The sequence below is a fragment of the Burkholderia sp. Bp9099 genome (genome assembly GCF_003857805.1).
Lineage (GTDB): Bacteria > Pseudomonadota > Gammaproteobacteria > Burkholderiales > Burkholderiaceae > Burkholderia.
In genome coordinates, this window is the sequence record NZ_QTPU01000048.1 from 1 (window position 1) to 43225 (window position 43225).

The 43225-nt window shown below is 61.7% G+C and carries 49 protein-coding genes, 1 tRNA gene and 1 pseudogene; 2 read left to right on the forward strand and 49 right to left on the reverse strand.

Annotated features, from left to right (window positions below; all coding sequences use genetic code 11):
• The 3 genes and pseudogenes from DIE17_RS34590 to DIE17_RS34600 form a co-directional block, all read right to left on the reverse strand.
• Positions 1–255 (reverse strand): annotated as a pseudogene (locus DIE17_RS34590) (c-type cytochrome biogenesis protein CcsB); the annotation flags it as partial.
• Between the two features lie 4 nt (positions 256–259).
• The gene (locus DIE17_RS34595) at positions 260–2470 is read right to left on the reverse strand and encodes a cytochrome c biogenesis protein ResB (RefSeq protein WP_044848921.1); all 2211 of its coding nucleotides are present in this window, start codon (positions 2468–2470) and stop codon (positions 260–262) included.
• Positions 2471–2671: 201 nt separating this feature from the next.
• A complete protein-coding gene (locus DIE17_RS34600) occupies positions 2672–3325 on the reverse strand; it encodes a cytochrome c (protein ID WP_044848922.1) in 654 nt (217 codons plus the stop codon).
• A gap of 218 nt (positions 3326–3543) precedes the next feature.
• On the opposite strand from DIE17_RS34600, the gene yihA reads away from it, so the two are divergent.
• Together yihA and hemB are read left to right on the forward strand one after the other, a co-directional pair.
• The gene (gene yihA, locus DIE17_RS34605; protein ID WP_044848923.1) at positions 3544–4203 is read left to right on the forward strand and encodes a ribosome biogenesis GTP-binding protein YihA/YsxC; all 660 of its coding nucleotides are present in this window, start codon (positions 3544–3546) and stop codon (positions 4201–4203) included.
• Positions 4204–4456: 253 nt separating this feature from the next.
• Positions 4457–5455 (forward strand): porphobilinogen synthase, encoded by a 999-nt coding sequence (gene hemB / locus DIE17_RS34610; protein ID WP_121860787.1) that lies wholly within the window; start codon positions 4457–4459, stop codon positions 5453–5455.
• A gap of 111 nt (positions 5456–5566) precedes the next feature.
• Here hemB and dsbD read toward each other — a convergent pair whose 3' ends face one another.
• The 46 genes from dsbD to tuf (DIE17_RS34845) all read right to left on the reverse strand — a co-directional run.
• The gene (gene dsbD, locus DIE17_RS34615) at positions 5567–7414 is read right to left on the reverse strand and encodes a protein-disulfide reductase DsbD (protein WP_124523861.1); all 1848 of its coding nucleotides are present in this window, start codon (positions 7412–7414) and stop codon (positions 5567–5569) included.
• On the reverse strand, positions 7407–7733 hold the full coding sequence (gene cutA / locus DIE17_RS34620; RefSeq protein ID WP_124489450.1) for a divalent-cation tolerance protein CutA: 327 nt from the start codon (positions 7731–7733) through the stop codon (positions 7407–7409). The genes dsbD and cutA overlap by 8 nt, the downstream gene beginning before the upstream one ends.
• 208 nt (positions 7734–7941) lie before the next feature.
• Positions 7942–8337 carry a 50S ribosomal protein L17 gene (gene rplQ / locus DIE17_RS34625; RefSeq protein ID WP_006477175.1) on the reverse strand — a complete coding sequence of 132 codons (396 nt, stop codon included), beginning with the start codon at positions 8335–8337 and terminating at the stop codon, positions 7942–7944.
• A 147-nt stretch (positions 8338–8484) separates the two neighbouring features.
• Positions 8485–9462 (reverse strand): DNA-directed RNA polymerase subunit alpha, encoded by a 978-nt coding sequence (locus tag DIE17_RS34630; RefSeq protein ID WP_006477176.1) that lies wholly within the window; start codon positions 9460–9462, stop codon positions 8485–8487.
• 124 nt (positions 9463–9586) lie between these two features.
• Positions 9587–10210 carry a 30S ribosomal protein S4 gene (gene rpsD, locus DIE17_RS34635; RefSeq protein ID WP_006477177.1) on the reverse strand — a complete coding sequence of 208 codons (624 nt, stop codon included), beginning with the start codon at positions 10208–10210 and terminating at the stop codon, positions 9587–9589.
• Positions 10211–10366: 156 nt separating this feature from the next.
• Positions 10367–10768: a 30S ribosomal protein S11 gene (rpsK, locus tag DIE17_RS34640; RefSeq protein ID WP_004197937.1), complete on the reverse strand. Its 402-nt coding sequence runs from the start codon at positions 10766–10768 to the stop codon at positions 10367–10369.
• A gap of 28 nt (positions 10769–10796) precedes the next feature.
• Entirely contained in the window at positions 10797–11162 is a 366-nt protein-coding gene (rpsM, locus tag DIE17_RS34645; RefSeq protein ID WP_039323572.1) for a 30S ribosomal protein S13, read from the reverse strand.
• A gap of 38 nt (positions 11163–11200) precedes the next feature.
• Positions 11201–11317 (reverse strand): 50S ribosomal protein L36, encoded by a 117-nt coding sequence (gene rpmJ, locus DIE17_RS34650; protein WP_004199844.1) that lies wholly within the window; start codon positions 11315–11317, stop codon positions 11201–11203.
• 20 nt (positions 11318–11337) lie between these two features.
• On the reverse strand, positions 11338–11556 hold the full coding sequence (gene infA / locus DIE17_RS34655; protein WP_004521905.1) for a translation initiation factor IF-1: 219 nt from the start codon (positions 11554–11556) through the stop codon (positions 11338–11340).
• A 9-nt stretch (positions 11557–11565) separates the two neighbouring features.
• Positions 11566–12915 carry a preprotein translocase subunit SecY gene (gene secY, locus DIE17_RS34660; RefSeq protein ID WP_006400642.1) on the reverse strand — a complete coding sequence of 450 codons (1350 nt, stop codon included), beginning with the start codon at positions 12913–12915 and terminating at the stop codon, positions 11566–11568.
• 42 nt (positions 12916–12957) lie between these two features.
• The gene (gene rplO, locus DIE17_RS34665) at positions 12958–13392 is read right to left on the reverse strand and encodes a 50S ribosomal protein L15 (RefSeq protein WP_006482880.1); all 435 of its coding nucleotides are present in this window, start codon (positions 13390–13392) and stop codon (positions 12958–12960) included.
• A gap of 26 nt (positions 13393–13418) precedes the next feature.
• On the reverse strand, positions 13419–13601 hold the full coding sequence (gene rpmD / locus DIE17_RS34670; protein WP_006400644.1) for a 50S ribosomal protein L30: 183 nt from the start codon (positions 13599–13601) through the stop codon (positions 13419–13421).
• A gap of 15 nt (positions 13602–13616) precedes the next feature.
• Entirely contained in the window at positions 13617–14135 is a 519-nt protein-coding gene (gene rpsE / locus DIE17_RS34675; RefSeq protein ID WP_006752931.1) for a 30S ribosomal protein S5, read from the reverse strand.
• Positions 14136–14149: 14 nt separating this feature from the next.
• Positions 14150–14515 carry a 50S ribosomal protein L18 gene (gene rplR, locus DIE17_RS34680; RefSeq protein ID WP_006477183.1) on the reverse strand — a complete coding sequence of 122 codons (366 nt, stop codon included), beginning with the start codon at positions 14513–14515 and terminating at the stop codon, positions 14150–14152.
• 12 nt (positions 14516–14527) lie between these two features.
• Positions 14528–15058 carry a 50S ribosomal protein L6 gene (rplF, locus tag DIE17_RS34685; RefSeq protein WP_124921761.1) on the reverse strand — a complete coding sequence of 177 codons (531 nt, stop codon included), beginning with the start codon at positions 15056–15058 and terminating at the stop codon, positions 14528–14530.
• Positions 15059–15076: 18 nt separating this feature from the next.
• Positions 15077–15472 (reverse strand): 30S ribosomal protein S8, encoded by a 396-nt coding sequence (gene rpsH, locus DIE17_RS34690; RefSeq protein ID WP_006477185.1) that lies wholly within the window; start codon positions 15470–15472, stop codon positions 15077–15079.
• A 14-nt stretch (positions 15473–15486) separates the two neighbouring features.
• The gene (rpsN, locus tag DIE17_RS34695) at positions 15487–15792 is read right to left on the reverse strand and encodes a 30S ribosomal protein S14 (protein WP_006482884.1); all 306 of its coding nucleotides are present in this window, start codon (positions 15790–15792) and stop codon (positions 15487–15489) included.
• Between the two features lie 7 nt (positions 15793–15799).
• The gene (gene rplE / locus DIE17_RS34700; RefSeq protein ID WP_006477186.1) at positions 15800–16339 is read right to left on the reverse strand and encodes a 50S ribosomal protein L5; all 540 of its coding nucleotides are present in this window, start codon (positions 16337–16339) and stop codon (positions 15800–15802) included.
• Positions 16340–16355: 16 nt separating this feature from the next.
• Positions 16356–16664 carry a 50S ribosomal protein L24 gene (gene rplX, locus DIE17_RS34705; protein ID WP_006477187.1) on the reverse strand — a complete coding sequence of 103 codons (309 nt, stop codon included), beginning with the start codon at positions 16662–16664 and terminating at the stop codon, positions 16356–16358.
• Positions 16665–16673: 9 nt separating this feature from the next.
• Entirely contained in the window at positions 16674–17042 is a 369-nt protein-coding gene (rplN, locus tag DIE17_RS34710; RefSeq protein WP_006752929.1) for a 50S ribosomal protein L14, read from the reverse strand.
• 309 nt (positions 17043–17351) lie between these two features.
• On the reverse strand, positions 17352–17624 hold the full coding sequence (gene rpsQ, locus DIE17_RS34715; protein WP_006752928.1) for a 30S ribosomal protein S17: 273 nt from the start codon (positions 17622–17624) through the stop codon (positions 17352–17354).
• Entirely contained in the window at positions 17621–17815 is a 195-nt protein-coding gene (gene rpmC, locus DIE17_RS34720; protein WP_006400652.1) for a 50S ribosomal protein L29, read from the reverse strand. Before rpmC ends, rpsQ begins: the two co-directional genes overlap by 4 nt.
• Before the next feature lie 9 nt (positions 17816–17824).
• Complete coding sequence (rplP, locus tag DIE17_RS34725; RefSeq protein WP_006482873.1) at positions 17825–18241, reverse strand: 50S ribosomal protein L16; 417 nt, start codon at positions 18239–18241, stop codon at positions 17825–17827.
• A gap of 2 nt (positions 18242–18243) precedes the next feature.
• Entirely contained in the window at positions 18244–19044 is an 801-nt protein-coding gene (gene rpsC / locus DIE17_RS34730) for a 30S ribosomal protein S3 (RefSeq protein WP_006482899.1), read from the reverse strand.
• A gap of 11 nt (positions 19045–19055) precedes the next feature.
• Complete coding sequence (gene rplV / locus DIE17_RS34735) at positions 19056–19385, reverse strand: 50S ribosomal protein L22 (protein ID WP_004199272.1); 330 nt, start codon at positions 19383–19385, stop codon at positions 19056–19058.
• A 12-nt stretch (positions 19386–19397) separates the two neighbouring features.
• Positions 19398–19673, reverse strand: a complete 276-nt coding sequence (gene rpsS / locus DIE17_RS34740) for a 30S ribosomal protein S19 (protein ID WP_004199273.1) — start codon at positions 19671–19673, stop codon at positions 19398–19400.
• Between the two features lie 10 nt (positions 19674–19683).
• Positions 19684–20511, reverse strand: coding sequence for a 50S ribosomal protein L2 (rplB, locus tag DIE17_RS34745; RefSeq protein WP_006482900.1), 828 nt, complete (start codon positions 20509–20511; stop codon positions 19684–19686).
• 2 nt (positions 20512–20513) lie between these two features.
• Positions 20514–20828 (reverse strand): 50S ribosomal protein L23, encoded by a 315-nt coding sequence (gene rplW, locus DIE17_RS34750; protein ID WP_004199275.1) that lies wholly within the window; start codon positions 20826–20828, stop codon positions 20514–20516.
• Complete coding sequence (rplD, locus tag DIE17_RS34755) at positions 20825–21445, reverse strand: 50S ribosomal protein L4 (RefSeq protein WP_006477192.1); 621 nt, start codon at positions 21443–21445, stop codon at positions 20825–20827. Before rplD ends, rplW begins: the two co-directional genes overlap by 4 nt.
• A complete protein-coding gene (gene rplC / locus DIE17_RS34760; protein ID WP_006752926.1) occupies positions 21445–22095 on the reverse strand; it encodes a 50S ribosomal protein L3 in 651 nt (216 codons plus the stop codon). The genes rplD and rplC overlap by 1 nt, the downstream gene beginning before the upstream one ends.
• Before the next feature lie 178 nt (positions 22096–22273).
• On the reverse strand, positions 22274–22585 hold the full coding sequence (rpsJ, locus tag DIE17_RS34765; RefSeq protein WP_004199280.1) for a 30S ribosomal protein S10: 312 nt from the start codon (positions 22583–22585) through the stop codon (positions 22274–22276).
• Between the two features lie 285 nt (positions 22586–22870).
• The gene (gene tuf / locus DIE17_RS34770; protein ID WP_006482910.1) at positions 22871–24061 is read right to left on the reverse strand and encodes an elongation factor Tu; all 1191 of its coding nucleotides are present in this window, start codon (positions 24059–24061) and stop codon (positions 22871–22873) included.
• A 41-nt stretch (positions 24062–24102) separates the two neighbouring features.
• Positions 24103–26205 carry an elongation factor G gene (gene fusA / locus DIE17_RS34775; RefSeq protein ID WP_044849034.1) on the reverse strand — a complete coding sequence of 701 codons (2103 nt, stop codon included), beginning with the start codon at positions 26203–26205 and terminating at the stop codon, positions 24103–24105.
• A gap of 123 nt (positions 26206–26328) precedes the next feature.
• A complete protein-coding gene (rpsG, locus tag DIE17_RS34780) occupies positions 26329–26799 on the reverse strand; it encodes a 30S ribosomal protein S7 (protein ID WP_006477195.1) in 471 nt (156 codons plus the stop codon).
• Positions 26800–26971: 172 nt separating this feature from the next.
• Positions 26972–27352, reverse strand: a complete 381-nt coding sequence (gene rpsL / locus DIE17_RS34785) for a 30S ribosomal protein S12 (protein ID WP_006400662.1) — start codon at positions 27350–27352, stop codon at positions 26972–26974.
• Between the two features lie 227 nt (positions 27353–27579).
• Entirely contained in the window at positions 27580–29427 is a 1848-nt protein-coding gene (recQ, locus tag DIE17_RS34795) for a DNA helicase RecQ (protein WP_044849035.1), read from the reverse strand.
• Positions 29428–29668: 241 nt separating this feature from the next.
• Complete coding sequence (rpoC, locus tag DIE17_RS34800) at positions 29669–33910, reverse strand: DNA-directed RNA polymerase subunit beta' (RefSeq protein WP_044849036.1); 4242 nt, start codon at positions 33908–33910, stop codon at positions 29669–29671.
• Positions 33911–33931: 21 nt separating this feature from the next.
• A complete protein-coding gene (rpoB, locus tag DIE17_RS34805) occupies positions 33932–38038 on the reverse strand; it encodes a DNA-directed RNA polymerase subunit beta (protein ID WP_044849037.1) in 4107 nt (1368 codons plus the stop codon).
• Between the two features lie 376 nt (positions 38039–38414).
• On the reverse strand, positions 38415–38789 hold the full coding sequence (gene rplL, locus DIE17_RS34810; RefSeq protein WP_021161757.1) for a 50S ribosomal protein L7/L12: 375 nt from the start codon (positions 38787–38789) through the stop codon (positions 38415–38417).
• A 63-nt stretch (positions 38790–38852) separates the two neighbouring features.
• Entirely contained in the window at positions 38853–39350 is a 498-nt protein-coding gene (gene rplJ / locus DIE17_RS34815) for a 50S ribosomal protein L10 (protein WP_021161756.1), read from the reverse strand.
• 308 nt (positions 39351–39658) lie between these two features.
• Complete coding sequence (gene rplA, locus DIE17_RS34820) at positions 39659–40354, reverse strand: 50S ribosomal protein L1 (RefSeq protein ID WP_044849038.1); 696 nt, start codon at positions 40352–40354, stop codon at positions 39659–39661.
• Positions 40355–40786 (reverse strand): 50S ribosomal protein L11, encoded by a 432-nt coding sequence (gene rplK / locus DIE17_RS34825; protein WP_006400671.1) that lies wholly within the window; start codon positions 40784–40786, stop codon positions 40355–40357.
• 140 nt (positions 40787–40926) lie between these two features.
• The gene (nusG, locus tag DIE17_RS34830) at positions 40927–41484 is read right to left on the reverse strand and encodes a transcription termination/antitermination protein NusG (protein ID WP_006400672.1); all 558 of its coding nucleotides are present in this window, start codon (positions 41482–41484) and stop codon (positions 40927–40929) included.
• Position 41485: 1 nt separating this feature from the next.
• Positions 41486–41866, reverse strand: coding sequence for a preprotein translocase subunit SecE (gene secE, locus DIE17_RS34835; RefSeq protein ID WP_006482892.1), 381 nt, complete (start codon positions 41864–41866; stop codon positions 41486–41488).
• 42 nt (positions 41867–41908) lie between these two features.
• A tRNA-Trp gene (locus tag DIE17_RS34840) sits at positions 41909–41984 on the reverse strand.
• A gap of 59 nt (positions 41985–42043) precedes the next feature.
• On the reverse strand, positions 42044–43225 hold a 1182-nt coding region (gene tuf / locus DIE17_RS34845; protein WP_034191706.1), incomplete at its 5' end, for an elongation factor Tu.

A 43225-nucleotide genomic window follows, 5' to 3' on the forward strand; every position in this document is an offset into this window, starting at 1 on the left:
CAGCCGCGCGGGCTTCCAGCGCCAGCCGAGCACGACGAGCGCCGGCACGGTGCCGATCATCACCGCCTTGTCGTAGTAATTCATGTGTTCGTTGTAATGCACGAACGCATAGCCCGCGCCGACCACGAGTGCCAGTGCGAACAGCCAGTCGATGACCGACAGGCGCGCGAGGAACGGACGGTCGTCGAACAACGGCGCCGGATTCGGGGCCTGAACCGGCCCCGAACGGGAAGAGGAAACTTGCGTGAGATCCATGATGTTACCGGGTGGAATTCTCGGAATCGCCGCCGGCAGGCGGACGGGCAGTCGCTGCCGCACCGGCGGGCGCGGCGTCGCGCGGTGCGGCGCGCAAGGCGGCGCCGGCCGCGTCGCGCGTCTGCACGAATTCTTTTTCGAAATCGAAGGTCTTGCGGGCCGTGGACATCGCCATCACCACATCGACGCCCGAACCGGCATCCTTGAGCCAGAACCAGAGGCGCCGCTCGCGCACGTAGAACATCGAGAAGATGCCGGCGACCAGCAGCAGGCTGCCAAGATACACCAGATTCTTGCCGGGTGCGCGCGTCAACTGAAATACCGAAGCTTGCACCTGCTTGAAGGAGTCAAGCTGCAAATAGACCGGCGATCCATACAAGAAGCTGTCCGATAGCGCATTGATCGCGTTCTGCACGAAGCGGATCGTGTCGGCGCCCTGTTGGGCAGCCGGCTCGCCGGCGCGCTCGCGCGCGATCTGCCAGACCTCCCACATCGAACCCTCGAGCATGCGCAGCAGCAGGCTCGCCGCCTTCTCCTGCTCGGCCTTCGGCACCGAACGATCGATGAAGGTCGCCACCGCCTGGAAGCCGCCGACCGGCTGGCCGTCGGCGCCGCGGCCGATGCTGTCGTCGCTCGCCGCAAAAAGGGTCAGCACTTTGAACGCGCTGTCCTGCAGGCGGCCACGCAGCGACGCTTCGGTCGTCGGCAGCGAACGCTGCGCGAAGCGCGCGGCGGCGTCGGCACGCACGGCTGGATCCTCGAGCGCGGCGCGCAGGCGCATCCATTCGCCGATCGAATCCTGGCTGTCGGCCGGAATCCGCATGTAGCGGAACGGATCGTTCGGGCTCGCGCGCACGCCGGCGAGGAACACGCGCGTGCCGCCCATGTCGACGGGCAGCATGTAGTTATTGAATTCGCGCGCCTGGCCGTCCTTGCCGCGAATCTTGTATTGCACCGACGGGCCGATGTTGTGGAGCTGCACCGGCTTCGACGTCTTCGCGCCCGAACCGAGCCGCTCGTCGAACGCTTCCTTCAGCGACGCCGTCTTCGCGACGCCGCGCACGTCCGGCTTGCCGTTCGCGTCGGCCATGTTCTCGACGTTGATCGCGCGGAAGTCGGAGAACTCGATCGTGTCGCCGTCGCTGCCCGGCATCTGCAGCGGCGCCGTGCTGCCGATCGTGCCCTTCACCGCGAAGGTCTTCGCGTTGCCGCCCGTCATCGGGTAGGCCGTCATCTCCATCTGCGAGCCGCCGTCCTGGAAGCTCGACTGGTAGATCGACACGCCCTTGTACGTGAACGGCTTGTTGACCTCGACGCGCGCCGGGATCTTCTGGCCCGTCTCGCGATCGATCACGACGATGTCGCTCGCGAACAGCTTCGGCATCCCGGTCGTGTAGTAGTCGACGATGAACTTGTTGAGCTGGATCGAGAACGGCAGGTCCTGGATCAGCGAGCCGCTCGGCTGGTTCAGGATCGCGGTCGACACGAACTGGCCTTCCGGCACCCACGCGTAGCCGCGGAACGTCGGGTTCGACACGGACAGCCGGTGGTCGGGCGAGATTTCGCTGATCGTCGCGCTCGTGTTGACCGGGCTCTTGCCGAACATCCACATCTGGAATTTGATCGGCAGGTTGCTGTCCAGCAGGCCGCCGATACAGATCACGACGATCGCAAGGTGCGCGGAGATGTAGCCCCACTTCGTCAGCGCGCCGCGCTTCGCGGAAATCAGCGTCGCGCCGTCGGTTTCACGCACGACGTGCTTGTAGCCGGCCTTGGTGACGAACGTGGCGAGCGTGGCCGCGACGGTCGCGCGCGTGCCGGACGCCGAGTATTCGGCCTTGTGGTGGAACGCGCGCAGGCTGCCTTCGCGGACCTTGTCCTTCCAGCTCTTCGCATCGGCAAGCATCTTCGGCGCATTGCGGATCACGCACAGCGAGATCGACACGACGAGGAAGATCAGGATCAGCATGAACCACCAGGCGCTGTACACGTTGTACAGGCCCAGCGAGCGGAAGATGTCCGCCCAGAACGGCCCGAACTGGTTCACGTAGTTCGGATACGGATCGTCCTGCGTCAGGACCGTGCCGACGATGCTCGCGATCGACAGCACTACCAGCAGCGCGATCGCGAAGCGCATCGAGCTCAGCAGCTCGATCGCGCGCCTGGACGCACTTTGACCCGACTTCGACTGCAACCCCGACGTGGTAACGCTCATTCAAACTCCGACTAAGGGGAAACAGCCCCTACGCTCACTATGTTCGCTGCCCCAAGGGGGCGGTCAGCACGCTGGGGACGACCCGGCGAGTGCCGACAAAAAAGGGCGAGGCAACCGCAATCACGCGGCGCCCCACCCTTTTTCTTGTTCTGACGCCGGCCGCCCTTCGGGCGCCCGGTCATTCCATTCGCGACCGTCCGGTCAACGCAGGCCCGCGATGTAATCCGCGACGGCCTTGATCTCGTTGTCCGACAGACGCGCTGCGATCTGATGCATCGCCTCGTTGTTGTTGCGCGCGCCGACACCCTGCTGGAACGCGGTCAACTGGGCAACCGTGTAATCGGCCCATTGCCCCGACAGACGCGGGTACTGGACCGGAATGCCCTGCCCCGTCGGCCCGTGGCAGCTCGCGCAGGCGGGTACACCCTTTTCCGCGATGCCGCCGCGATAGATCTTCTGGCCGATCGGCACGGTCGCCGCGTCGCGTGCGGTGCCGAGCTTCGTCGTCTGCGATCCGTAATACGCAGCGACGTTGCGCATGTCGTCCGCGCTCAACGCGCTCGCGAACCCGACCATCACCGGATTGGTCCGCGCCGGCCCCTTCGCGCCCGGCTGGGCCTTGAAGTCGTTCAACTGCTTGACCAGATAGTCGGGATGCTGGCCGGCCAGCTTCGGGAAACTGCCCGACGCGCTGTTGCCGTCCGCGCCGTGACACGACGCGCAAACTTGCCCGGCAATCGCCTTGCCGCGGTCCAGATCCGGCTTTGCCGCATCCGCCGCATTTGCCTCCGCTACGAAACCTACGAACCCTGCTGCAACCTGAAGCACCATCAGAGACTTGCACAGTCGATTCATTCGCACACCCTGTTTCGTCTTGTGGGAATTTGAGGTTCTGCAAAAAACGACGTCGACCAGTCTACCGCAGAAGCTGCATAAAAGCGCGAGGCAGGCGCCCGCAGCCCTTCGGCAAAACCGCCGTATTGTACAATATCGCGCTGAAAGCTCCCGCGCCTATCGGGGCTACCCCGCCTCCACCAAGCGGCTCGCGCCGCCCCGTCCCACCGGTTTCCCCCATGGCCTTTTTGCTCCACCAAGCCCGCTTCTACACGACCGTCAACCATCTGCGCGACCTGCCGCCGACGGTACAACCGGAAATCGCGTTCGCGGGCCGCTCGAATGCCGGCAAATCGACGGCGATCAACGTGCTGTGCAACCAGAAGCGGCTTGCCTTCGCGTCGAAGACGCCCGGCCGCACCCAGCACATCAACTACTTCTCCGTCGGCCCGGCCGCCGAGCCCGTCGCGAACCTCGTCGACCTGCCCGGCTACGGCTACGCGGAAGTGCCGGGGGCCGCGAAGGCCCACTGGGAAATGCTGCTGTCGTCCTACCTCGCGACGCGTTCGCAGCTGTGCGGCCTGATCCTGATGATGGATTCGCGCCGCCCGTTGACCGACCTCGATCGCCGGATGATCGAGTGGTTCGCGCCGACCGGCAAGCCGATCCACACGCTGCTGACGAAGTGCGACAAATTGACGCGGCAAGAAAGCATCAACGCGCTGCGCAACACGCAGAAGGGACTCGACGCGTACCGTGACCAGGGCGTGAAGGGCAAGCTGACGGTCCAGCTGTTCTCGGCGCTGAAGCGCACGGGGCTCGACGAGGCCCATGAACTGATCGAGAGCTGGGTGCGGCCGTCCGTCGCCGACGAAAAAAGCGAGCCTGTAGCACAATGAGCGGGCAACGCGCGGCCGGGACCGGCCGTGCGCACCTGACGGCACCTGCGGATTCGGCCGGCTCATAAAAAAACCCGCCGTTGAACGGCGGGTCAAACAGCCTAATCGAATAACGACAGGCACCCGCTCAGGGAGGAGAAGCGGGGAGCGGCACGCGACGCGTGCCGCTCGATCGCTATCATATACCAACGCTCTCGAAAATGACCTAAGGGTTCCGTAAGGTTCTTACTACCCTGATTTCTGCCCAATCGCCATGAGCTTCCATCCGCTTCACCGTCCGCGCCGGATGCGCCGCGACGACTTCTCCCGGCGCCTGATGCGCGAAAACCGCCTGACCACCGACGACCTGATCTATCCGGTGTTCGTCGTGGACGGCACCAACGAACGCCAGAGCGTCCCGTCGATGCCCGGCGTCGAGCGCGTGTCGGTCGATCTGCTGATGCATGTCGCCGAGCAGTGCGTCGAACTCGGCGTGCCCGTGCTGTCGCTGTTCCCGGCCATCGAGCCGTCGCTGAAGACGCCTGACGGCCGCGAAGCGGCAAATCCGGAAGGCCTGATCCCGCGCGCGGTGCGCGAACTGAAGAAGCGCTTCCCCGAACTCGGCGTGCTGACCGACGTCGCGCTCGACCCGTACACGAGCCACGGCCAGGACGGCGTGCTCGACGAGAACGGCTACGTGATCAACGACGACACGATCGAGATCCTGGTCGACCAGGCGCGTGCGCAGGCCGAAGCCGGCGTCGACATCGTCGCGCCGTCGGACATGATGGACGGCCGCATCGGCGCGGTCCGTGAAATGCTGGAAAGCGACGGTCACATCCATACGCGCATCATGGCCTATTCGGCCAAGTTCGCGTCGGCGTTCTACGGCCCGTTCCGCGATGCGGTCGGCTCGGCGTCCAATCTGGGCAAGGGCAACAAGATGACCTACCAGATGGATCCGGCGAACAGCGACGAAGCGCTGCGCGAAGTGCGCCTCGACATCGACGAAGGCGCCGACATGGTGATGGTCAAGCCCGGCATGCCGTATCTCGACATCGTGCGCCGCGTGAAGGACGAGTTCCGCTTCCCGACCTACGTGTACCAGGTGAGCGGCGAATACGCGATGCTGAAGGCCGCCGCGATGAACGGCTGGCTCGATCACGACAAGGTAGTGCTCGAATCGCTGCTCGCGTTCAAGCGCGCAGGCGCCGACGGCGTGCTCACGTACTTCGCGCTCGATGCCGCGCGTCTGCTGAAAGCGCAGCGCTGAGCCGCGCGCCGGCCGGCACAAGGAAAAACGGCGGGACACTTCGGTGTCCCGCCGTTTTTTTTGCACCGTCCGGTCGGCGCAGCGGGCCGCCCGTGCGCCGACGAGCGCGCGTCACACCGTCGGTACCGCCGCGCGATCGAGGCTGCGCAGGAACGTCTCGGCCGCCTGATAACCAACCACACGGCCGATTTCGTTGCCGTTGCGATCGAAGAAGATGATGCCCGGCGGCCCGAACAGGTTGAAGCGCTTGAGCAGCGCCTGGTCGTCCGGATTGTTCGCGGTGACGTCGGCACGCACCAGGTGAAGCTGCGCGAGCCGCGCCTGCACGCGCGAATCGGTGAACGTCAGATGCTCCATCTCCTTGCAGCTCACGCACCAGTCGGCGTAGAAGTCGAGCATCACGGGCTGACCCGACGTCTTCAGCAGCGCATCGAGCTCGCGACTGGAGCGCACCGACGCGAACGCGGGCCCCTGCCCTCCGGTCGCCGCACCGGCTGCCGACGCATCGCCCGACGCAACCGTGCGCGCCGCGAGCACGGCCAGCGGCTTCACGGGGTCGTTGGAGCCCGCCGCAAGACCGACGAGCAGCGTTGCAGCCCAGATCGCAAGCGCAGCACCGAGGCCGCGACCGAGACGGCGCCAGATCGATGCGGCGCCGGCATGCGGCGTAAACAGGCCAAGCGCCGCAGCCGCGACGAGCAGCCACAATGCGGCGAGCACCATCTTCAGAGCACCCGCGAGCACCGGCCACACGATCCACAGCGCGGCGGCAAGCAGCACGATGCCGAAGAACACCTTCACGCCGTCCATCCATGCGCCCGCGCGCGGCAGCACCGTACCTGCACCGATGCCGACGACGAGCAGCGGCACGCCGAGCCCCAACCCCATAGCGAACAGCGCAGCGCCGCCGAGCAGCGCATTGCCGGTGTGCGCGATGAACGCGAGCACCGCAAACAGCGGCGCCGTCATGCATGCGCCGACGACCAGCGCCGACAACGCCCCCATCGCGGCGACCGCGACGAAGTGGCCGCCCCGGCGCGCGCTCGAGGCTTCCGCCGCGCCGTTCTGCCAGCGCTCGGGCAGCGCGATGTCCTTGCCGGAAATCAGCGATACGGCGAATGCGGTGAGCAGCACGCCGAATGCACCGAGCACCCACGGGTTCTGCAGCCATGCGCCCAGGCTCTGGCCGACCAGCGCCGCCGCGATGCCCAGCACCGTATAGACGAGCGCCATGCCGACCACGTACGTCAGCGACAGCGCGAAACCGCGTGCGTGCGTCGCGCGCGTGCCCTGGCCGATGATGATCGCGGACACGATCGGAATCATCGGATACGAGCAGGGCAGGAGACTCAGCACGACGCCGGCGACGAAATACAGTGCGACGATGGTGAAGAAACCGTGCCCCTCGAGCAGCGACTGCGCGAAATCCGCGCTCGTGACCTTGTCGAACCAGCTGCCCGAAGCCGCCGTGCGATCGACCGGCGCGGCCGCGCCCAGCGCAGCGCCGTCGACCTTCACGACGTGCTCCGCAGGCGGATAGCAGATTCCTTCGTCGGCGCATCCTTGCGACGTCACAGCGAGCTCGAACGGCCCCGCCGCCTGCTTGACCGGAACATGAATCACGACCTCGTCGCGATAGGTCTCGACTTCCTTCTGGAACGTCTGGTCGAACTTCACATGGCCGGCCGGGAATTGCGGATCGCCGAGCGTCGCCTGCCCGCCCTTCACCGCGAACGCGAACCGCTCGCGGTACAGGTAATAGCCGCTGGCAACCTTGAAACGGACGTCCACCTGCCCCGGCGATTCGCTCGCGCTGAACTTGAATGCGACCGACGGATCGAGAAAATCGTCGGCCGCGCGCGCGACCGACAGGCCGCCCAGCACGAACATGAACGACATCAGGACTGCGAGGAACCGCAGCGCGCGCACGCGCACGGAAAGCGCCATACCGTTAAACATGAAATAGACGTTGAGTTTCGCTGGTCACCCACTGGCCGTACGCGGCCGTGGCCGTCCCCTGCCACGAGACGATTTCCGGCGTCTCGTACGGATGATGCGCGAGAATAAATCGCTCCAGTTCGAGCGAGCGGACGGGGCTCGTCTTGAACAGCAACTGGATCTCGTCGGCCGTCTCGACCTTGCCCTGCCAGTGATAGCGCGACTTGATCGCACCGAGCTCCGACACGCACGCGGCAAGCCGCGCGTCGAGCGCGCCGTCAGCGAGCGCCGCGGCCGTCACCGCATCCGGCACCGTCGTCAGCATCAATACCACCACCATACGCGCCCTCCTGACTGGCCTTTACCGGCTTCCGCCGCCACGAATCGCCCCATCGAGGGGCCCGCGCCAATAACTGCATATCGTAGCGCAGCCCGCGCGGCACTGCCGGCACCGGCCTGCGACAATCGATCGCAGCCGAGGCGCCGCCAAAAACAAAAAGGGCCAAGCAATTGCTCGGCCCTTTCGGATCCTGCTGCGTACCGGAAGCTTACTCGGCTTCTTGCACGTTTTCCGTTTCGTCGACTTCCGGACGATCGAGCAGCTCGACCAGTGCCATCGGTGCGTTGTCGCCGACGCGGAAGCCGAACTTCAGCACGCGCAGGTAGCCGCCCGGACGGTTCGCGAAACGCGGACCGAGCACGTCGAACAGCTTCGCCACCGAGTCACGATCGCGCAGGCGGTTGAACGCCAGGCGACGGTTTGCCAGCGACGGCTTCTTGCCGAGCGTGATCAGCGGCTCGACGACTTTACGGAGTTCCTTCGCCTTCGGCAGCGTCGTCTTGATGACTTCGTGCTCGATCAGCGAGTTGGACATGTTACGGAGCATAGCCAGACGGTGGCTGCTCGTGCGGTTCAGTTTCCGCAGACCATGACGATGGCGCATTTCAGTTTCCTTGATTCAAAGTTTTGATCCAGCTCTTCTATCGCACCTCTGGGGTGCACGGGCCGGTAGAGAAAAAAGCAAGATGCGGATTTTAAAGGAAAATCCGCATCTTTGCCAACTACTGCTACAGCCGGGCTACAACCGGGCTTACTTGTCGAGACCAGCCGGCGGCCAGTTTTCGAGCTTCATGCCCAGCGTGAGACCGCGCGAAGCGAGCACTTCCTTGATCTCGTTGAGCGACTTGCGACCGAGGTTCGGCGTCTTCAGCAGCTCGTTTTCCGTGCGCTGGATCAGGTCGCCGATGTAGTAGATGTTCTCGGCCTTCAGGCAGTTCGCCGAACGAACCGTCAGCTCGAGATCGTCCACCGGACGCAGCAGGATCGGATCGATCTGCGGTGCGCGCGACGGTGCTTCGGCAGCCGTTTCCGTGCCTTCCAGTGCCGCGAACACGGACAGCTGGTCGACCAGGATGCGGGCCGATTGACGGATCGCCTCTTCCGGGGTGATCACGCCGCTCGTCTCGATGTTCATCACGAGCTTGTCGAGGTCGGTACGCTGCTCGACACGTGCGCTTTCAACGGCGTAGCTCACGCGGCGAACCGGCGAGAACGATGCGTCGAGGACGATGCGGCCGATGATCTTGGCCGTGTCTTCGCCGTAGCGACGGACGTTGCCGGGCACATAGCCGCGACCCTTTTCGATCTTGATCTGAACGTCGAGCTTGCCGCCCTTCGACAGGTGTGCGATCACGTGATTCGGGTTGATGACTTCGCAATCGTGCGCCAGCTCGATATCGCCGGCCGTGACGACGCCTTCGCCTTCCTTGCGCAGGGTCACCGTCACTTCGTCACGGTTGTGCAGCTTGAACACCACACCCTTCAGGTTCAGCAGCAGGTTGACGACGTCCTCTTGCACGCCGTCAAGCGTCGAATACTCGTGCACCACGCCAGCGATCGTGACTTCGGTCGGCGCGTAGCCAACCATCGACGACAGCAGCACGCGGCGAAGCGCATTGCCCAAGGTGTGGCCGTAACCGCGTTCGAACGGTTCCATGACCACCCTCGCGTGGTTCTCGCCCAGCGATTCCACGGCGATGATCTTGGGTTTCAGCAAACTGGTTTGCATGGGCTTTCCTTTTCAATACCCTCGGCTCGTTACACCGATAAGGCTGACCGGTAACAACCAGAAAATAAACAGCCGAGGCCCCTCCTTGCATAACGCAATCGGGGTACCTCGGCCGTCAATCGGATTAACGCGAATACAATTCGACGATCAGGCTTTCGTTGATGTCGCCTGCGATTTCAGCGCGTTCCGGCATTTGCTTGAACGTGCCTTCGAACTTCTTCGCATCGACTGCAACCCAGCTCGGCATGCCGCCTTGCTCGGCCAGCGACAGCGCTTCGACGATACGCGCCTGCTTCTTCGCCTTTTCGCGGATCGCGACGACGTCACCCGCCTTCACTTGCTGCGACGGCACGTTCGCGACGACGCCGTTCACCGTGATCGACTTGTGGCTCACCAGCTGACGCGCTTCAGCGCGGGTCGAGCCGAAGCCCATGCGATACACGACGTTGTCGAGACGCGACTCGAGCAGTTGCAGCAGGTTTTCACCCGTGTTGCCCTTGCGGCGGTCGGCTTCAGCGAAGTAGCGGCGGAACTGACGCTCCAGGACGCCGTAAATACGCTTGACCTTCTGCTTTTCGCGCAGCTGCGTACCATAGTCGGACGTACGTGCGCCCGAGGTACGGCCGTGCTGACCCGGCTTGCTGTCGAGCTTGCACTTGTCGGCGAGCGAGCGGCGCGCGCTCTTCAGGAACAGGTCGGTGCCTTCACGGCGGGACAGCTTGGCCTTAGGGCCGATATAACGTGCCACTTTGCATTCCTTTATCAATCAGTCACGCGGACCGGAATCCGCGCTAGTTCGCGCCCTTTGGGGCGAACGGTGGGCTTAGTCAATCAAAAAAGCAACGCCCGTCGACGCTACGCGGCGACAGGCAAATGCGCCAGCACGAACGTGCCAGCAGCATTCTTAGATACGACGGCGCTTCGGCGGACGGCAGCCGTTGTGCGGAATCGGGGTGACGTCCGAAATCGCGGTGATCTTGATGCCGAGGCCATGCAGTGCACGCACTGCCGACTCACGACCCGGGCCCGGGCCCTTGATCCGCACTTCCAGATTCTTCACGCCATATTCCATCGCCACGCGACCGGCCGACTCAGCAGCAACCTGAGCAGCGAACGGCGTCGACTTGCGCGAGCCCTTGAAGCCCTGGCCGCCCGACGTCGCCCATGCCAGTGCATTGCCCTGGCGATCGGTGATCGTGATGATCGTGTTGTTGAACGACGCGTGAACGTGAACCACGCCTTCAGCGACGTTCTTCTTAACCTTCTTGCGAACGCGTTGCGCCGCGGTGTTCGAAGCCTTAGCCATTACGTTTTCCTGTAACTGTCAGTTCCGCTTACTTCTTCAGCGCTTGCGCTGCACGACGCGGACCCTTGCGGGTACGTGCGTTCGTACGCGTACGCTGACCGCGCATCGGCAGGCCCTTGCGATGACGAACGCCACGGTAGCAACCGAGGTCCATCAGGCGCTTGATGTTCATCGTCACTTCACGGCGCAGATCGCCTTCGACGATGAACTTGCCCACTTCTTCACGCAGCTTTTCGAGGTCTGCGTCGGTCAGGTCCTTGACCTTCTTCGAGAATTCCACGCCAGCTGCCGTGCAGATGCTGCGCGAGCGCGTGCGGCCGATACCGAAGATTGCCGTCAGGCCGATCTCGGTATGCTGGTGATTCGGGATGTTAACCCCTGCGATACGAGCCATTGTTTTTCCTCAAACAAAAAGCGCAAACAAACGCGCGGTCAGCCTTGGCGCTGCTTGTGGCGCGGATCCGAGCTGCAGATCACGCGAACGACGCCTTTGCGCTTGATGATCTTGCAATTGCGGCAAATGCGCTTAACCGATGCCATCACTTTCATGATAATACCCTTTTTTCAAATCACTTCGCCCGGAACACGATCCGCGCACGAGACAGATCGTAAGGCGTCAATTCAACCGTCACCTTGTCGCCCGGCAGGATGCGGATGTAGTGCATCCGCATCTTCCCGGAGATATGCCCCAACACGACATGGCCGTTTTCCAGCTTCACGCGGAAGGTCGCATTCGGGAGGTTTTCGATCACCTCACCTTGCATCTGGATTACATCGTCTTTGGCCATAGTCCTTGATTAACGCATTGGGATGTTGCCGCCCTTGAAGTTTGCCTTCTTGAGCAGCGACTCATACTGTTGCGACATAACGTACGACTGCACCTGCGCCATGAAGTCCATCGTGACGACGACAATGATCAGCAGCGACGTTCCACCAAAATAAAACGGCACGTTCCAGCGCAGCACCAGGAATTCCGGCAGCAGACACACGAAGACGATGTAGATCGCACCGGCCAGCGTCAGACGCGTGAGGATGCGGTCGATATATCGTGCGGTCTGGTCGCCCGGACGAATGCCCGGAACAAACGCGCCGCTCTTCTTCAGGTTGTCCGCGGTTTCCCTGCTGTTGAACACCAGTGCGGTGTAGAAGAAGCAGAAAAACACGATCGCCAGCGTGTACAGCAGCACATAGACCGGCTGGCCCGGCTTCAGCGCCTCCGCGACGTTATGCAACGTGTTGGAGATCCAGCTTCCCGACGGCTGACCCGTGCTAAACCAGCCGAGAATCGTGGCCGGGAACAGGATGATCGACGATGCGAAGATCGGCGGAATCACGCCCGACATGTTCAGCTTCAGCGGCAAGTGCGACGACTGGCCACCGTAGATCTTGTTGCCGACCTGGCGCTTCGCGTAGTTCACGAGGATCTTGCGCTGACCGCGTTCGATGAACACGACCAGGTAAGTCACCGCGGCGATCAGAACGACGATGATGATCGCCGAAATGATGCTCATCGAACCCGTACGCACCAGCTCGAACAGCCCACCGACGGCATTCGGGAACCCTGCTGCGATCCCGCCGAAGATGATGATCGAGATGCCGTTGCCCAGACCACGCTCGGTGATCTGCTCACCCAGCCACATCAGGAACATCGTGCCGGTAACCAGCGTCACGACCGTCGTCAGCCGGAACAGCATGCCGGGGTCGATCACGAGGCCCGGCTGGTTTTCCAGCGCAGCCGCGATACCGAACGCCTGGAAGGTCGCGAGCACCACGGTGAAATACCGCGTGTACTGCGTGATCTTCCGTTGCCCTGCCTGCCCTTCCTTCTTCAGCGCCTCGAGTTGCGGCGAGACGATCGCCAGCAACTGCATGATGATCGACGCCGAGATGTACGGCATGATCCCCAGCGCAAAGATCGTGAAGCGGGAAAGCGCGCCACCCGAGAACATGTTGAACATGCCAAGGATGCCGCCCGCCTGGCTCTGGAACAGCTTCGCCAGTTGATCCGGATCGATGCCCGGCACGGGGATGTGCGCGCCGATGCGATAGACGATCAGCGCCAGGAGCAGGAACATCGCTCGCCGACGCAGATCGCCGAATTTCGCCGTGCTTCGACCGGGTTTTGCAAGACTCGGGCTGTTAGCCAAGTACCTTCTCCGATGAATGCAAGTAACGACGCGCTACGCGTGTCACTCGGCGAACGAACCGCCAGCCGCTTCGATCGCAGCGCGCGCACCCTTGGTGGCGCCGAGACCCTTCACGACGATCTTGCGCTTCAGTTCGCCCGTCGCGATGATCTTTGCGCTCTTCGTCAGCTCGCCGACCAGGCCGGCTTGCTTCAGTGCGAGCAGATCGATTTCATCGACCGGCAGCTTCTCGAGGTCGCCCAGGCGCACTTCACCGACGAATTCCTTCGTCAGCGACGTGAAGCCGCGCTTCGGCAGACGACGTTGCAGCGGCATCTGACCGCCTTCGAAACCGACTTTGTGGAAGCCGCCCGAACGCGATTTCTGACCCTTGTGACCACGGCCAGCCGTCTTGCCGAGGCCCGAACCGATGCCGCGGCCGACACGACGCTTGGCGTGCTTTGCACCAGCGGCCGGCTTCAGGTTATTCAATTCCATATCAACTCCTTGATCCGTAGGGCCGCTTACGCGATGACCTTAACGAGGTACGAGACCTTGTTGATCATGCCGCGGACCGCCGGCGTATCCTGCAGCTCGCTAACCGAGTTGAGTCGGCGCAGGCCCAGGCCACGCACGGTCGCACGGTGCGATTCGCGGGTCCCGATCAGGCTCTTGACGAGCTGAACCTTGACAGTTTTTTCAGACATGGTGACCACCCGGGCTTAGCCCAAAATATCTTCGACGGACTTGCCGCGCTTCGCCGCGATGTCTGCCGGGGTCGACTGCTTCCGCAGACCGTCCAGCGTGGCGCGAACGAGGTTGTACGGGTTCGTCGAACCGTGGCTCTTCGCCACGACGTTCTGAACGCCCATCACGTCGAACACTGCGCGCATCGGGCCGCCGGCGATCACGCCCGTACCTGCCTTCGCCGGAGCGAGGAGGACAGCGGATGCGCCATGCTTGCCGTGCACTTCGTGCTGCAGCGTGCCGTTCTTGAGCGGCACCTTGAACATGTTGCGGCGAGCTTGTTCCATTGCCTTCTGGACAGCGACCGGCACTTCCTTCGCCTTGCCCTTGCCCATACCGATGCGGCCATCACCGTCGCCAACCACGGTCAGTGCGGCGAAGCCGAGAATACGGCCACCCTTCACGACCTTGGTCACGCGATTGACCGAAATCATCTTTTCGCGAAGGCCGTCGTCGCGCTCGTCAGCCTGAACTTTCGCTTGCATCTTTGCCATGACGAATTCCTTCCTTAGAACTTGAGCCCAGCTTCGCGAGCTGCCTCAGCCAGCGCCTTGACGCGGCCATGGTAGCGGAAGCCCGAGCGGTCGAAGGCGACGGATTCGATGCCGGCAGCCTTTGCCTTCTCGGCAATACGCTTGCCGATCAGCGTCGCGGCATTAACGTTGCCGCCCTTGCCCGACTTGTCGGCCAGTTCAGCGCGCACTTCTGCTTCGAGCGTCGACGCGCTGGCGAGCACCTTGGTGCCGCAGGGCGAGAACACTTGAGCGTAGATGTGCGTGTTCGTGCGATGCACGGCGAGACGCGCGACCTGCAGCTCAGCGATCTTGATACGCGTCTGGCGAGCGCGGCGCAGGCGAGATTGAGTCTTATCCATGATTGCGCACCCTTACTTCTTCTTCGTTTCTTTGAGGATCACAACCTCGTCGGAATAGCGCACGCCCTTGCCCTTGTACGGCTCCGGCGGACGGTAACCGCGGACTTCCGCAGCCACTTGACCGACTTGTTGCTTGTTGATCCCCTTGATCACGATTTCGGTTTGCGTCGGGGTTTCAGCCTTGACGCCTTCCGGCATCTGGTGCACCACCGGGTGCGAGAAACCCAGCGACAGGTTCAGCTTGTCGCCTTGCGCTTGCGCACGATAACCGACGCCAACCAGCGTCAGCTTGCGCTCGAAACCCTTGGTCACGCCGAGCACGGCATTCGCGATGATCGCGCGCATCGTGCCCGACAGTGCGTTTGCTTCGCGGCTTTCGTCGACCGGCGACAGATTCAGCGTGCCGTCGTTGTTCGCCACGTTCACGAGCGGATTGATCGCTTGCGTGATGGTGCCCAGCGGGCCCTTGACGGTGATCGCACCGTCGGCCAGCTTGACTTCCGCGCCTTGCAGCGCGATCGGGCTCTTACCTACTCGAGACATGTTTCTCTCTCCTCGGCTTTAAGCAACGTAGCAGATGACTTCGCCGCCGACGCCGGTAGCGCGCGCCTTGCGGTCGGTCATCACGCCCTTCGGCGTCGACACGATTGCCACACCCAGGCCGTTCATGACCTGCGGAATGTCGTTACGGCCGCGGTACACGCGCAGACCAGGCTTCGACACGCGCTCGAGGCGTTCGATGACCGGGCGACCTGCGTAGTACTTCAGCGCGATATTCAGTTCGGACTTCGCACCTTCCGCCTTGACGGCGAAATCGTCGATATAACCTTCGTCCTTCAGGACTTGCGCGATTGCAACCTTGACCTTCGACGAGGGCATCGCGACCGATACCTTCTCGACCATCTGCGCGTTGCGGATGCGAGTCAGCATATCGGCGATAGGATCACTCATGCTCATTTACGTTTCTCCTATTACCAGCTCGCCTTGGTCAGGCCAGGAATCTCGCCACGGAATGCGATTTCACGAATCTTGTTACGCGCGAGGCCGAATTTACGGAACGTGCCACGCGGACGGCCCGTGATCGCGCAGCGGTTACGCTGGCGGGTCGGGTTTGCGTTGCGGGGCAGTTGCTGCAGCTCAAGGCGTGCTTCGTAGCGCTCTTCTTCCGACTTGCTTTGGTCTTCGACGATCGCCTTCAGCGCTTCGCGCTTTGCTGCGAACTTCGCGACCAGGCGGGCGCGCTTCTTTTCACGTTCGATCAGTGCCAGTTTAGCCACGGTAACCTCAGTTTCTGAACGGGAACTTGAAGCTGGCGAGCAGAGCCTTTGCTTCGTCGTCGGTCTTCGCAGTCGTCGTGATGCTGATGTTCAGCCCACGCAGTGCGTCGATCTTGTCGTAGTCGATTTCGGGGAAAATGATCTGCTCTTTCACACCGATGTTGTAGTTGCCGCGGCCATCGAAGGCACGACCCGACACACCGCGGAAGTCACGCACGCGGGGCAGGGCAACGGTCACGAAACGGTCGAGGAATTCGTACATCGCTTGGCCACGCAGCGTCACCATCGCGCCGATCGGGTAACCCTGGCGGATCTTGAAGCCTGCGATTGCCTTGCGTGCCTTCGTGACGACCGGCTTCTGACCAGCGATCTTCGTGAGGTCGCCGACGGCGTTCTCGATGATCTTCTTGTCAGCGATCGCTTCGCCAAGACCCATGTTCAGCGTGATCTTGGTGATGCGCGGCACTTCCATGACCGACTTGTAACCGAACTTCTCGATCAGGCCGGGCACAACCTTTTCTTTGTAAAACTCTTGAAAACGAGCCATTTTTTACTCCGCTGCGTCAGGCGCTCAGTACGGCACCGGTCGTCTTCAGGAAGCGAACCTTCTTGCCTTCCTCGACCTTGATGCCAACACGCGACGCCTTGCCATTCGCGTCGACCAGTGCGACGTTCGAAATATGCAGGGGCATCGTCTTCGCTTCCACGCCGCCCGTCGTACCCTTCATCGGGTTCGGCTTCACATGCTTCTTGACGAGGTTGATACCTTCAACCGTCACATGTTCTGCACCGACAGCCAGCACGACGCCGCGCTTGCCCTTGTCTTTGCCAGTGACGACGATGACTTCGTCACCTTTGCGAATCTTGTTCATCGCGACTCCTTACAGCACTTCCGGCGCCAGCGAAACGATCTTCATGAATCGTTCGCTACGCAGCTCACGCGTCACCGGCCCGAAGATACGGGTGCCGATCGGCTCAAGCTTGTTATTCAAAAGCACAGCGGCGTTGCCGTCGAACTTGATCAGCGAGCCGTCTTGACGGCGAACACCCTTGGCGGTGCGGACCACCACGGCGTTGTAGATTTCGCCTTTCTTCACGCGCCCGCGCGGCGTTGCTTCTTTGACGGTCACCTTGATGATGTCGCCAATGCCGGCATAACGACGCTTCGAGCCGCCGAGCACCTTGATGCACATGACTTCACGTGCACCCGTGTTGTCGGCTACTTCGAGCCGAGATTCGGTCTGGATCATGGTTTGTCTTTCCCAACTTAATCCGATTGCACCACCATGATGCATTCGGTCAGTCTTGGTCCCGTCAGCCAATCGGCTGCTTGGGTTGGAACAGCAGCGACGGCAAACGAAACCCGCCATCGCAATTCGGTGAATCTTTCGGACAGGCTGGCGCCAGTCCGCTTCCCCCACCAACTTCGCCCGCGACGGGGCTCCCATAAAGAGGGAAGACCAGGATTATAACAAATAACCCTGGTCACGCAAGCAAAAACTTTGCGATTTCAAGCACTTCGTGGCGAAGTGCTTGTTACTGCCTACTGCTCTGCCCGCTTAGATGACGCGAGCTGCTTCGACGAGGCGCGACACCGTCCAGGCCTTCGTCTTCGAAACAGGACGAGTTTCCTGGATTTCGACGAGATCGCCTTCGTTGCAGGTGTTCGCTTCATCATGCGCGTGGTACTTCTTCGAGCGCACGACATACTTGCCGTAGATCGGGTGCTTGACGCGGTGCTCGATCAGCACGGTGACGGTCTTGTCCATCTTGTTGCTGACGACCCGACCGACCAGCGTCCGCTTCAGCGAGGTTTTCACGCTATCGTTCATTTCTGGTTCGCCTTCTGAGTCATGACGGTCCGCACACGTGCGATGTCGCGACGAACCTTCTTCAGCTGGCTCGTGTTCGTGAGCTGCTGGGTCGCGAGTTGCATGCGCAGGCCGAATTGCGCCTTCAGCAGGTCCGCCAGCTCCTTGTTGAGCGCGGCCTGGTCTTTCTGGAGAAGTTCGGAAGCCTTCATGTTTTCTCCTTAGGCGCCGAGCTGGCGCACGATGAATGCCGTCTTCAGCGGCAGCTTGGCTGCAGCCAGACGGAACGCTTCGCGTGCCAGTTCTTCGGTTACGCCGTCCATTTCATAGAGCATCTTGCCCGGCTGGATCTCGGCGACGTAGTACTCCGGGTTACCCTTACCGTTACCCATACGCACTTCTGCCGGCTTTTGCGAAATCGGCTTGTCCGGGAAGATCCGGATCCAGATGCGGCCGCCACGCTTGATGTGACGCGTCATTGCACGACGCGCCGCTTCAATCTGACGTGCGGTCAAACGACCGCGACCGATCGCCTTCAGACCGAATTCACCGAACGACACTGCGTTGCCGCGCGTCGCCTTGCCGGTGTTACGACCCTTCTGCTCTTTACGATACTTTCTGCGTTTCGGTTGCAGCATCGTTATTCTCCAGTCTTGCCGTCTTCGGGCTTGCCGGCGCCACGGCGCGGTGCGCCACGACGAGCACCCGGAGCGCCGCCTTCGCCGTCACGGCGCGGACGACGGTCGCCCGGACGCGCATTGCGACGCGGACGCTTGTCTTCGGCTACTTCTTCGACCACCGGCGCGTCATTGCGGCCGAGCGTGTCGCCCTTGTATACCCACACCTTGACGCCGATGATCCCGTAAGTCGTCTTCGCTTCCGAGGTCGCGTAGTCGATGTCGGCACGCAGCGTGTGAAGGGGCACGCGACCTTCGCGATACCACTCCGTACGAGCGATTTCGATACCGTTCAGACGGCCTGCGCTCATGATCTTGATGCCTTGGGCACCCAGACGCATCGCGTTCTGCATCGCACGCTTCATCGCGCGACGGAACATGATCCGGCGCTCGAGCTGTTGCGTGATCGAGTCAGCGATCAGTTGCGCATCGGTTTCCGGCTTGCGGATTTCTTCGATGTTGACGTGAACCGGCACGCCCATGCGGCGTTGCAGTTCCGTCTTCAGCTGTTCGATATCCTCGCCCTTCTTGCCGATGACGACGCCCGGACGCGAGCTGTAAATCGTGATGCGCGCGTTCTTCGCCGGACGCTCGATGACCACCCGACCGACCGAAGCGTTCTTCAGCTTCTTCTTCAGGTATTCACGAACACCGATGTCTTCCTGCAGCATCGCCGCGAAATTGTTGTTGTTCGCGTACCAACGCGAAGCCCAATTGCGGCTGACAGCCAGGCGGAAGCCAGTCGGATGAATTTTCTGTCCCATCGTATGGCTCCTTAATTCCCGACCGTCACAGTGATGTGACAGGATTGCTTCTCGATGCGGTTACCGCGGCCCTTGGCGCGCGCGGTGAAACGCTTGAGCGATGCCGCCTTGTCGACGTAGATGCTCTTGATCTTGAGCTCGTCGATATCAGCGCCTTCGTTGTGCTCCGCATTCGCGATTGCCGACAGCACAACCTTCTTCACGATGCCAGCCGCCTTCTTCGGCGAGAACGTCAGAACGTTCAGCGCCTTGTCGACCGGCAAACCGCGGATCTGGTCAGCCACAAGGCGCGTTTTTTGCGCCGAGATGCGGGCACCGCGATGAATTGCTTTCACTTCCATCTTGATTGCCCCTTATTTCTTGGCCTTCTTGTCGGCCGCGTGACCCTTGAACGTACGGGTCAGTGCGAACTCGCCAAGCTTGTGGCCGACCATGTTTTCCGAGATGTACACCGGAACGTGTTGACGGCCGTTGTGAACAGCGATCGTCAGGCCGATGAAATCCGGCAGAATCGTCGAGCGACGCGACCAGGTCTTGATCGGCTTTTTGTCGCGCGAAGCTGCAGCCGCCTCAACTTTCTTCAGCAAATGGGCGTCGCAGAACGGACCTTTTTTTACAGAACGTGCCATTGCCTACTCCTTAACGCTTGTGACGGCGCTGGACGATCATCGTCGTCGTGCGCTTGTTGCTGCGGGTGCGGTAACCCTTAGCCGGCGTACCCCACGGGCTCACCGGGTCGCGACCTGCAGCCGTCTTGCCCTCACCACCACCGTGCGGGTGATCAACCGGGTTCATCGCAACGCCACGCACCGTCGGGCGGATACCGCGCCAGCGGTTCGCGCCAGCCTTGCCGATCTGGCGCAGGCTATGCTCTTCGTTACCGACTTCACCGATCGTTGCACGGCACTCGATGTGCACGCGGCGGATTTCGCCCGAACGCAGACGAACCTGCGCGTAGACGCCTTCACGTGCCAGCAGCATGGCCGACGTGCCAGCCGAACGCGCCATTTGCGCGCCCTTGCCCGGCAGCATCTCGATGCAGTGGATCGTCGTACCGACCGGAATGTTGCGGATCGGCAGCGTGTTGCCTGCACGGATCGGCGCTTCCGAACCCGACATCAGCTGTTGGCCGACGGTCAGGCCCTTCGGGGCGATGATGTAGCGACGCTCGCCGTCTGCGTAGAGCACCAGCGCGATGTTCGCGCTACGGTTCGGGTCGTACTCGAGACGCTCGACCTTTGCCGGAATGCCATCCTTCGTGCGACGGAAGTCGACGATACGATAGTGCTGCTTGTGACCACCACCCTTGTGACGCGTGGTGATACGGCCGTTGTTGTTACGGCCGGCGGTCGAGCTCTGCGAGTCGAGCAGTGCCGCGAACGGCTTGCCCTGGTGCAGGTTCTTGTTGACCACCTTGACCATCGCGCGGCGACCCGGCGATGTCGGCTTAACTTTCACGATTGCCATGATTACTTGGCCTCCGCTTCAAAGTTGATTTCCTGGCCGGGCTTCAGGCAAACGTACGCCTTCTTCACGTCCTTGCGGCGGCCCATCGAACGGCCGAAGCGCTTTTGCTTGCCCTTCTGAACCAGCACGTTGACCGAATCAACTTCAACCTTGAACAGCAGCTCGACAGCCGCCTTCACTTCCTGCTTCGTGGCATCCGGTGCGACTTCGAACACGACTTGCTCGTTCTTGTCGGCAACCAGCGTCGCCTTTTCCGAGATCACCGGTGCGAGCAGGACCTGCATCAAACGATGATCGTTCTTGCGAATCTCGCTCATGACAGCAACTCCTCGATCTGGGCGACCGCAGCCTTCGTGACCAGCACTTTCTTGAAGTAGATCAGCGACAGCGGGTCAGCGTAGCGCGGCTCGACAATCGCCACGTGCGGCAGGTTGCGCGAAGCCAGGTACAGGTTCTCGTCGACCGTGTCCGTGATGATCAGAACGGAGTCGAGACCCATGGTCTTGAATTTGTCAGCCAGCAGCTTGGTCTTCGGCGCTTCGAGGATGATGTCCTCGACGACCGACAGACGGCCTTCGCGGGCCAGCTGCGAGAAGATCGAGCAGAGACCTGCGCGATGCATCTTCTTGTTGACCTTGTGCGAGAAGTTTTCTTCCGGCGAGTTCGGGAAGATGCGACCACCGCCACGCCACAACGGGCTCGACGACATACCGGCACGAGCGCGGCCCGTACCCTTCTGACGCCACGGCTTCTTGGTGGTGTGCTTGACTTGCTCGCGGTCCTTCTGTGCGCGGTTACCCTGGCGAGCATTCGCCTGGTACGCGACGACGACCTGGTGGATCAGCGCTTCGTTGTAGTCACGACCGAACACGACGTCCGACGCGTTGACCACTGCACCTTCCTGACCATTTTCGTTCAGGAGCTTGAGTTCCATTATTTCGCCCCCTTGGTCTTGACGGCCGGCGTCACGAAAACCTTGCCGCCCTTCGCGCCCGGAATCGCGCCCTTGACGAGCAGCAGCTTGCGCTCTGCGTCGATACGAGCGATTTCGAGGTTCTGCACCGTCACCGTAACGTCACCGAGGTGACCCGTCATGCGCTTACCCGGGAAAACGCGACCCGGATCCTGCGCCATACCGATCGAGCCCGGCACGTTGTGCGAGCGCGAGTTACCGTGGGTAGCACGGCCGGAGGAGAAGTTATAACGCTTGATCGTACCGGCGTAGCCCTTACCGATCGACACGCCTTGCACGTCGACCTTCTGGCCTACTTCGAAAAGATCAGCACCGACCACGGCGCCATTCGACAGCTCAGCTGCCTTGGCCGCGTCAATGCGGAATTCCTTGAGGATTTCACCGGCTTCGACACCGGCTTTGGCGAGATGACCTGCCAGCGGCTTCGTCACGCGCGATGCGCGGCGGGAGCCGAATGCAACCTGCACGGCCGTGTAGCCGTCGGTTTCAACAGTCTTGATCTGCGTCACGCGGTTGTCCGACACGTCCAGCACGGTGACGGGAATCGAATCCCCTTCAGCCGTGAAGATACGGGTCATGCCAACCTTGCGACCTACGAGTCCAAGGCTCATCATTTTCTCCATTCCCGACTGCGATTGGTCGGGGCTGATTTACAAAATGCCGGGCACGCAAGGCCCAACTTTTTTACGCGAATACGCGAAAAGCCAAGCAGTATAGCCCGACTTCTCGATTTCCGCAAGCAATACAAAGACTTAGCACCGCCCGGCACGCCGGGAGGCGCCGAAAGCCTTACTGCAGCTTGATTTCCACGTCGACGCCAGCCGGCAGGTCGAGCTTCATCAGCGCGTCAACCGTCTTGTCGGTCGGATCGACGATGTCCATCAGGCGCTGGTGGGTACGGATTTCGAGCTGATCGCGCGACGTCTTGTTGACGTGCGGCGAACGCAGGATGTCAAAACGCTGAATGCGCGTCGGCAGCGGCACCGGGCCACGGACGATTGCGCCAGTCCGCTTCGCGGTATCGACGATCTCGGCAGCCGATTGATCGATCAGACGATAGTCGAAAGCCTTCAGGCGAATGCGGATTTTCTGTTGCTGCATGACGATTCCTTGAAAAGAGCGAGGCGATGTTGCATCGCCGGACACTAAAAGAACGCGAAACCTGTTGCCTGCGGGGAGCGAGGCGCCCGGTCCCGAACGGTACTTCCACTGCTAAGCCCGCGATTCTACACGAAAAATCGAAGCGGTGGTGTGCGTTTGTCAATATGGCAACGCGCACGCCACAAAGAAAAACCGGGTGCCAGATCGAACTGGACACCCGGTTTCGACGGTACGACTGCCTACCGTGGAATCGCGGACCCCGGAGGGATCCGCGGATCGTCGATATTACTCGATGATCTTGGCGACGACGCCGGCGCCGACGGTACGGCCGCCTTCGCGGATTGCGAAGCGCAGACCTTCTTCCATCGCGATCGGAGCGATCAGCTTCACCGTGATCGACACGTTGTCGCCCGGCATCACCATTTCCTTGTCCTTCGGCAGCTCGATCGAGCCCGTCACGTCCGTCGTACGGAAGTAGAACTGCGGACGGTAGTTGTTGAAGAACGGCGTGTGGCGGCCGCCTTCGTCCTTGCTCAGCACGTACACTTCAGCCGTGAAGTGCGTGTGCGGCGTGATCGAACCCGGCTTCGCCAGAACCTGGCCACGCTCCACGTCTTCACGCTTCGTGCCGCGCAGCAGGATACCGACGTTGTCGCCTGCCTGACCTTGGTCCAGCAGCTTGCGGAACATTTCAACGCCCGTGCAGGTCGTCTTCACCGTCGGCTTGATACCGACGATTTCGATTTCTTCGCCGACCTTCACGATGCCGCGCTCGACACGACCCGTCACCACCGTACCACGGCCCGAGATCGAGAACACGTCTTCCACCGGCATCAGGAACGCGCCGTCAACTGCACGCTCCGGCGTCGGGATGTACGTGTCCAGCGCGTCGGCCAGGCTCATGATCGCCACTTCGCCCAGCTCGCCCGTGTCGCCTTCCAGCGCCAGCTTGGCCGAACCCTTCACGATCGGCGTGTCGTCGCCCGGGAAGTCGTACTTCGACAGGAGTTCGCGAACTTCCATCTCGACCAGCTCGAGCAGTTCAGCGTCGTCCACCATGTCGCACTTGTTCAGGAACACGATGATGTACGGAACGCCAACCTGACGTGCCAGCAGGATGTGCTCACGCGTCTGCGGCATCGGGCCGTCTGCTGCCGAGCAAACCAGGATCGCGCCGTCCATCTGTGCCGCGCCCGTGATCATGTTCTTCACATAGTCAGCGTGGCCCGGGCAGTCGACGTGTGCGTAGTGGCGGTTAGCCGTTTCGTACTCGACGTGTGCCGTGTTGATCGTGATACCGCGCGCCTTTTCTTCCGGTGCCGCGTCGATCTGGTCGTAAGCCTTCGCTTCGCCGCCGAACTTCTTCGTCAGCACCGTCGTGATCGCTGCCGTCAGCGTCGTCTTGCCGTGGTCAACGTGACCAATCGTACCAACGTTGACGTGCGGCTTGGTCCGCTCAAACTTTTCTTTTGCCATGATTCTCTTCTTTCAAAAAATATCGGTTGGTAGCTGCAGATTTACTTCGACTTCGCGCTGATGATCGCTTCAGCAACGTTGCGCGGAGCTTCAGCGTAGTGCTTGAACTCCATCGTGTACGTTGCACGACCTTGCGTCAGCGAACGCAGCGACGTCGAGTAACCGAACATTTCCGACAGCGGCACTTCGGCGCGAACGATCTTGCCGCCGCCAACCATGTCTTCCATGCCCTGGACGATGCCGCGACGGCCCGACAGGTCGCCCATCACGTTGCCCATGTAGTCTTCCGGCGTCTCGACTTCGACAGCCATCATCGGCTCGAGGACGACCGGGTTCGCCTTGCGCATCGCTTCCTTGAACGCCATCGAACCGGCCATGCGGAACGCGTTTTCGTTCGAGTCAACGTCGTGGTACGAACCGAACGTCAGGTGAACCTTCACGTCGACGACCGGGAAGCCAGCCAGCACGCCCGACTTCAGCGTGTCCTGGATACCCTTGTCGACCGCCGGGATGTATTCACGCGGAATCACACCACCCTTGATCTCGTCGAAGAACTCGTAGCCCTTGCCTTGTTCGTTCGGCTCGAGCGTGATGACCGCGTGACCGTACTGGCCGCGACCACCCGACTGCTTGACGAACTTGCCGTCGACATCCTTCGCCGTCGAACGGATCGTTTCGCGGTATGCAACCTGCGGCTTGCCGACGGTCGCTTCCACGCCGAATTCACGCTTCATCCGGTCGACCAGAATTTCGAGGTGGAGCTCGCCCATGCCCGAAATGATGGTCTGGCCCGACTCTTCGTCGGTCTGCACGCGGAACGACGGATCTTCCTGCGCCAGACGGTTCAGCGCGAGGCCCATCTTTTCCTGGTCAGCCTTGGTCTTCGGCTCGACAGCCTGCGAAATCACCGGCTCCGGGAACACCATGCGTTCGAGAACGATCGGGTTCGCCGGGTCGCACAGCGTGTCGCCCGTGGTCGCTTCCTTCAGGCCGACCGCAGCAGCGATGTCGCCCGCACGGACTTCCTTGATTTCTTCACGCTGGTTCGCGTGCATCTGCAGAATCCGGCCGAGGCGTTCCTTCTTGCCCTTGGTCGAGTTCAGCAGCGTGTCGCCCGAATTGACGACGCCCGAGTACACACGGAAGAAGATCAGCTGGCCGACGAACGGGTCGGTCATGATCTTGAACGCGAGCGACGAGAACTTCTCTTCGTCCGACGCCTTGCGCTCTGCTTCTTCACCGTTTTCGAGCTCGCCCTTGACCGGCGGGATGTCGACCGGCGACGGCAGGAAGTCGATCACGGCGTCGAGCATACGCTGCACGCCCTTGTTCTTGAACGCGGTACCGCACAGCATCGGCTGGATTTCGCACGCGATCGTACGGTCGCGCAGCGCCTTGACGATGTCGGCTTCCGGCAGATCGCCTTCTTCCAGGTACTTGTTCATCAGGTCTTCGCTGGCTTCAGCAGCCACTTCGACCATCTTTTCGCGCCATTCCTTGCAGGTCTCGGCGAGCTCGGCCGGGATGTCGACGTAGTCGAACTTCGTGCCTTGCGACGCTTCGTCCCAAATGATCGCCTTCATCTTGATCAGGTCGACCACGCCCTTGAAGTTTTCTTCCGAGCCGATCGGCACCACGACCGGAACCGGGTTCGCCTTCAGGCGCAGACGGAGCTGGTCGTAGACCTTGAAGAAGTTCGCGCCGGTACGGTCCATCTTGTTGACGAACGCGAGACGGGGCACCTTGTACTTGTTAGCCTGGCGCCACACCGTTTCCGACTGCGGCTGCACGCCGCCCACTGCGCAGTACACCATGCACGCGCCGTCGAGCACGCGCATCGAACGCTCCACTTCGATCGTGAAGTCGACGTGGCCCGGCGTGTCGATGATGTTGATGCGGTGTTCCGGATAGTTGCCGCCCATGCCCTTCCAGAAGGCCGTGGTAGCAGCGGACGTGATCGTGATGCCACGCTCTTGTTCCTGCTCCATCCAGTCCATCGTTGCTGCGCCGTCGTGGACTTCACCGATCTTGTGGTTCACACCGGTGTAAAACAGAATGCGCTCGGTCGTCGTCGTTTTGCCGGCGTCGATGTGAGCGCTAATACCGATATTGCGGTAGCGCTCGATAGGAGTCTTGCGAGCCACTTTGATCCTCTACTGGGATGACATGATGCAGCCCAGCTGCATCATGCTTCAACACAAACGGGCGAGGCGCCTGAAAAGCGCACCCGCCCGGAATTTATTTCCGCAAACAGCCCAGCCAGGCGCTTAGAAACGGAAATGCGAGAACGCGCGGTTGGCTTCTGCCATGCGGTGAACTTCATCGCGCTTCTTCATCGCGCCGCCACGGCCTTCGGCCGCTTCGGAGAGTTCACCAGCCAGGCGCAGAGCCATCGACTTCTCGCTGCGCTTCTTCGCAGCCTCACGCAGCCAGCGCATCGCCAATGCCATACGACGCGACGGGCGCACTTCGACCGGAACTTGATAGTTGGCACCACCAACGCGGCGGCTCTTCACTTCGACCACCGGCTTCACGTTGTTGAGCGCAACCGTGAACACTTCCAGCGGGTCCTTGCCACCCTTGGTCTGGATTTGTTCGAATGCGCCATAAACGATGCGCTCTGCAACCGACTTCTTGCCGGACAGCATCAGCATGTTCATGAACTTGGCAACATCAACGTTGCCGAACTTCGGATCCGGCAACACTTCCCGCTTGGGGACTTCGCGACGACGCGGCATGATTCTTCCTTTACTTGTTCAGTTGGAGCTGGTTCCAGCTCCGCGGCCACCAACAAACCCGATCACATCTTCACGACTAACCAGCTTGGCCGGGTGACCACTTACTCGACAGCACCGGCAATCCGGCACTCCCGCCTTGACCGCCCTGCGGCGATCCCTGATCAAAAACTGCTTACTTGGCAGCCTTTGCACGCTTCGCGCCGTACTTCGAGCGCGCTTGCTTACGGTCCTTGACGCCCTGGGTATCCAGCGAGCCGCGAACCATGTGGTAACGCACACCCGGCAAGTCCTTCACACGGCCGCCGCGGATCAGCACAACCGAGTGTTCCTGCAGGTTGTGGCCTTCACCGCCGATGTACGAAATCACTTCGAAGCCGTTCGTCAGACGAACCTTGGCGACCTTACGGAGTGCCGAGTTCGGCTTCTTCGGCGTCGTCGTGTACACACGGGTGCACACGCCGCGACGCTGGGGGCAGTCCTGCAGGGCCGGGCTCTTGCTCTTCGTCGTTTCCGACTGACGGCCTTTGCGAACCAGTTGGTTGATGGTTGGCATTGTTTATTCCTGAAATTGAACAAAATCTGCACATCGATTTCGGGCAAAGCGAGAATCGACGCACAGTTGACTTCCGAACCGGCGAATCGGGTGCGAGCTTTCGAACGCGACACGGCCCACCGAATACCGGAACCCAGCATGATATTCCGGAAATGCCAACTAAGTCAACGGCTTGCGTGATTTGCCAGCCGCGCGGGCGGTTTACCGGAAGGGTCGGAACACCTGTGTCACGCCGATTCGACGACGTCGATGATCTCGTCGCCGAAGCGCTCGAGCTTGCGCACGCCCATGCCGGGGATATGGCGCAGGTCGTCGATCGTCTCTGGCGCGTTGCGCGCGATTTCGGCCAGCGTCGCATCGTGGAAGATCACGTAGGCCGGCACGCCGTCGGACTTCGCGGTTTCCGCGCGCCACGCGCGCAGCGCGTCCCAGCGTGCGCGCTCGCGCGTGCCCATGCCGGCCGTCGGGTCGACGCGCGTGCCGCTGCGGCTCGACGACTGGCGCGTGCGCTGCGGCTTCACGTAGCGGCGCAGCGTGACCTTCTCCTCGTTCTTCAGCACCGGCTTCGCGGCCTCGGTCAGCATCAGCGCGCCGAAGCCGCCATGGTCGACCGCGAGATAGCCGTACGCGACGAGTTGCCGGAAAATCGCGCGCCACTCGGGTTCGGACAGCGATGCGCCGATCCCGAACGTGCTGAGCTGATCGTGGCCGCGCTGCAACACTTTCTCCGTGCGGCCGCCGCGCAGGATCTCGATCAGATGGCTCGAGCCGAAATTGAAGCCGCTCGCGCGCTGCGCGCGGAATACGCATGACAGCGCCATCTGCGCCTCGCGCGTCGCGTCCCATGAATCGGGCGGTTCGAGGCACGTGTCGCAGTTGCCGCACGGCTGGCTCGCCTCGCCGAAGTAGTTCAGGAGCCGCACGCGCCGGCACGAGATCGTCTCGCACAACCCGAGCAACGCGTCGAGCTTCGACGTCTGCACGCGCTTGTGCGCGTCGTCCGCATCGGACTCGTCGATCATCTTGCGCTGCTGGACGACGTCACCGAGCCCGTACGCCATCCACGCGTTCGCCGGCATCCCGTCGCGGCCCGCACGGCCGGTTTCCTGGTAGTAGCCCTCGACGCTCTTCGGCAAATCGAGGTGCGCGACAAAGCGCACATCCGGCTTGTCGATGCCCATGCCGAACGCGATCGTCGCGCACATCACGATGCCTTCCTCGCGCTGGAACATTTCCTGGTGCTTCTGCCGTACCTCGAACTCCATCCCCGCGTGATACGGCAGCGCGCGCACACCCTGAGCCTTCAGCCATTCGGCCGTTTCCTCGACCTTGCGGCGCGACAGGCAGTAGACGACGCCCGCGTCGGTCGTGCCGTCCGCGTTCGTGTGTTCCGCGCGGATGAAGTCGAGCAGCTGCGAACGCGCGTTGTCCTTCTCGACGATACGGTAACGGATGTTCGGACGATCGAAGCTCGACACGAACACACGCGCGTCGTCGAGCGCGAGGCGATGGATGATCTCGTCGCGCGTGATCGCGTCGGCAGTGGCGGTCAGCGCGATGCGCGGCACCGACGGGAAGCGTTCGTGCAGCACCGACAGCTGGATGTATTCGGGACGGAAGTCATGCCCCCACTGCGACACGCAGTGCGCCTCGTCGATCGCGAACAGGCCGATCTTCGCGCGCTCGAGCAGGTCGAGGAAGCGACCCGTCATCAGCCGCTCGGGCGCGACGTACAGCAGGTCGATCTCGCCCTCGCGCAGCGCGCGCTCGGTCGCCGCGGCCTCGGCGCCCGACAGTGTCGAGTTCAGGTAGGCCGCGCGCACGCCGACTTCGCTCAGCGCGGCGACCTGGTCCTGCATCAGCGCGATCAGCGGCGACACCACGATGCCCGCGCCCTGCCCGGCCTCGCGGCGCAGCAGCGCCGGGATCTGGTAGCACAGCGACTTGCCGCCGCCCGTCGGCATCAGCACGAGGCAATCACCGCCGCCGGCGACGTGTTCGACGATCTCGCCCTGCTGGCCGCGAAAGGCGGAATAACCAAAAACTTCGTCGAGGATTTCGAGGGCGCGGGACATGAGTGAGAACGAGGACGGCGGAAGGATGACCGCAATTTTAACAACCCGCTCGCGCAGCGCGCGGCGAATCGTGCAACGTTGGCCGATCGGACAGGGTTCGAGCGCGCGCATGACGGGCCTGCGCGACCGTGCGGCAAGCCCGTCATGCACGTGAACGACGGATAAAAAAAACCGCCCGGCGGACCGGGCGGTTTCGATGACAGCGAATACGGCAGCGTGAGGCGGCTCGCGCCGCCCGCGCTTATTCGGCTGCCGGGTGTTGCGGCTCTTCCGCCGGCGCGCTCGGCGTACCGAAGTCGAATGCCTCTTCCGCTGCGATCTGGTCGAAACGCTCGCGGTCGGACATCTCCTTCGCCTTGCGTGCCTTGTGGAACGCGAGACCCGTACCGGCCGGGATCAGACGGCCGACGATCACGTTTTCCTTCAGGCCGCGCAGATCGTCGCGCTTGCCCATGATCGCCGCTTCGGTCAGCACGCGGGTCGTTTCCTGGAACGATGCCGCGGAGATGAACGAGTCGGTCGACAGCGACGCCTTCGTGATACCGAGGAGCACGTTGTCGTACGAAGCCGGGCGCTTGCCCTCGGCGATCATGCGATCGTTCTCGTCCAGCATGTCGGAACGCTCGACCTGTTCGCCCGGGATGAAGCGCGTATCACCGTTGTCGGTGATCTGCACACGACGCAGCATCTGGCGAACGATCACCTCGATGTGCTTGTCGTTGATCTTCACGCCCTGCAGACGATACACGTCCTGCACTTCGTCGACGATGTAGCGCGACAGCGCCTCGATACCCTGCAGACGCAGGATGTCGTGCGGATCGGCCGGGCCGTCCACGATCATTTCGCCCTTGTTGACGACCTGAGCATCGTGGACCAGGACCTGCTTTTCCTTCGCGATCAGGAACTCGTGCTGATTGCCTTCGAGGTCCGTGATGACGAGACGCTGCTTGCCCTTCGTGTCCTTGCCGAACGACGTCGTACCGGTGACTTCCGCGAGAATGCCGGCGTCCTTCGGCGAACGCGCTTCGAACAGTTCCGCCACCCGCGGCAGACCGCCGGTAATGTCACGCGTCTTCTGCGCTTCGGTCGGGATACGTGCAAGCACTTCACCCACCTGCACTTGCTGGCCGTCCTTCACGGTGATCAGTGCGCCGACCTGGAAGCCGATCTGCACTGCGTGCTCCGTGCCCGGGATCTTCACTTCGTCGCCGTTCGCGTCGAGCAGTTTCACCTGCGGACGCACGCTCTTCGAAGCTTGCGAACCACGACGCTTCACGTCGATCACGACCAGCGTCGACAGGCCGGTCACGTCGTCGATCTGCTTCGCGACGGTCACGCCTTCCTCGACGTTCTCGAACTTCACCGTACCACCGTACTCGGTGATGATCGGACGCGTCATCGGGTCCCACGTCGCCAGCTGCGTGCCGGCCTTGATCGTCGCGCCGTCGAGTTGCAGCAGCGTCGCGCCGTACGGCACTTTGTGACGCTCGCGCTCGCGACCGAAATCGTCGGTGATCAGCGCCTCGCCCGAACGCGAAATGACGATCTGCTCGCCCTTCGCGTTGGTGACGTAACGCATCGTCGCCGTGAAACGCACGATACCGTTGCTCTTCGCTTCGACCGACGACGCCACTGCCGCACGCGATGCCGCACCACCGATGTGGAACGTACGCATCGTCAGCTGCGTGCCCGGCTCACCGATCGACTGTGCCGCGATCACGCCGACTGCTTCGCCGACGTTCACGAGCGAGCCGCGGCCGAGGTCACGGCCGTAGCAGGCCGCGCACAGACCGTAACGCGTTTCGCAGGTCAGCGGCGTGCGCACGCGCACTTCGTCGATGCCGAGGCGTTCGATTTCCTCGACCGCCGTTTCGTCGAGCAGCGTGCCCGATTCGTACAGCGTTTCCTGCGTTTCCGGGTTCACGACGTCCGCGACCGCGACGCGGCCGAGGATACGGTCGCGCAGCGCTTCGACGACTTCACCGCCTTCGACCAGCGCCTTCATCGCGACGCCGTTCGACGTGCCGCAATCGTCCTCGACCACCACCAGATCCTGCGTGACGTCGACGAGACGACGCGTCAGGTAACCCGAGTTCGCGGTCTTCAGTGCCGTATCAGCCAGACCCTTACGTGCGCCGTGGGTCGAGATGAAGTACTGCAACACGTTCAGGCCTTCGCGGAAGTTCGCGGTAATCGGCGTCTCGATAATCGAGCCGTCCGGCTTCGCCATCAGGCCTCGCATACCGGCCAGCTGACGAATCTGCACCGCCGAACCCCGGGCGCCCGAGTCGGCCATCATGTAGATCGAGTTGAACGACTCCTGGCGCGTCTCGTTGCCGTCGCGGTCCGTCACCGGCTCCGTCGACAGCTGCTCCATCATCGCCTTGCCGACCGCTTCCGACGTTGCCGACCAGATGTCGACCACGTTGTTGTAGCGTTCCTGCGCGGTGACGAGACCCGACATGTACTGGCGGTCGTACTCCTTCACCTTCTTCGCAGCGTCGCCGACGATCGTTTCCTTCTGCGGCGGCACGAGCATGTCGTCCACGCAGATCGAAATGCCGGCACGCGTCGCGAGGCGGAAACCCGACTGCATCAGCTGGTCGGCGAACACGACCGTCGCACGCAGACCGCACTTGCGGAATGCGGTGTTGATCAGGCGCGAGATTTCCTTCTTCTTCAGCGGCTTGTTCAGCACCGAGAACGGCAGGCCGTGCGGCAGGATCTCCGACAGGATCGCGCGACCGACGGTCGTCGCGTACAGCGAGATCTTCGGCACGAATTCCGGCGCGCCTTCCGACGTGTCCTCGTTGCGGACCATTTCGGTGATCCGCACGTTGACGCGCGAGGCCAGCTCGACTTCCTTGTTCTCGTACGCGCGGATCACTTCCGACACGCCGGTGAACGACAGGCCTTCGCCCTTGCCGTTGATCGCTTCGCGGGTCGCGTAGTACAGACCCAGCACGATATCCTGCGACGGCACGATCGACGGATCGCCGTTGGCCGGGAACAGCACGTTGTTCGACGCCAGCATCAGCGTACGCGCTTCCATCTGCGCTTCGAGCGACAGCGGCACGTGAACGGCCATCTGGTCACCGTCGAAGTCGGCGTTGAACGCCGCGCAGACGAGCGGGTGCAGCTGAATCGCCTTGCCTTCGATCAGCACCGGCTCGAACGCCTGGATACCGAGACGGTGCAGCGTCGGCGCACGGTTCAGCATCACCGGGTGCTCGCGGATCACCTCTTCGAGGATGTCCCACACCACCGGCGTCTGGTTCTCGACTTCCTTCTTCGCAGCCTTGATGGTCGTCGCGACGCCCATCACTTCCAGCTTGTTGAAGATGAACGGCTTGAACAGCTCGAGCGCCATCAGCTTCGGCAGACCGCACTGGTGCAGCTTCAGCGTCGGGCCGACCACGATGACCGAACGGCCCGAGTAGTCGACGCGCTTGCCCAGCAGGTTCTGACGGAAACGACCGCCCTTGCCCTTGATCATGTCGGCGAGCGACTTCAGCGGACGCTTGTTCGCGCCCGTCATCGCCTTGCCGCGACGACCGTTGTCGAGCAGCGAGTCGACGGCTTCCTGCAGCATCCGCTTTTCGTTGCGGACGATGATTTCAGGTGCCTTCAGCTCGAGCAGACGCTTCAACCGGTTGTTACGGTTGATCACGCGGCGATACAGGTCGTTCAGGTCCGACGTCGCGAAACGGCCGCCGTCCAGCGGCACGAGCGGACGCAGTTCCGGCGGCAGCACCGGCAGCACTTCGAGGATCATCCACTCGGGCTTGATGCCCGAGCGCTGGAATGCCTCGAGGACCTTCAGGCGCTTCGCGTACTTCTTGATCTTCGCTTCCGAGCCGGTGTTCTTCAGCTCGGTGCGCAGCGTCTCGACCTGCTCGTCGATGTTGATCGCACGCAGCAGTTCACGCACGCCTTCCGCGCCCATCTCGGCACGGAATTCGTCGCCGTATTCCTCGACCTTGTTGTAGTAATCCTCTTCGGTCATGATCTGCCGCGCCTTCAGCGGCGTCATGCCCGGTTCGATCACCACGTATGCTTCGAAGTACAGCACGCGTTCGATGTCGCGCAGCGTCATGTCGAGCACCATGCCCAGACGCGACGGCAGCGACTTCAGGAACCAGATGTGCGCGACCGGCGAGGCCAGCTCGATGTGGCCCATCCGTTCGCGACGCACCTTCGCCAGCGTCACTTCGACGCCGCACTTCTCGCAGATCACGCCGCGGTGCTTCAGGCGCTTGTACTTGCCGCACAGGCACTCGTAGTCCTTGATCGGCCCGAAGATCTTCGCGCAGAACAGACCATCGCGTTCCGGCTTGAACGTACGGTAGTTGATGGTCTCCGGCTTCTTCACTTCGCCGAACGACCACGAACGGATCTTGTCCGGCGAGGCCAGACCGATCTTGATCGCGTCGAAAACTTCTTCCTGTTGGACTTGCTTGAATAGATCGAGCAGAGCTTTCATTGCCTTCTCTCCGTAGTCCGATTAATTGCGGTCGAGATCGATGTCGATACCGAGCGAGCGGATTTCCTTCACGAGCACGTTGAAGGATTCCGGCATGCCTGCATCGATCACGTGATCGCCCTTGACGAGGTTCTCGTAAACCTTCGTCCGGCCGGTCACGTCGTCCGACTTCACCGTCAGCATTTCCTGCAGCACGTAGGACGCGCCGTACGCTTCGAGTGCCCACACTTCCATTTCACCGAAACGCTGGCCACCGAACTGCGCCTTACCACCCAGCGGCTGCTGCGTGACGAGCGAGTACGGGCCGGTCGAACGTGCGTGCATCTTGTCGTCGACCAAGTGGTGCAGCTTCAGGTAGTGCATGTAGCCGAGCGTCACGCGACGTTCGAACATTTCACCCGTGCGGCCGTCGTACAGGCGGACCTGGTTCTTCGACGGGTTCATGCCGAGCTGTTCCGCGATGTCGTCCGGGAACGCGAGGTCGAGCATCTTGCCCATTTCTTCCTCGGTCGCACCGTCGAACACCGGCGTTGCAAACGGCACGCCTTCGCGCAGGTTCTTCGCGAGTTCGAGGATCTCGTCGTCGGTGAAGCTTTCCAGGTCTTCCTGGCGGCCCGACTCGTTGTAGATCTTCGTCAGGAACACGCGCAGTTCCTCGATCTTCGCCTGACGCTGCAGCATTTCGCCGATACGCCAGCCGAGGCCCTTCGCGGCCCAGCCGAGGTGCACTTCCAGAACCTGACCCACGTTCATCCGCGACGGAACGCCCAGCGGGTTCAGCACGACGTCTGCCGGACGGCCGTCGGCCATGTACGGCATGTCTTCGATCGGGACGATCTTCGACACGACACCCTTGTTACCGTGACGGCCCGCCATCTTGTCGCCAGGCTGCAGGCGACGCTTGACCGCGAGGTACACCTTGACCATCTTCAGCACGCCCGGCGGCAGTTCGTCGCCTTGCGTGAGCTTCTTGCGCTTCTCTTCGAACGCGAGGTCGAACTGGTGACGCTTCTCTTCGATCGAGTTCTTGATCGCTTCGAGCGATGCCGCTGCTTCGTCGTCCGCGAGGCGGATGTCGAACCAGTGGTAGTGGTCGAGGTCTTCCAGGTAAGCCTGGTCGATCTTCGTGCCCTTCGCGAGCTTCTTCGGACCGCCGTTCGCGACCTTGCCCACCAGCATGCGTGCGAGACGCTGGAACGCGTCGCCTTCCACGATGCGCAGCTGGTCGTTCAGGTCGAGACGGTAGCGCTTCAGTTCGTCGTCGATGATCTGTTGGGCGCGCTTGTCGCGCTGGATGCCTTCACGCGTGAACACCTGGACGTCGATCACGGTGCCGCTCATGCCCGACGGCACGCGCAGCGACGTGTCCTTCACGTCCGAAGCCTTCTCGCCGAAGATCGCGCGCAGCAGCTTCTCTTCCGGCGTCAGCTGGGTCTCGCCCTTCGGCGTGACCTTGCCGACCAGCACGTCGCCGGCTTCGACTTCAGCACCGATGTACACGATGCCCGATTCGTCGAGACGGCCGAGCTGGACTTCCGCCAGGTTCGAGATGTCGCGCGTGATTTCTTCCGGCCCGAGCTTCGTGTCGCGTGCAACGACGTTCAGCTCTTCGATGTGGATCGACGTGTAGCGATCGTCCGCAACGACCTTCTCCGAGATCAGGATCGAGTCTTCGAAGTTGTAGCCGTTCCACGGCATGAACGCGATCAGCATGTTCTGGCCGAGCGCGAGCTCGCCCAGGTCCGTCGAGGCGCCGTCGGCCAGCACGTCGCCGCGCGAGACCTTGTCGCCCATCTTCACGATCGGACGCTGGTTGATGTTCGTGTTCTGGTTCGAACGCGTGTACTTGATCAGGTTGTAGATGTCGACACCGACTTCACCCGCGACCGCTTCGTCGTCGTTCACGCGAATCACGATACGGCCTGCGTCGACGTAGTCGACCACGCCGCCGCGGAACGCCTGGACCGTCGTGCCCGAGTCGACCGCGCAGGTGCGCTCGATGCCCGTACCGACGACCGGCTTTTCCGGACGCAGACACGGCACGGCCTGACGCTGCATGTTCGAACCCATCAGTGCACGGTTCGCATCGTCGTGCTCGAGGAACGGGATCAGCGAAGCTGCAACCGACACGATCTGCGACGGCGCGACGTCCATGTACTGGATACGGTCCGGCGTGACCATCATCGTTTCGCCGGCTTCACGCGACGACACGAGTTCGTCGATCAGCGTGCCGTTTTCGTCGATCGCGGCGTTCGCCTGCGCGATCATGTAGCGGCCTTCCTCGATCGCCGACAGGTAGTCGATCTGGTCGGTCACCTTGCTGTCCACGACCTTGCGGTACGGCGTCTCGAGGAAGCCGTACTCGTTCAGGTGCGCGTACAGTGCGAGCGAGTTGATCAGACCGATGTTCGGACCTTCCGGCGTTTCGATCGGGCACACGCGGCCATAGTGGGTCGGGTGCACGTCACGCACTTCGAAGCCTGCGCGTTCGCGCGTCAGACCGCCCGGGCCCAGTGCGGAAACACGGCGCTTGTGCGTGATTTCCGACAGCGGGTTGGTCTGGTCCATGAACTGCGACAGCTGCGACGAACCGAAGAACTCGCGGATCGCCGACGAAATCGGCTTCGAGTTGATCAGGTCGTGCGGCATCAGGTTTTCGCTTTCGGCCTGGCCGAGGCGTTCCTTGACCGCGCGCTCGACACGCACGAGACCCGCGCGGAACTGGTTTTCCGCCAGTTCGCCGACGCAACGCACGCGACGGTTGCCGAGGTGGTCGATGTCGTCCACTTCGCCCTTGCCGTTGCGCAGCTCGACGAGAATCTTGATCGTCGCGAGGATGTCGTCGTCCTGCAGCGTCATCGGGCCGACGATCTCGTCACGGCCGACGCGGCGGTTGAACTTCATGCGGCCGACCTTCGACAGGTCGTACGCTTCTTCGCTGTAGAACAGACGGTTGAACAGCGCCTCGACCGCTTCTTCGGTCGGCGGCTCGCCCGGACGCATCATGCGGTAGATCGCGATGCGCGCGGCCGTCTTGTCGGTCGTTTCGTCGACACGCAGCGTCGACGAGATGTACGGACCCTGGTCCAGATCGTTCGTGTAGAGCGTCTGGATGTCCTTGATGTCCGCTTCGCGCAGCTTCTCGAGCACGCTTTCCGTGACTTCGTCGTTCGCGCTCGCGATCACTTCGCCGGTGTCGCCGTCGACGACGTTCTTCGCCAGCACGCGGCCGAGCAGATAGTCTTCCGGCACCGAGATGAACTTGGTCTTCGCGGCTTCGAGATCGCGAATGTGCTTCGCGTTGATCCGCTTGTCCTTCTGGACGATGACCTTGCCATCACGATCCGTGATGTCGAAGCGCGCGACTTCACCACGCAGGCGCTCGGGCACGAACTCGAGTTGCGCGCCTTCGCCCATCAGCGTGAAGTTGTCGAACACGAAGAAGTTCGCGAGGATCTGTTCAGGCGTCAGGCCGATGGCCTTCAGCAGGATCGTGACCGGCATCTTGCGGCGACGGTCGACGCGGAAGTACAGGATGTCCTTCGGATCGAATTCGAAGTCGAGCCACGAGCCGCGGTACGGAATGATCCGTGCCGAGAACAGCAGCTTGCCCGAGCTGTGCGTCTTGCCCTTGTCGTGTTCGAAGAACACGCCCGGCGAACGGTGCAGCTGCGAGACGATGACACGCTCGGTGCCGTTGATGACGAACGAGCCCGTCGGCGTCATGAGCGGAATTTCGCCCATGTACACTTCCTGCTCCTTCACTTCCTTGACGACCGGCTTGTTCGGCGATTCCTTGTCGAGGATGACGAGGCGGACCTTCGCGCGCAGCGCGGAGCAGTACGTCAGGCCACGCTGCTGGCATTCCTTGATGTTGAATGCCGGCGCGGACAACGCATAGCTCACGAACTCGAGGCGCGCGAAGCCGTTGTGCGAAACAATGGGAAATACCGATGTGAAGGCGGCCTGCAAACCTTCAGGCTTGCGTTGCGCGCCAGGCACATCGGCTTGCAGAAACGTGCTGAATGATTCAAGCTGGGTGGCCAGCAAGAACGGAACTTGGTGAACGATGGGGCGCTTCGCGAAACTCTTGCGAATGCGCTTCTTCTCGGTGAAGGAATATTGCATACGATCTCCGAATCACGGCGGGTGCTGTCGAGGCGGGATACCTGGACGTTTCAAACCCGAGTGTTCACCGACTGAGACCCGATGGCCGCCCGATGGCTTGAACGAGCCGAGAAGCTTGGTGGTTGGCCGCTACCAACCGCTGGCTGACGGCAGCGGATGCCTGTGTTGCCCGCTACCCGACCAAACTTGCCTTCTGCAGTCGCTTCAGAAGACAAAGAGAAACGCCAATCGATGCATTGACAACGATTCGGCGGTTTTCTTTGGCTTCTGGGGCCGATTATTCGGGCTCCCGAATGAGTGCCAGAATAACGTCCCCACAAAGCACAAAAAGGCCGGCGGTGAAAATACCGCCAGCCTTCGCACAGCGCGTCGAAACTTACTTGACTTCGACCTTCGCGCCAGCTTCTTCCAGCTTCTTCTTGGCTTCTTCAGCAGCAGCCTTGTCGACGCCTTCCTTGACAGCCTTCGGTGCGCCGTCAACGACGTCCTTCGCTTCCTTCAGGCCCAGGCCCGTCAGTTCGCGAACTGCCTTGATGACTGCAACCTTGTTGCTGCCTGCTTCAGCCAGAACGACCGTGAATTCGGTCTTTTCTTCTGCAGCAGCAGCAGCGCCGCCGCCTGCCGGGCCAGCGACTGCCACTGCAGCTGCCGACACGCCAAACTTCTCTTCGAACGCCTTGACCAGTTCGTTCAGTTCCAGAACGGTCATCCCTTCGACTGCTGCCAGGATGTCTTCTTTTGCGATTGCCATTTGAAATACTCCTAAATTGAATTCGGATACAGCCAGCGATCAGTAACGCTGATGCACGTTCGCTTACGCAGCTTCCGCTTGCTTCTTCTCGGCGAGCGCGGCCAGAGCACGCGCGAAGCCCGAAACAGGCGATTGCATAACGAACAGCAGCTTCGAGAGCAGTTCTTCACGGCTCGGGATGCTTGCCAGCGCTTGCACGCCAGCCTTGTCCATCACCTTGCCATCGAACGAACCAGCCTTGATGACCAACTTGTCATTGCTCTTGCTGAAGTCGTTGACGACCTTAGCAGCGGCAATTGCATCTTCCGAGATGCCGTAGATCAGCGGACCAGTCATCTGCTCTGCCAGCGGAGCAAAAGGGGTACCTTCAACAGCGCGACGCGCCAGCGTGTTCTTCAACACGCGCAGGTAAACCTGTTGCTCACGCGCTTTCGCGCGCAGCTTGGTCAGATCGCCAACCGCAATTCCACGATACTCAGCCAGCACAACGGTCTGGGCCTTCGCGACTTGCGCGGAAACCTCAGCGACGACGGCTTGCTTGTCTTCTCTATTAAGCGGCACGGTTAGCCTCCAGAAACGATACGTTCGGCGCGGCCGGCATGGCCGAAACCTCACGTACCTCGTTCAACAACGGCGTCCGACCTCGTTAGGAGTATTTCCACCTCACGCCGTGAATCGCTTCACGACCTGCGGCTTCACCACTGCAAAACTTTTTCGGGTTCGCCATCTGCGTTGGCTTGAATTAAGGGATCGCCTGCCTGCTGCGTCCCACCAACGGTCTTTGATAACCGGTTGCCCGCCCAACTGCACGAACAACCGCCCAAAGCCCATGTAGGCCGCTTCGCGAACGAAGCGGCCCGAATACTTTCTTACGCTGCCAGCGTAGCCTGGTCGACACGCACGCCGACGCCCATCGTGCTCGACAGTGCGATCTTGCGCAGGTAGACGCCCTTGCTCGTTGCCGGCTTGGCCTTCTGCAGCGCTTCGATCAGCGCCGACAGGTTCGAACGCAGTGCAGTCGATTCGAACGATGCACGGCCGATGGTCGCGTGGATGATACCGGCCTTGTCGACACGGAATTGCACCTGACCAGCCTTCGCGTTCTTGACGGCGGTTGCGACGTCCGGCGTGACCGTACCAACCTTCGGGTTCGGCATCAGGCCGCGCGGGCCGAGGATCTGACCGAGCGTACCGACGATACGCATCGTGTCCGGCGAAGCGATCACGATGTCGAAGTCCATCTGGCCAGCCTTGATCTGCTCTGCCAGGTCTTCCATACCGACGATTTCCGCGCCTGCTGCACGAGCCTGCTCGGCCTTCTCGCCTTGCGCGAACACGGCAACGCGAACCGACTTGCCCGTACCTGCCGGCAGAACGACCGAACCACGAACGACCTGGTCCGACTTCTTCGCATCGATGCCGAGCTGGACTGCGACGTCGATCGATTCGTTGAACTTCGCGCTCGCGCATTCCTTCACGAGTGCCAGTGCATCTTCGATCGCGTACAGCTTCTGACGGTCGACCTTGGCGGCAAATGCCTGACGGCGCTTGGAGATCTTAGCCATTTACACGCCCTCCACAGTGATGCCCATCGAGCGTGCGCTACCAGCGATGGTGCGAACGGCTGCGTCCAGATCAGCTGCCGTAAGGTCCGGCATCTTGGTCTTCGCGATTTCTTCGGCTTGAGCGCGCGTGATCGAACCGACCTTGTCGGTGTGCGGCTTGCTCGAGCCCTTGTCCACCTTCGCTGCCTTCTTGATCAGGACGGTTGCCGGCGGCGTCTTCATCACGAACGTGAAGCTCTTGTCAGCGTATGCCGTGATGACCACCGGCACCGGCAGACCCGGCTCCATGCCTTGAGTCTGCGCGTTGAACGCCTTGCAGAACTCCATGATGTTCAGGCCGCGCTGGCCCAGTGCCGGACCGACCGGCGGCGACGGGTTGGCTTTACCTGCAGGAATCTGCAGCTTGATAAAGCCGACAATCTTCTTTGCCATTTGTAAACCTCGTTAGAACGCCAGACGGCGTTCGGTGAGTGATAACGCGCGTTCGCCGCTGGCTACTGACGCTCCTCAACGGCCATAACGCGGACCGTAAGCGCGAAGGTGGGCAGCCGAGGCTGCCCACCGAATCGGGATCAAACTTTTTCGACCTGGCCGAACTCGAGTTCGACTGGAGTGGATCGGCCAAAGATCGTGACCGACACACGCACGCGCGATTTTTCGTAGTTGACTTCTTCGACCGTGCCGTTGAAGTCCGTGAACGGGCCTTCCTTGACACGCACCATCTCGCCAACTTCGAACAGGGTCTTCGGGCGCGGCTTCTCGACGCCTTCCTGCATCTGCGACATGATCTTTTCGACTTCCTTCGGGGAAATCGGAGTCGGGCGGTTACGCGCACCGCCGACGAAACCCGTGACCTTCGCCGTGTTCTTCACGAGGTGCCACGTTTCGTCCGTCATTTCCATTTCCACCAGCACGTAGCCGGGGAAGAAACGACGCTCGGTTACTGCCTTGTGGCCACCTTTGACTTCGACCACTTCTTCGGTCGGAACCAGGATCTGACCGAATTTATCCTGCATGCCAGCACGTTCGATGCGCTCTTGAAGCGCACGCTGCACGCTCTTCTCCATACCGGAGTAGGCGTGCACGACGTACCAACGCTTTCCGCTCGGGGATGCCGGAGTATCGCTCATATCATTTCCAACCCAGAATCGCCGAGAAAATCACCCATTCGATCGATTTGTCACTCAACCAGAGGAAAATCGCCATCACGAGCACGAAACCGAACACGACGAGTGTGGTTTGCGTTGCTTCCTTGCGGGTGGGCCAAACGACCTTGCGGACTTCCTTGTACGAATCCTTGGCAAACGCGATGAGGCTCTTGCCAGGTGCGGACATCAGGCCGACGGCCACGCCGGCGATGATACCTACCGCCAATGCGGCACCGCGGACATACCACTGCTGGTTGGCCAGCCAGAAGAAGCCCACGAATCCGGCCAAGACCAGCAATACGCCCAGGGCCAGCATCAGCTTATCGCCGGAGGTATTTACAGTTTCGACGGATGGATTCGCCATAACACCTTAAAACAAATGCCACGTGGGACACGTGGCGATTTTTGGCAGGGGCAGAGGGAATCGAACCCCCAACCTTCGGTTTTGGAGACCGACGCTCTGCCAGTTGAGCTATACCCCTAAACCATGCTGGGGCTGGCTGTTGCCAGCCCCAAAACTGTCGATCAACGAATAACTGGCTTACTCGATGATCTTGGCGACGACGCCGGCGCCGACGGTACGGCCGCCTTCGCGGATTGCGAAGCGCAGACCTTCTTCCATCGCGATCGGAGCGATCAGCTTCACCGTGATCGACACGTTGTCGCCCGGCATCACCATTTCCTTGTCCTTCGGCAGCTCGATCGAGCCCGTCACGTCCGTCGTACGGAAGTAGAACTGCGGACGGTAGTTGTTGAAGAACGGCGTGTGGCGGCCGCCTTCGTCCTTGCTCAGCACGTACACTTCAGCCGTGAAGTGCGTGTGCGGCGTGATCGAACCCGGCTTCGCCAGAACCTGGCCACGCTCCACGTCTTCACGCTTCGTGCCGCGCAGCAGGATACCGACGTTGTCGCCTGCCTGACCTTGGTCCAGCAGCTTGCGGAACATTTCAACGCCCGTGCAGGTCGTCTTCACCGTCGGCTTGATACCGACGATTTCGATTTCTTCGCCGACCTTCACGATGCCGCGCTCGACACGACCCGTCACCACCGTACCACGGCCCGAGATCGAGAACACGTCTTCCACCGGCATCAGGAACGCGCCGTCAACTGCACGCTCCGGCGTCGGGATGTACGTGTCCAGCGCGTCGGCCAGGCTCATGATCGCCACTTCGCCCAGCTCGCCCGTGTCGCCTTCCAGCGCCAGCTTGGCCGAACCCTTCACGATCGGCGTGTCGTCGCCCGGGAAGTCGTACTTCGACAGGAGTTCGCGAACTTCCATCTCGACCAGCTCGAGCAGTTCAGCGTCGTCCACCATGTCGCACTTGTTCAGGAACACGATGATGTACGGAACGCCAACCTGACGTGCCAGCAGGATGTGCTCACGCGTCTGCGGCATCGGGCCGTCTGCTGCCGAGCAAACCAGGATCGCGCCGTCCATCTGTGCCGCGCCCGTGATCATGTTCTTCACATAGTCAGCGTGGCCCGGGCAGTCGACGTGTGCGTAGTGGCGGTTAGCCGTTTCGTACTCGACGTGTGCCGTGTTGATCGTGATACCGCGCGCCTTTTCTTCCGGTGCCGCGTCGATCTGGTCGTAAGCCTTCGCTTCGCCGCCGAACTTCTTCGTCAGCACCGTCGTGATCGCTGCCGTCAGCGTCGTCTTGCCGTGGTCAACGTGACCAATCGTACCAACGTTGACGTGCGGCTTGGTCCGCTCAAACTTTTC

Excerpts from the sequence above, each read along its gene's own strand:
- tuf (WP_006482910.1), bottom strand. The coding sequence starts at position 24,061 with ATGGCAAAAGAAAAGTTTGAGCGGACCAAGCCGCACGTCAACGTTGGT.
- rplW (WP_004199275.1), bottom strand. The coding sequence starts at position 20,828 with ATGAGCGAGATTCGCAAGAACGATCATCGTTTGATGCAGGTCCTGCTC.
- rpsC (WP_006482899.1), bottom strand. The coding sequence starts at position 19,044 with ATGGGACAGAAAATTCATCCGACTGGCTTCCGCCTGGCTGTCAGCCGC.
- rpsQ (WP_006752928.1), bottom strand. The coding sequence starts at position 17,624 with ATGAACGATAGCGTGAAAACCTCGCTGAAGCGGACGCTGGTCGGTCGG.
- rpsH (WP_006477185.1), bottom strand. The coding sequence starts at position 15,472 with ATGAGCATGAGTGATCCTATCGCCGATATGCTGACTCGCATCCGCAAC.
- rplB (WP_006482900.1), bottom strand. The coding sequence starts at position 20,511 with ATGGCAATCGTGAAAGTTAAGCCGACATCGCCGGGTCGCCGCGCGATG.
- DIE17_RS34630 (WP_006477176.1), bottom strand. The coding sequence starts at position 9,462 with ATGCAAACCAGTTTGCTGAAACCCAAGATCATCGCCGTGGAATCGCTG.
- rplN (WP_006752929.1), bottom strand. The coding sequence starts at position 17,042 with ATGATCCAGACCGAATCTCGGCTCGAAGTAGCCGACAACACGGGTGCA.
- rplQ (WP_006477175.1), bottom strand. The coding sequence starts at position 8,337 with ATGCGCCATCGTCATGGTCTGCGGAAACTGAACCGCACGAGCAGCCAC.
- rplK (WP_006400671.1), bottom strand. The coding sequence starts at position 40,786 with ATGGCAAAGAAGATTGTCGGCTTTATCAAGCTGCAGATTCCTGCAGGT.
- rplD (WP_006477192.1), bottom strand. The coding sequence starts at position 21,445 with ATGGAACTCAAGCTCCTGAACGAAAATGGTCAGGAAGGTGCAGTGGTC.
- rplC (WP_006752926.1), bottom strand. The coding sequence starts at position 22,095 with ATGAGCCTTGGACTCGTAGGTCGCAAGGTTGGCATGACCCGTATCTTC.
- rpoC (WP_044849036.1), bottom strand. The coding sequence starts at position 33,910 with ATGAAAGCTCTGCTCGATCTATTCAAGCAAGTCCAACAGGAAGAAGTT.
- infA (WP_004521905.1), bottom strand. The coding sequence starts at position 11,556 with ATGGCCAAAGACGATGTAATCCAGATGCAAGGTGAGGTGATCGAAAAC.
- nusG (WP_006400672.1), bottom strand. The coding sequence starts at position 41,484 with ATGAGCGATACTCCGGCATCCCCGAGCGGAAAGCGTTGGTACGTCGTG.
- rpoB (WP_044849037.1), bottom strand. The coding sequence starts at position 38,038 with ATGCAATATTCCTTCACCGAGAAGAAGCGCATTCGCAAGAGTTTCGCG.
- rplE (WP_006477186.1), bottom strand. The coding sequence starts at position 16,339 with ATGGCTCGTTTTCAAGAGTTTTACAAAGAAAAGGTTGTGCCCGGCCTG.
- rplF (WP_124921761.1), bottom strand. The coding sequence starts at position 15,058 with ATGTCTCGAGTAGGTAAGAGCCCGATCGCGCTGCAAGGCGCGGAAGTC.
- rpmC (WP_006400652.1), bottom strand. The coding sequence starts at position 17,815 with ATGAAGGCTTCCGAACTTCTCCAGAAAGACCAGGCCGCGCTCAACAAG.
- rplX (WP_006477187.1), bottom strand. The coding sequence starts at position 16,664 with ATGAACAAGATTCGCAAAGGTGACGAAGTCATCGTCGTCACTGGCAAA.
- rplP (WP_006482873.1), bottom strand. The coding sequence starts at position 18,241 with ATGCTGCAACCGAAACGCAGAAAGTATCGTAAAGAGCAGAAGGGTCGT.
- DIE17_RS34595 (WP_044848921.1), bottom strand. The coding sequence starts at position 2,470 with ATGAGCGTTACCACGTCGGGGTTGCAGTCGAAGTCGGGTCAAAGTGCG.
- rpsK (WP_004197937.1), bottom strand. The coding sequence starts at position 10,768 with ATGGCTAAGGCTTCGAACACCGCGGCGCAACGCGTTCGCAAGAAGGTT.
- rplA (WP_044849038.1), bottom strand. The coding sequence starts at position 40,354 with ATGGCTAAGATCTCCAAGCGCCGTCAGGCATTTGCCGCCAAGGTCGAC.
- DIE17_RS34600 (WP_044848922.1), bottom strand. The coding sequence starts at position 3,325 with ATGAATCGACTGTGCAAGTCTCTGATGGTGCTTCAGGTTGCAGCAGGG.
- rpsM (WP_039323572.1), bottom strand. The coding sequence starts at position 11,162 with ATGGCTCGTATCGCAGGGGTTAACATCCCGAATCACCAGCATACCGAG.
- rpsL (WP_006400662.1), bottom strand. The coding sequence starts at position 27,352 with ATGCCAACCATCAACCAACTGGTTCGCAAAGGCCGTCAGTCGGAAACG.
- recQ (WP_044849035.1), bottom strand. The coding sequence starts at position 29,427 with ATGTCCCGCGCCCTCGAAATCCTCGACGAAGTTTTTGGTTATTCCGCC.
- dsbD (WP_124523861.1), bottom strand. The coding sequence starts at position 7,414 with ATGTTTAACGGTATGGCGCTTTCCGTGCGCGTGCGCGCGCTGCGGTTC.
- rplL (WP_021161757.1), bottom strand. The coding sequence starts at position 38,789 with ATGGCAATCGCAAAAGAAGACATCCTGGCAGCAGTCGAAGGGATGACC.
- rpsS (WP_004199273.1), bottom strand. The coding sequence starts at position 19,673 with ATGGCACGTTCTGTAAAAAAAGGTCCGTTCTGCGACGCCCATTTGCTG.
- rplO (WP_006482880.1), bottom strand. The coding sequence starts at position 13,392 with ATGGAATTGAATAACCTGAAGCCGGCCGCTGGTGCAAAGCACGCCAAG.
- secE (WP_006482892.1), bottom strand. The coding sequence starts at position 41,866 with ATGGCGAATCCATCCGTCGAAACTGTAAATACCTCCGGCGATAAGCTG.
- yihA (WP_044848923.1), top strand. The coding sequence starts at position 3,544 with ATGGCCTTTTTGCTCCACCAAGCCCGCTTCTACACGACCGTCAACCAT.
- hemB (WP_121860787.1), top strand. The coding sequence starts at position 4,457 with ATGAGCTTCCATCCGCTTCACCGTCCGCGCCGGATGCGCCGCGACGAC.
- rplV (WP_004199272.1), bottom strand. The coding sequence starts at position 19,385 with ATGGAAGTGAAAGCAATTCATCGCGGTGCCCGCATCTCGGCGCAAAAA.
- rplR (WP_006477183.1), bottom strand. The coding sequence starts at position 14,515 with ATGGATAAGACTCAATCTCGCCTGCGCCGCGCTCGCCAGACGCGTATC.
- rpsG (WP_006477195.1), bottom strand. The coding sequence starts at position 26,799 with ATGCCGCGTCGTCGCGAAGTCCCCAAGCGGGAAGTGTTGCCGGATCCG.
- rpsJ (WP_004199280.1), bottom strand. The coding sequence starts at position 22,585 with ATGCAGCAACAGAAAATCCGCATTCGCCTGAAGGCTTTCGACTATCGT.
- rpsE (WP_006752931.1), bottom strand. The coding sequence starts at position 14,135 with ATGGCAAAGATGCAAGCGAAAGTTCAGGCTGACGAGCGCGACGACGGC.
- rpmD (WP_006400644.1), bottom strand. The coding sequence starts at position 13,601 with ATGTCTGAAAAAACTGTCAAGGTTCAGCTCGTCAAGAGCCTGATCGGG.
- cutA (WP_124489450.1), bottom strand. The coding sequence starts at position 7,733 with ATGGTGGTGGTATTGATGCTGACGACGGTGCCGGATGCGGTGACGGCC.
- rpmJ (WP_004199844.1), bottom strand. The coding sequence starts at position 11,317 with ATGAAAGTGATGGCATCGGTTAAGCGCATTTGCCGCAATTGCAAGATC.